This is a genomic window from Pseudomonas quebecensis (assembly GCF_026410085.1).
GTDB lineage: Bacteria > Pseudomonadota > Gammaproteobacteria > Pseudomonadales > Pseudomonadaceae > Aquipseudomonas > Aquipseudomonas quebecensis.
In genome coordinates, this window is the sequence record NZ_CP112866.1 from 4,376,753 (window position 1) to 4,431,514 (window position 54,762).

General features: G+C 61.4%; 56 protein-coding genes, 5 tRNA genes and 1 pseudogene (2 of these 62 only partly in view). 25 read left to right on the forward strand and 37 right to left on the reverse strand.

The genetic code is table 11. The features are described from left to right. On the forward strand, positions 1 to 84 hold the 3' portion of the coding sequence (locus OSC50_RS20330) for a TatD family hydrolase (protein WP_266245960.1). It extends 693 nt beyond the left edge of the window; 84 of the gene's 777 nt are visible here — the last part of the coding sequence; its start codon lies off the left edge, out of view; it ends in the stop codon at positions 82 to 84. On the opposite strand, the gene OSC50_RS20335 is transcribed toward OSC50_RS20330, so the two are convergent. The 6 genes and pseudogenes from OSC50_RS20335 to OSC50_RS20355 all read right to left on the reverse strand — a co-directional run bounded on the left by OSC50_RS20335 (position 31) and on the right by OSC50_RS20355 (position 6,390). After that, the gene (locus OSC50_RS20335) at positions 31 to 462 is read right to left on the reverse strand and encodes a hypothetical protein (RefSeq protein ID WP_181079649.1); all 432 of its coding nucleotides are present in this window, start codon (positions 460 to 462) and stop codon (positions 31 to 33) included. The two genes, OSC50_RS20330 and OSC50_RS20335, sit on opposite strands and share 54 nt — an antisense overlap. Positions 463 to 588: 126 nt before the next feature. Then, positions 589 to 1,302, reverse strand: a complete 714-nt coding sequence (locus OSC50_RS26285) for a methyl-accepting chemotaxis protein (RefSeq protein WP_414704491.1) — start codon at positions 1,300 to 1,302, stop codon at positions 589 to 591. A 144-nt stretch (positions 1,303 to 1,446) separates the two neighbouring features. After that, positions 1,447 to 2,586, reverse strand: a pseudogene (locus OSC50_RS26290) (HAMP domain-containing protein); the annotation flags it as partial. 195 nt (positions 2,587 to 2,781) lie between these two features. Next, entirely contained in the window at positions 2,782 to 3,618 is an 837-nt protein-coding gene (gene ampE / locus OSC50_RS20345; RefSeq protein WP_181079647.1) for a regulatory signaling modulator protein AmpE, read from the reverse strand. Continuing rightward, a complete protein-coding gene (gene ampD, locus OSC50_RS20350) occupies positions 3,618 to 4,178 on the reverse strand; it encodes a 1,6-anhydro-N-acetylmuramyl-L-alanine amidase AmpD (protein WP_181079646.1) in 561 nt (186 codons plus the stop codon). The genes ampE and ampD overlap by 1 nt, the downstream gene beginning before the upstream one ends. 61 nt (positions 4,179 to 4,239) lie before the next feature. Further along, positions 4,240 to 6,390, reverse strand: a complete 2,151-nt coding sequence (locus OSC50_RS20355) for a DUF1631 domain-containing protein (protein WP_266245938.1) — start codon at positions 6,388 to 6,390, stop codon at positions 4,240 to 4,242. A gap of 244 nt (positions 6,391 to 6,634) precedes the next feature. Here OSC50_RS20355 and nadC point away from each other — a divergent pair, with 244 nt between their 5' ends. After that, entirely contained in the window at positions 6,635 to 7,483 is an 849-nt protein-coding gene (nadC, locus tag OSC50_RS20360; protein ID WP_181079644.1) for a carboxylating nicotinate-nucleotide diphosphorylase, read from the forward strand. 61 nt (positions 7,484 to 7,544) lie between these two features. On the opposite strand, the gene OSC50_RS20365 is transcribed toward nadC, so the two are convergent. The 4 genes from OSC50_RS20365 to OSC50_RS20380 form a co-directional block, all read right to left on the reverse strand. After that, a complete protein-coding gene (locus OSC50_RS20365; protein ID WP_253510431.1) occupies positions 7,545 to 7,850 on the reverse strand; it encodes a DUF6388 family protein in 306 nt (101 codons plus the stop codon). 148 nt (positions 7,851 to 7,998) lie between these two features. After that, positions 7,999 to 8,071, reverse strand: a tRNA-Thr gene (locus OSC50_RS20370). Between the two features lie 48 nt (positions 8,072 to 8,119). Next, a complete protein-coding gene (locus tag OSC50_RS20375; protein ID WP_266245937.1) occupies positions 8,120 to 9,520 on the reverse strand; it encodes an O-antigen ligase family protein in 1,401 nt (466 codons plus the stop codon). A gap of 35 nt (positions 9,521 to 9,555) precedes the next feature. Then, positions 9,556 to 9,969 carry a pilin gene (locus OSC50_RS20380; RefSeq protein ID WP_277528140.1) on the reverse strand — a complete coding sequence of 138 codons (414 nt, stop codon included), beginning with the start codon at positions 9,967 to 9,969 and terminating at the stop codon, positions 9,556 to 9,558. A gap of 197 nt (positions 9,970 to 10,166) precedes the next feature. Between OSC50_RS20380 and OSC50_RS20385 the strand changes: the two genes are divergently transcribed. Genes OSC50_RS20385 through yacG form a run of 4 tightly spaced genes read left to right on the forward strand, consistent with a single transcriptional unit; the run spans position 10,167 to position 13,058 of the window. Continuing rightward, the gene (locus OSC50_RS20385) at positions 10,167 to 11,375 is read left to right on the forward strand and encodes a type II secretion system F family protein (RefSeq protein ID WP_266245936.1); all 1,209 of its coding nucleotides are present in this window, start codon (positions 10,167 to 10,169) and stop codon (positions 11,373 to 11,375) included. After that, positions 11,372 to 12,238, forward strand: a complete 867-nt coding sequence (locus OSC50_RS20390; protein ID WP_266245935.1) for a prepilin peptidase — start codon at positions 11,372 to 11,374, stop codon at positions 12,236 to 12,238. The genes OSC50_RS20385 and OSC50_RS20390 overlap by 4 nt, the downstream gene beginning before the upstream one ends. Then, entirely contained in the window at positions 12,235 to 12,861 is a 627-nt protein-coding gene (gene coaE, locus OSC50_RS20395; RefSeq protein ID WP_181079639.1) for a dephospho-CoA kinase, read from the forward strand. The genes OSC50_RS20390 and coaE overlap by 4 nt, the downstream gene beginning before the upstream one ends. Then, the gene (gene yacG, locus OSC50_RS20400) at positions 12,858 to 13,058 is read left to right on the forward strand and encodes a DNA gyrase inhibitor YacG (protein ID WP_181079638.1); all 201 of its coding nucleotides are present in this window, start codon (positions 12,858 to 12,860) and stop codon (positions 13,056 to 13,058) included. Before coaE ends, yacG begins: the two co-directional genes overlap by 4 nt. Here yacG and OSC50_RS20405 read toward each other — a convergent pair. Together OSC50_RS20405 and OSC50_RS20410 are read right to left on the reverse strand one after the other, a co-directional pair. Further along, on the reverse strand, positions 13,055 to 13,270 hold the full coding sequence (locus OSC50_RS20405; protein WP_003171680.1) for a hypothetical protein: 216 nt from the start codon (positions 13,268 to 13,270) through the stop codon (positions 13,055 to 13,057). The two genes, yacG and OSC50_RS20405, sit on opposite strands and share 4 nt — an antisense overlap. A 65-nt stretch (positions 13,271 to 13,335) precedes the next feature. Then, on the reverse strand, positions 13,336 to 14,025 hold the full coding sequence (locus OSC50_RS20410; RefSeq protein ID WP_266245934.1) for an energy-coupling factor ABC transporter permease: 690 nt from the start codon (positions 14,023 to 14,025) through the stop codon (positions 13,336 to 13,338). A gap of 173 nt (positions 14,026 to 14,198) precedes the next feature. On the opposite strand from OSC50_RS20410, the gene OSC50_RS20415 reads away from it, so the two are divergent. Genes OSC50_RS20415 through OSC50_RS20425 form a run of 3 tightly spaced genes read left to right on the forward strand, consistent with a single transcriptional unit; the run spans position 14,199 to position 16,412 of the window. Continuing rightward, positions 14,199 to 14,828 (forward strand): DUF1780 domain-containing protein, encoded by a 630-nt coding sequence (locus tag OSC50_RS20415; RefSeq protein ID WP_253510420.1) that lies wholly within the window; start codon positions 14,199 to 14,201, stop codon positions 14,826 to 14,828. A 51-nt stretch (positions 14,829 to 14,879) separates the two neighbouring features. Then, on the forward strand, positions 14,880 to 15,053 hold the full coding sequence (locus tag OSC50_RS20420; protein ID WP_181079635.1) for a DUF3094 family protein: 174 nt from the start codon (positions 14,880 to 14,882) through the stop codon (positions 15,051 to 15,053). Between the two features lie 60 nt (positions 15,054 to 15,113). Then, positions 15,114 to 16,412, forward strand: coding sequence for an NAD(P)/FAD-dependent oxidoreductase (locus OSC50_RS20425; RefSeq protein ID WP_181079634.1), 1,299 nt, complete (start codon positions 15,114 to 15,116; stop codon positions 16,410 to 16,412). Between the two features lie 120 nt (positions 16,413 to 16,532). Here the strand turns inward: OSC50_RS20425 and OSC50_RS20430 are convergent. From OSC50_RS20430 to rluD, 7 genes are all read right to left on the reverse strand, one after another. Further along, positions 16,533 to 16,609 (reverse strand) — tRNA-Pro (locus tag OSC50_RS20430). A 94-nt stretch (positions 16,610 to 16,703) separates the two neighbouring features. After that, positions 16,704 to 16,779 (reverse strand) — tRNA-Lys (locus OSC50_RS20435). Positions 16,780 to 16,784: 5 nt separating this feature from the next. Continuing rightward, positions 16,785 to 16,861, reverse strand: a tRNA-Pro gene (locus tag OSC50_RS20440). A 9-nt stretch (positions 16,862 to 16,870) separates the two neighbouring features. Beyond that, positions 16,871 to 16,946 (reverse strand) — tRNA-Asn (locus OSC50_RS20445). A 301-nt stretch (positions 16,947 to 17,247) separates the two neighbouring features. Continuing rightward, positions 17,248 to 19,812 (reverse strand): ATP-dependent chaperone ClpB, encoded by a 2,565-nt coding sequence (clpB, locus tag OSC50_RS20450; RefSeq protein WP_266245933.1) that lies wholly within the window; start codon positions 19,810 to 19,812, stop codon positions 17,248 to 17,250. A gap of 131 nt (positions 19,813 to 19,943) precedes the next feature. Beyond that, entirely contained in the window at positions 19,944 to 20,669 is a 726-nt protein-coding gene (pgeF, locus tag OSC50_RS20455) for a peptidoglycan editing factor PgeF (protein ID WP_266245932.1), read from the reverse strand. After that, positions 20,666 to 21,628 carry a 23S rRNA pseudouridine(1911/1915/1917) synthase RluD gene (gene rluD / locus OSC50_RS20460; protein WP_024073341.1) on the reverse strand — a complete coding sequence of 321 codons (963 nt, stop codon included), beginning with the start codon at positions 21,626 to 21,628 and terminating at the stop codon, positions 20,666 to 20,668. Before rluD ends, pgeF begins: the two co-directional genes overlap by 4 nt. Positions 21,629 to 21,777: 149 nt before the next feature. Here rluD and OSC50_RS20465 point away from each other — a divergent pair, with 149 nt between their 5' ends. Then, the gene (locus OSC50_RS20465; RefSeq protein ID WP_169867962.1) at positions 21,778 to 22,803 is read left to right on the forward strand and encodes an outer membrane protein assembly factor BamD; all 1,026 of its coding nucleotides are present in this window, start codon (positions 21,778 to 21,780) and stop codon (positions 22,801 to 22,803) included. A 127-nt stretch (positions 22,804 to 22,930) separates the two neighbouring features. After that, the gene (locus OSC50_RS20470) at positions 22,931 to 23,164 is read left to right on the forward strand and encodes a PP0621 family protein (RefSeq protein ID WP_181079631.1); all 234 of its coding nucleotides are present in this window, start codon (positions 22,931 to 22,933) and stop codon (positions 23,162 to 23,164) included. Here the strand turns inward: OSC50_RS20470 and thiO are convergent. The 5 genes from thiO to pilV all read right to left on the reverse strand — a co-directional run bounded on the left by thiO (position 23,151) and on the right by pilV (position 26,464). Further along, on the reverse strand, positions 23,151 to 24,260 hold the full coding sequence (gene thiO, locus OSC50_RS20475; RefSeq protein WP_266245931.1) for a glycine oxidase ThiO: 1,110 nt from the start codon (positions 24,258 to 24,260) through the stop codon (positions 23,151 to 23,153). The genes OSC50_RS20470 and thiO overlap by 14 nt on opposite strands. 62 nt (positions 24,261 to 24,322) lie before the next feature. Further along, positions 24,323 to 24,724, reverse strand: a complete 402-nt coding sequence (locus OSC50_RS20480) for a type IV pilin protein (protein ID WP_266245930.1) — start codon at positions 24,722 to 24,724, stop codon at positions 24,323 to 24,325. A 12-nt stretch (positions 24,725 to 24,736) separates the two neighbouring features. After that, positions 24,737 to 25,267 carry a pilus assembly PilX family protein gene (locus OSC50_RS20485; protein WP_266245929.1) on the reverse strand — a complete coding sequence of 177 codons (531 nt, stop codon included), beginning with the start codon at positions 25,265 to 25,267 and terminating at the stop codon, positions 24,737 to 24,739. Between the two features lie 7 nt (positions 25,268 to 25,274). Continuing rightward, positions 25,275 to 25,982 (reverse strand): PilW family protein, encoded by a 708-nt coding sequence (locus OSC50_RS20490; RefSeq protein ID WP_266245928.1) that lies wholly within the window; start codon positions 25,980 to 25,982, stop codon positions 25,275 to 25,277. Further along, positions 25,979 to 26,464, reverse strand: a complete 486-nt coding sequence (gene pilV / locus OSC50_RS20495) for a type IV pilus modification protein PilV (RefSeq protein ID WP_266245927.1) — start codon at positions 26,462 to 26,464, stop codon at positions 25,979 to 25,981. The genes OSC50_RS20490 and pilV overlap by 4 nt, the downstream gene beginning before the upstream one ends. A gap of 207 nt (positions 26,465 to 26,671) precedes the next feature. On the opposite strand from pilV, the gene OSC50_RS20500 reads away from it, so the two are divergent. After that, positions 26,672 to 27,253 (forward strand): GspH/FimT family pseudopilin, encoded by a 582-nt coding sequence (locus tag OSC50_RS20500; protein ID WP_266245926.1) that lies wholly within the window; start codon positions 26,672 to 26,674, stop codon positions 27,251 to 27,253. On the opposite strand, the gene ispH is transcribed toward OSC50_RS20500, so the two are convergent. The 6 genes from ispH to murJ all read right to left on the reverse strand — a co-directional run bounded on the left by ispH (position 27,207) and on the right by murJ (position 34,669). Then, positions 27,207 to 28,154: a 4-hydroxy-3-methylbut-2-enyl diphosphate reductase gene (ispH, locus tag OSC50_RS20505; protein ID WP_181079625.1), complete on the reverse strand. Its 948-nt coding sequence runs from the start codon at positions 28,152 to 28,154 to the stop codon at positions 27,207 to 27,209. The two genes, OSC50_RS20500 and ispH, sit on opposite strands and share 47 nt — an antisense overlap. A 125-nt stretch (positions 28,155 to 28,279) precedes the next feature. Continuing rightward, positions 28,280 to 28,717: an FKBP-type peptidyl-prolyl cis-trans isomerase gene (gene fkpB, locus OSC50_RS20510; RefSeq protein ID WP_181079659.1), complete on the reverse strand. Its 438-nt coding sequence runs from the start codon at positions 28,715 to 28,717 to the stop codon at positions 28,280 to 28,282. A 7-nt stretch (positions 28,718 to 28,724) separates the two neighbouring features. After that, complete coding sequence (gene lspA / locus OSC50_RS20515) at positions 28,725 to 29,234, reverse strand: signal peptidase II (RefSeq protein ID WP_181079624.1); 510 nt, start codon at positions 29,232 to 29,234, stop codon at positions 28,725 to 28,727. Continuing rightward, complete coding sequence (gene ileS / locus OSC50_RS20520; protein ID WP_266245925.1) at positions 29,227 to 32,058, reverse strand: isoleucine--tRNA ligase; 2,832 nt, start codon at positions 32,056 to 32,058, stop codon at positions 29,227 to 29,229. Before ileS ends, lspA begins: the two co-directional genes overlap by 8 nt. Positions 32,059 to 32,072: 14 nt before the next feature. After that, positions 32,073 to 33,011, reverse strand: a complete 939-nt coding sequence (gene ribF / locus OSC50_RS20525; RefSeq protein WP_253510404.1) for a bifunctional riboflavin kinase/FAD synthetase — start codon at positions 33,009 to 33,011, stop codon at positions 32,073 to 32,075. 119 nt (positions 33,012 to 33,130) lie between these two features. After that, positions 33,131 to 34,669, reverse strand: coding sequence for a murein biosynthesis integral membrane protein MurJ (gene murJ / locus OSC50_RS20530; protein WP_181079621.1), 1,539 nt, complete (start codon positions 34,667 to 34,669; stop codon positions 33,131 to 33,133). Between the two features lie 252 nt (positions 34,670 to 34,921). Here murJ and rpsT point away from each other — a divergent pair, with 252 nt between their 5' ends. After that, positions 34,922 to 35,200, forward strand: a complete 279-nt coding sequence (gene rpsT, locus OSC50_RS20535) for a 30S ribosomal protein S20 (RefSeq protein ID WP_016976313.1) — start codon at positions 34,922 to 34,924, stop codon at positions 35,198 to 35,200. Between the two features lie 219 nt (positions 35,201 to 35,419). Here the strand turns inward: rpsT and OSC50_RS20540 are convergent, their stop codons facing one another. Next, positions 35,420 to 35,905, reverse strand: coding sequence for an FKBP-type peptidyl-prolyl cis-trans isomerase (locus tag OSC50_RS20540; RefSeq protein ID WP_181079620.1), 486 nt, complete (start codon positions 35,903 to 35,905; stop codon positions 35,420 to 35,422). Between OSC50_RS20540 and OSC50_RS20545 the strand changes: the two genes are divergently transcribed. The 3 genes from OSC50_RS20545 (at position 35,904) to yihG (ending at position 39,273) form a co-directional block, all read left to right on the forward strand. Next, a complete protein-coding gene (locus OSC50_RS20545; protein WP_181079619.1) occupies positions 35,904 to 36,194 on the forward strand; it encodes a DUF3565 domain-containing protein in 291 nt (96 codons plus the stop codon). The genes OSC50_RS20540 and OSC50_RS20545 overlap by 2 nt on opposite strands. A gap of 79 nt (positions 36,195 to 36,273) precedes the next feature. Further along, positions 36,274 to 38,373 (forward strand): phosphate acetyltransferase, encoded by a 2,100-nt coding sequence (gene pta, locus OSC50_RS20550; RefSeq protein ID WP_253510400.1) that lies wholly within the window; start codon positions 36,274 to 36,276, stop codon positions 38,371 to 38,373. Next, on the forward strand, positions 38,374 to 39,273 hold the full coding sequence (gene yihG / locus OSC50_RS20555; protein ID WP_181079617.1) for a 1-acylglycerol-3-phosphate O-acyltransferase, YihG family: 900 nt from the start codon (positions 38,374 to 38,376) through the stop codon (positions 39,271 to 39,273). Between the two features lie 110 nt (positions 39,274 to 39,383). Here the strand turns inward: yihG and cysN are convergent, their stop codons facing one another. From cysN to OSC50_RS20575, 4 genes are all read right to left on the reverse strand, one after another. Continuing rightward, complete coding sequence (gene cysN, locus OSC50_RS20560) at positions 39,384 to 41,282, reverse strand: sulfate adenylyltransferase subunit CysN (RefSeq protein WP_181079616.1); 1,899 nt, start codon at positions 41,280 to 41,282, stop codon at positions 39,384 to 39,386. 53 nt (positions 41,283 to 41,335) lie between these two features. Continuing rightward, positions 41,336 to 41,677: a four helix bundle protein gene (locus OSC50_RS20565; RefSeq protein ID WP_094065252.1), complete on the reverse strand. Its 342-nt coding sequence runs from the start codon at positions 41,675 to 41,677 to the stop codon at positions 41,336 to 41,338. A 104-nt stretch (positions 41,678 to 41,781) separates the two neighbouring features. Next, a complete protein-coding gene (gene cysD / locus OSC50_RS20570; protein WP_003208447.1) occupies positions 41,782 to 42,699 on the reverse strand; it encodes a sulfate adenylyltransferase subunit CysD in 918 nt (305 codons plus the stop codon). A gap of 173 nt (positions 42,700 to 42,872) precedes the next feature. Then, a complete protein-coding gene (locus OSC50_RS20575) occupies positions 42,873 to 43,631 on the reverse strand; it encodes a Nif3-like dinuclear metal center hexameric protein (protein WP_181079614.1) in 759 nt (252 codons plus the stop codon). A gap of 102 nt (positions 43,632 to 43,733) precedes the next feature. On the opposite strand from OSC50_RS20575, the gene algW reads away from it, so the two are divergent. Further along, positions 43,734 to 44,888 (forward strand): Do family serine endopeptidase AlgW, encoded by a 1,155-nt coding sequence (gene algW, locus OSC50_RS20580; RefSeq protein WP_181079613.1) that lies wholly within the window; start codon positions 43,734 to 43,736, stop codon positions 44,886 to 44,888. A gap of 109 nt (positions 44,889 to 44,997) precedes the next feature. Beyond that, the gene (locus OSC50_RS20585) at positions 44,998 to 47,091 is read left to right on the forward strand and encodes a TonB-dependent siderophore receptor (protein ID WP_266245921.1); all 2,094 of its coding nucleotides are present in this window, start codon (positions 44,998 to 45,000) and stop codon (positions 47,089 to 47,091) included. 5 nt (positions 47,092 to 47,096) lie between these two features. Here OSC50_RS20585 and hemH read toward each other — a convergent pair whose 3' ends face one another. Beyond that, complete coding sequence (hemH, locus tag OSC50_RS20590) at positions 47,097 to 48,122, reverse strand: ferrochelatase (protein WP_266245919.1); 1,026 nt, start codon at positions 48,120 to 48,122, stop codon at positions 47,097 to 47,099. Between the two features lie 14 nt (positions 48,123 to 48,136). Next, positions 48,137 to 49,036, reverse strand: a complete 900-nt coding sequence (locus OSC50_RS20595) for a TIGR01777 family oxidoreductase (RefSeq protein ID WP_266245917.1) — start codon at positions 49,034 to 49,036, stop codon at positions 48,137 to 48,139. Positions 49,037 to 49,234: 198 nt separating this feature from the next. Between OSC50_RS20595 and OSC50_RS20600 the strand changes: the two genes are divergently transcribed. The 7 genes from OSC50_RS20600 to OSC50_RS20630 all read left to right on the forward strand — a co-directional run. After that, positions 49,235 to 50,221 (forward strand): NAD(P)/FAD-dependent oxidoreductase, encoded by a 987-nt coding sequence (locus OSC50_RS20600; protein WP_253510390.1) that lies wholly within the window; start codon positions 49,235 to 49,237, stop codon positions 50,219 to 50,221. Further along, the gene (locus tag OSC50_RS20605; protein ID WP_266245915.1) at positions 50,218 to 50,433 is read left to right on the forward strand and encodes a TIGR02450 family Trp-rich protein; all 216 of its coding nucleotides are present in this window, start codon (positions 50,218 to 50,220) and stop codon (positions 50,431 to 50,433) included. The genes OSC50_RS20600 and OSC50_RS20605 overlap by 4 nt, the downstream gene beginning before the upstream one ends. 112 nt (positions 50,434 to 50,545) lie before the next feature. After that, on the forward strand, positions 50,546 to 51,505 hold the full coding sequence (locus OSC50_RS20610; protein WP_266245913.1) for a YbgA family protein: 960 nt from the start codon (positions 50,546 to 50,548) through the stop codon (positions 51,503 to 51,505). Between the two features lie 15 nt (positions 51,506 to 51,520). Then, entirely contained in the window at positions 51,521 to 52,450 is a 930-nt protein-coding gene (locus OSC50_RS20615) for a MerR family transcriptional regulator (protein ID WP_253510386.1), read from the forward strand. Then, positions 52,451 to 53,896: a deoxyribodipyrimidine photo-lyase gene (gene phrB / locus OSC50_RS20620; RefSeq protein WP_253510384.1), complete on the forward strand. Its 1,446-nt coding sequence runs from the start codon at positions 52,451 to 52,453 to the stop codon at positions 53,894 to 53,896. After that, positions 53,889 to 54,311, forward strand: coding sequence for a nuclear transport factor 2 family protein (locus OSC50_RS20625; RefSeq protein WP_181079604.1), 423 nt, complete (start codon positions 53,889 to 53,891; stop codon positions 54,309 to 54,311). Before phrB ends, OSC50_RS20625 begins: the two co-directional genes overlap by 8 nt. Continuing rightward, positions 54,308 to 54,762: the 5' portion of an SDR family NAD(P)-dependent oxidoreductase gene (locus tag OSC50_RS20630; protein WP_253510382.1), read on the forward strand. Its footprint extends 328 nt past the window's final position; the window shows 455 of its 783 coding nt (coding positions 1-455); it begins with the start codon at positions 54,308 to 54,310; the stop codon falls past the right edge of the window. The genes OSC50_RS20625 and OSC50_RS20630 overlap by 4 nt, the downstream gene beginning before the upstream one ends.

Consider the following 54,762-nt stretch of genomic DNA (forward strand, 5'->3'; position numbering starts at 1 on the left):
GCCCTGGCCGAACGCATGGGCCTCAGCCCGCTAGCGCTGGCTGAGGCGAGCACCCGCAATGCGCGCGAGCTGTTCAATTGGTAGCGCGGGGCTGACAACGTGCAGGTCCAGGGTCATGCGCTGGCGGTGACGCGCATAGCGCAGTACCAGGCAATGCAGCAGCACCACCATCAGTGAAATGTTGAACTGCCCGATCACGCTGATCAGCCCAAGCCACTCAGCCACCAGCGCCACGATCAGCACCATGCAGGTTAATGCCACCATGCTCGGCCGCACCAGCGCCCAACGGTCAAGCGCCTTGAAATGACGCAACTGCACAGGGCAGTTCAACTGCAGGATTCGCTGGCAATACGGGCAATCGAACGGCTCCTCGATGGCGATGGCATTCAACTGCCAAGGCTTGAGTTCAAACGTGATGTCGCAATGGGCGCAATGCCCTTTGATGCCGAGTGCAGCGGTCATCGTGGTGCCTCCTCGGTTCCCGGTTTGAGTGAAATAAATTTTCACTCATTTACGTGAACAGAAAAGGCGCTCGCGAAAATTCAGACCCGCACCACAGCTCTAAACGGCTAGTCCTACACCTGCGCCCTACACGCGAAACGCGCCGATCAATTGCTTCAACTCGACTACCTGCAGCGATAACTGTCGACTGGCCGCCGCCGTCTGTTGTGCGCCGTCGGCGGCATGCTCGCCGGCACGATTGATTTCGACGATGTTCTGGTCGATATCGTGGGCCACGGCGGTCTGCTGCTCCACGGCAGCGGCGATCTGCTGGTTCTGGTCCACGATCAGGCCGACGGCGCCGAGAATATTGTCCAGGGCTTGCTGGACCTTTTCCGATTGCCCGACCGTGCCATTGGCCATTTCATGGCTGCTGCCCATGGCCGTGACGGCCGCCTCCACGCCTTGGTGCAGGCGGCTGATCATCTGCTCGATCTCTTCGGTGGACTGCTGTGTGCGGCGCGCCAGGGTGCGCACTTCGTCGGCCACCACCGCGAAACCACGGCCCTGCTCACCAGCGCGCGCCGCCTCGATCGCCGCGTTGAGCGCCAGCAGGTTGGTTTGCTCGGCGATGCTTTTGATCACATCCAATACGCGACTGATGGCCTGGCTGTCGCTGGCCAATTGATGGATGGCCCGCACCGATTGGTCGATCTCCGTCGCGAGGCACGCAATGCTGCTCTGCTGGGAGTGCACCAGGCCCCGGCCGTTGACGGTTTCCTCGTTGACACGCTGGGCGCTGCCCACCGCGGCGGCGGCGTTGCGCGCCACTTCCTGGGCCGTTGAAGACATCTGGTTCATCGCTGTCGCGACCTGTTCGATCTGCGTGCGCTGGCCACGGACCGCCTGGTTGCTGGAGTCGGAGACTACTTCCACTTGGCCGGCCTGCCGCTCGACCTGGCTGACGGTGTGGCCGACACGCTCGATCAAGTCATGGATTTTTGCCACGGTGCCGTTGAATACCTGGCCGAGTTCGCCCAGCTCATCGCGGCTGCGCGCCACAAAGGTGACAGTCATGTCGCCGGCCGCCACGTCGTCCATCATCTGGCCCAAGTGCCGCAACGTGGTGCGCGTCGAGGCGTAGAAACCGGCGTACAAGTAAAAGATCAGCAAAAACACCGCCGTCAGCGCCGACACCAGCACCACCATATGCAGGCGCTTCTGCGCCAGGCGCTGCTGCAACTGCTGATCGAGAAATCCCAGGGTGGCCTCATCGAGTTCATAGGTTTTGGCCATCAGTTGGCTGACATCGTCATAAAAACCCTGCCAGGACGCGTCGAGCGTTTCAGCCATGACCACCCGTTCTTCGAACAACTCGCTGCCCTGCTTGAGGCTGGCATTGCTGGCCTTGGCCAGGCCGTCGAGCGCCGTGTGCGCGGCACTGCTGGAGCCCAGTGCATCCTGCAGTTTCAAGGCGTACTCGGCGTGGAGTTTTTCCAGCTGCTGCAGCAGTTCATCAAAGCGAGTGCTGGATGATGAGTTGAGAAAACCTTGCCCCAGGGAAAAGGTGCCCATCGCGCGCCCCTCCCCCAGCGTCTGGCTTACCAGCGGCGTGACGCTGGTGATCAAGTCGCTGAGTTGGCGCAAATCGCTTTGGGGATCGCGGCTCAGCCCGGCTTGACTGGCGATGATCTGGCCGAGCATCTGCGCTTTGTTCAGCAGTTTGCCGATCAGCGCGCTTTTACTCAGTAGCGAGGTTTCCTGTTGCTGGGCCTTGAAGGCATCGAGCAATTCAGCGCGCTTGGCTGCAAACACCGCGACGTGCTCCGGGTCGACGCTTATGGGCGCCAGGCCCTGCAAACGGCTCAGCACGCTCTGTTCCAGGGCGCTGATCGTGCTTTCAAGATCCCCAACCTTGGCGGACTGGCCGAGCGTGGCATTGATCTGCACCTGGTTGTTGAGGGTTTCCAGGTCGCGGCGCAGGGCCAGGCTGCTGCCGAGTACATCCAGGCTTTGCAGTTCGACGCGAGTGCCCTGGAATTCGCGCCAGGCGTCACGCACCAGGAACGCGTTGGTCGCCAGCATCGGCAACAGGAACAACACGCTGATCAGGCTGAACTTCATACCGAAACTCAGGCGATTCATCAGCGCGACGGCGGGATAGAGCAAGCTCTTCACAGGTGAACTCCCTTTTCTTTTATTTTTATTAAGGGCGCAGGAGCGCGGCAGAAGGCCACTAGTGGCGCTCTGTCTATATAGCTCAATTCAACAGGGAGTTTTGTAACTTAAGGTTAACAACCCGTGGGAGCCGGCGCGCTCCCACGGTATGGCGTATAGCCGTTATGGCAAGACGGTCCAGATGGCGAAACCGGCATACCACAGCACGGCGGCACGCAGCAGCAGTTCCCATAACCGGTCGAGGCTGTTGATGCCCTCGGCGCCTACTGCGGGGGCCGGGATTTCGGCGGCGGCCAGGCCGACTTTCTCTACCAGTTGGGCTGCGCTGATGTCCCAGCTCAGCAACTCGTGGAGCATCACTCGGCTGACCGCGACGAAGTTGCCTACCAAGGCAAAGCTGGCCGCCAGCAAGCGCACCGGCAGCCAGTCGAACGCGTGGCGCAGTTGCCCGGCGCGTTCGGCAACCAAAGGGTTGAGGCTGTGCTCGCTGGCCAGTGCCAGCAGACGATAGGCCAGGGCGGCCACCGGGCCGAGCAGGAAATACCAGAAGATCACCGCAAAAAAACTCTGGTAAGCCTGCCACAACAGATGGCCCTGCACGCGCTCGAGCAGTTGCTCGCCGCTGTCGGCACCCAGCGCCAAGTCGCGCTCGGCCACATGTTCGGCGGCCTGCAGGTCGCCGCGCCGCCAGGCGTCGCGGAACGGCCCCAGATCAGCCAGCAGATCGCCACGGCCCAGGCTGTAGATCACCACCAGCAGGTGCACCGGCAGTGCCAGCAAACCATAGGCCACCGGTTCCAGCACCATCAGCAACAGCGCCAGCACGGCCACCGGCAGCAGCACCAGTAACGTCAGGATCAGCCAGGGCCGCTGTGCCAGGCGCGGGCTCGATTCCAGCCTGGCCAGTTCGCGCAGCCAGCCGCCATCGCGCTGCAACCGATGACGCAGGGCCGAGAACTTCTCGATCCATACAGCCAGCACCAGTACCAGGAAACTCATCAGGTGTGTCCTCCATCCTGCAGGGCGCTGCGAAAGCGCGCCCAATCAAAAGCGGGGCCGGGATCGGTCTTGCGTCCCGGGGCAATATCGCTGTGACCACAAATGCGTTGCGCGGTGATGTCCGGATAAGCCGTCAGCAATTGCCGGGTCAGCTCGGTCAGCGACGCATACTGGGCATCCGTGTACGGCAGGTCATCCGTGCCTTCCAGTTCGATGCCCAGGGAAAAATCGTTGCAGGTTTCCCGTCCTTCGAACCGCGAAATACCGGCATGCCAGGCCCGGTCGCGGCAGGACACAAACTGCGTCACCGCGCCGTCGCGCTCAATCAGAAAATGCGCAGAGACCCGTAGGTCGGCAATCCCTTCAAAGTAGGGATGTTCCGTGACATCCAGGCGATTCTGGAAAAAAGCCTGCACGTTGCCGGTGCCGAACTGAGCCGGTGGCAGGCTGATGTTATGCACCACCAGCAGTGAAATCTCGCCTGCGGGGCGCTCGTTGAAGTTGGGCGAGGGGCAATGAGCAATGCCCTGGCACCAACCGCTGGCGGGGTCCAACTGCATACAGGTTCCTTGAACGGGACAACAGATGACCAGTATGCCGCGTTCGACCCCGTGGTTGCGATCACTTGGCGTGATTGAGTTGCCGCAGCCTGTCAACCACCGCGGCCAGCGCGCGTTCGAACAGTGGGCTGTCGTCCAGCACCTGCAAACTGCCCTGCTTGAATGCCAGCGCCAGTTGGCCGGGGCTTTGCTCCAGCACCTTGAGGCCCGCGCGGTTGACGAACACATAGGTATTGGCCGGTGCCAGGATGGCGGCGAGCTTGCAGCGCAAGGCAACGTTGGCGTCCTGTTGACGCAGGATCCAGGCGCCGACCCGAAGTGAATGGACTTTGAGCAGATCGGGATCGTCGGATGGCAGGTCGATCGCCGGCTCGCCTGGCAACGTGCCAAGCACGAAAGGCTCGCGCACTTCGATCAACCCGTCGATGCGCTCGGCCGGTTGCACATGCAACGCCTGCAGCTGCACGAAGAATTCTCGGGCACTGAAAGGATCGAACGCGGCGCTGTTCAAACCATCGCGCAGCGCCTTGAGCAGGCCAGGCAACTGCTCCAGCAAACGCCGGCCGGCCTCGGTGTCGTCGTGCAGGCCGACGCTCCAGATCAGGTCGTCCATGGTGCGCAAGGCCGCCTGCCAGTGCACCGACTGCTCGCCATGCTTGAGGCTGGCCAGCAACAGCACCTGGCTCCAGGCCTGTTGCAGGAACTGCACCACCACCTGCGGCAGTACTTTGCCCAGCAGTCGCCGATTGAGCGCATCGGCCACCCGCTGACGCGCCTCGTCGGTGCGTACGCGGCCTTGTTCGGCTTCGCGGGTGTGCTGTTCGAGCAGCGCGCTGCGCCGTTGTTCGTCGGCGGTAAAGGCCCTGAACTCGGTGAGCAATTGGGAAAAAATCGCCGCGTCGTCGACAAACTCGTTGAGCAAGCGCTGCACCAGTTGCTCGACGCGCAGGTACAGGGGGTCGCGCGGCTCGTCTTCTCCCACGCTGGCGCCCATGGTCGCGGCGGCGATGTCATTGAGCAGGCGTCGCGCCGGATGGCTGGCGTGGCTGAAAAAGCCCTTGTCCAGCACCGCCACTTTCAGCATCGGAATCTGCAGGCGAGCGATCAATGACTTGAAGGTATCGGGGACGGTGCAGTCGCTGAGGATGAATTCGAACACCAGCGCAATCAGGTTGATCACGTCTTCGTCGGCTTCTTCCACCACCCGCGACTTGCCACTCTTGACGCTGACGCGGGTGAGTAATTGCTCAAGCTGGTTGCGCAGATCGAACTCGTCCTCGACCTGCGGCGTCGGCACGTACTGCTGCAAATGGGACAACAGTCGCAACAGGTCGCGGGTGGCGATGGGCTGCGGTTGGTGACTGGCTTCCAGGGTCGGCGCCACACTGCCGCGCACGGCTTTGAGTAAGGTTTGCAGCGCAGCGAAGGCTTGCTGGCCGCCCTCGTCGACGGGCAACTCGGTGGGCGGCAACGCCTCTTCGCGCCGCTGCTCACGAGCGGCACGCTCACCCGCGCGCCGCGACGGCGCAGCCTTGAGTTCAGGCAGCACGCCGGTGGCGACCAGCAACTGATTGGCTTCGCCATACAGTTGATCGGCATCGCTGAGGACGTATTTTTCGAAGAGTTTGAGCATGATCAGCTTGACGCGGATTTCCACCCCAAGGCTGCGCCCCGCCTGCAGGAAGCATTCGCAGAGCAGCGCCGGCCCCAGGGGGTTTTCACATTCGGCCAGGTGACTGCCCAACACGGCGCTCAGCCGTGCGGTGAGCTGCGCCAGCGCCAGCCCGTCGCGATGCCGCACACGCTCGAGCATGGCCTCCAGTGCCACGGCTTTTTCCAGTGCATCGCGGGGCGTCGTGGGCGCAGCTTCGTAAGACACCAGCGGCACCAGTTGCAGCTCACCGCGCCCGGCTTCGCCCAGGCTGGCGAAGGCCGCGAACAGGCGCTCCATGAACACGCGCTCGAAATTCTTGCGCTTGAGGCGCAGGTCGCGCATGGCCTCAAAGAAAATATGGTGGTCGACGTTGCTGCGGGCCTTGTCGGCCATTTCAAACAAGGTGTCGTCGGCGTTATCGAACAGGTCCTGCAAGCCCTGCTGCAGCTGCTGCGCCGCCTTGTCGCGAACCTGCAGCAACACAACCGGCAGGCGGGCGAGCGGCGATGGCGTGGCGTGCGCCTTGTTGATCGGCACCACCTTTCCGTCATTGTGCATCCTGGCCTCCTGAGACGGCGGTATCGAATGGGGCGGGACCGGCTGCGCGCCAGCACGCTCGCTGGCAAAAGCCGGCCACCACCAGGACGTCAAAGCTATGACGCCAATTGCAAGGCGCGAGATTATCTTGCAAACGAGGGGGGTTACGCCAGCACGCTCTGACATTCGCGCATAAATCAGCAGGCCGCTGGGTTCGCAGGCACACACCCCCTATAATCGAGACACTTTGTTTGTGGAGCCTGTTATGCCGAATCTGCGTCTTGCCGACCTCACCGCCGAAATTGAAGCCAACGTGCGCCGTGCGCTGCTGGAGGACATCGGCAGTGGAGACATCACCGCGCAGCTGATCCCTGCCGAACGGCTGGCCAAGGCCACCATCATTACTCGCGACGCAGCGGTGATCGCCGGCACGGCGTGGGTGGACGCGGTGTTCCGCCAGTTGGACCCTCGGGTCGCCGTGCATTGGCAGGTGGCCGATGGCGAGCGCGTCAGCCCCAATCAGGCATTGTTCCACCTAGAGGGCCCGGCGCGCTCGCTGCTCAGCGGCGAACGCAGTGCGCTGAACTTCCTGCAAATGCTGTCCGGAGTCGCCACACGCGCCCGGTTCCTGGCGGACTTCGTCGCCAGCACTCCAGTCAAATTGCTGGATACCCGCAAAACCCTGCCGGGCTTGCGCCTGGCGCAGAAATACGCCGTGACCTGCGGGGGCTGCCACAACCATCGCATCGGTTTGTACGATGCGTTCCTGATCAAGGAAAACCACATCGCGGCCTGCGGGGGCATTGCGCAGGCCATCACTGCCGCGCACAGGATCGCCCCCGGCAAGCCAGTGGAAATCGAGGTGGAAAGTCTGCAAGAGTTACGCGAAGCATTGGCGGCGGGCGCCGACATCATCATGCTTGATGAGTTGAGCCTGGAGGACATGCGCGAAGCCGTGCGCCTGAGCGGCGGTAAGGCGAAACTGGAAGCCAGCGGCGGTATCAATGAAAGCACCCTGCTGCCCATCGCCGAGACCGGTGTGGACTACATCTCCATCGGTGCGATGACCAAGGATGTGAAGGCGGTGGATCTGTCGATGCGGCTCAGTATTTGAGGCATTTCAAGCTGCAAGCAAGTCGAGTGAACACTTGCAGCTTGAAGCGTGCGGCTCTTATCTAAACCACCAGGTTATTCATCTCGCAATACTCGTCCCATTCGACGCCCAGCACCTCGGCCGCTTCCTTGTGCAGGACCAGCCGCTGAGCTTCGAATTCTTCCGGTGTCGAGGTGTACTTGAGGGTCAATTCCCAAGGCTGCAGGCCCTGGCTTTCGGCCTCGTCCTCGAATGCCCACTGGATCTGGTCGCGCTGGTCATCGGCGCTCAGGTCCTTGATCTCTTCTTTAAGCTGCGGCGACTCCTTGAGGTAAAGTTCAAGAGCTGCTTCGTGCCGCGCTGCCTGGGTCATTTCGGTCGTGGTCATGGTGTTCTCTTAGATCGAGGAATGGGGATGCATCTGGGACATCAGGTTGCGCAGATACAAAAGAACAGGCATGGATGCCGGCTCGTCTGGCCTTCAGAACCATTCTGGGATCAGCTGAAAACGTTGCCTTGAAACGCTGTTGCCTTTGTGCCCGAGACAGGAATCGAACCTGCGACCTTCGCGTTACGAGTGCGCTGCTCTACCGGCTGAGCTACACGGGCGGTGAACTAAAGCTAGCACCGCATCGGGCGTCCGGCAACTCGCGGCCTTCAGCGGGCGATGACACCCTGCGCCCAGAAGCGAGGCTGCAGGTAACTGCCCGTGGCGTCGAGGTACTGCCGCTGGGCCTGCTTGATGTGGGGCACATCGCGCAGCGCGACATGCACCAGCAACGCGATCGCCAATACACTCAACACTTTCCACACCGTCCAGGCCAACGGCCAAGTCGCCGTTGCAGGTGTTCGCCAACGATGCAACGCCATCAGCCACCCCACGACCAGCGCAAGCCAGACCTGGGAATTGGGCATCACCAGCACACCGTCGACCATGGACTGCGTCAGGGCACCCACCAACGCCGCAAACAGGCATAAGCGCAGCAGGTCCGCGCGTTCACTTGAGCGCGCGCGCTCACGCAACACAGCAACCGTGGCCCAGCCACTGCGTCCTGCCAAAACCGCCACGCACAACGTCGAAAGCACACCCCACTCACTGGCCCACTGCAATACAGCCTGATGCGGATGGGCGGCAACCTTGTTGGCAATATCGGCAAAATGCATCGGGCCGAACCCCAGCCACGGCCGCTCGGCGACCATCTGCCAACCCTGCCACCAGATCGGGCCGCGCCCCGACAGTGAAGTGGTGAGGCGCTCGCTGGCGTCATTGGACGTCTCGATCCCCAGGTAGGTCGCCAGCACCGTGAACAGCAGCCAGTAAACCCACAAGCCGCCCAGCATTGCGGCCAACTGCCAACCCAACCATCGCCGCCCCCACGGACCGAGCAGCGCCAGTACCATTCCCGCCACCCCCATGCCCAGCCAGGTGCCGCGTGTACCGCCGCTGATCGCAATCAACCACCAGGCGCACAGCAACGCAAAGGCCATCCCCCGCAGTGAGCGAGAAACGGTGGGTAACAGCAGAGGAAGCGCCAGCAACGGCAGCGTGAGTGTCTGGAACTGACCGTAGAAACGCTTATTGGAAAAACTCGACAACAGCAGGTCCGGGTTCAACGTGGGCCCGCCGCTGGCGAACGCAAGCACGCCGGCGTACAGGTACTGAAACGTTTTGATCAGGCACAGCAGCACAACGATCAGCAGCAGCGCCCGATCCAAAGGCTCACCGCCATGACGGCGCAGCGATGCAAAGGCCAGCGCGATGGCTGCGCAGCTGACGAACAGTGCCACTTCGGTCAGCGCCCAGAGCGGCTGATGGGCCAGCAGCGAAGACGTCACGCCCAAGCCCACGATTACCGACAGGCCCAACGCCGTCTGGCGATCCACCCAGGGTTCAGTGGGCGTCACCGAAATACCGTACAGCACCGCGCAGAACCCGATGGCAATCTGCATGACCCGCTGTAGATCGTGCCCACCGAACGGCGTGCAAATACCCACCACCAATAGGCACACAGCCAGCACCAGGAAAATACTGCCGCGCCGCTGTACGGATAATGTCATTGGCCAGCTCGACGTGCGTGTGGGTGCAGGCACCGTCACGCGCCGCCGGCGGCGCAGCCCTTGGCGACGTATTTGGCCTCGGCAGTAGTGGTGCAGGTCCAGCCGCTGGTAGCGTTGCGGGTCAGGCTGATGGTCTTGCCCAGGACCGGCGCCGGCGCGTCGAGGATTTCGCAGCTGATGCCACCTGCGCCGGTGGCAACGTCGCCGGTCACGTCGATCTTGCAGTTGGCGGTAGGACTGGTGCCACCGATCAAGGCCACGGTAGGGGCCGTGCCCTGATTGAGCGTGTCTTCGTACCCAGCCTTTAACGCAGTGATTTCCGCCAGGCCGGCAGTGAACTTGGCCTTGGCCTGATGGGTGGTGTACATGGGCAGGCCAATGGTGGCCAGGATGCCGATGATTGCCACGACGATTAACAACTCGATCAAAGTAAAGCCTTTCTGACGCATCACTTTCATTCTCCAAAAGAACTCATGACAAGGCGCTTCCTGCGCCCCGTGTTGTGCAGCGGCGCCAGTGTACTCATCCGCCGAGCGTCAATCGCGTGCAAGACGCATATTCTGACATTTTATCCGCCGCCGCAGCCTGCCCCAACTCACCGCCTGACTAAGCTTTGAAGCTCAACGACCGTGTGCGGAACCGTGACATGAACAACGCTTCGACGACTTACACCTGGGAAGGCACCACGCGCAAAGGGCGCAGGGTGTGCGGGCAAAGCACCGCGCACAGTCCGGCCCTGGTCAAGGCGCAACTGCGCCTGCAAGGCATTCGCCCCAGCCGTGTGCGCAGGAAAGCCCTGCTGCTGCCAAGTTTTGCGGTGCCGATCAACACCGCCGACATCGCCCTGTTAACCCGTCAACTGGCCACATTGCTCAAGGCTGGTATTGCCTTGCTGCAAGCCCTCGACCTGATCAGCGAAGGTGTCGAAAACCGGGCCGTGCGTGAACTGCTGCAAGCGCTGAAACAGCAGATCGCCGCCGGCACCAGCCTGGCTGACGCATTGGGCAGGCATCCGCGGTATTTCGATGAGCTGTACTGCAACCTGGTAGCGGCCGGCGAACAGGCCGGCGCGCTTGAAACCCTGCTGGAGCGCGTAGCGGTTCATCTGGAAAAAAGCGAGCAGCTCAAAGCCAGGATCAAGAAAGCCATGACGTATCCCATCGCCGTACTGGCGGTGGCCGGGGTGGTTACCGTTGTGCTGCTGGTGCAGGTGGTGCCGCAGTTCCAGGGCCTGTTCGCTGGCGTCGGCAGTCAGTTGCCGGACTTTACCCTGGCCGTCATCGCCCTGTCGGAATTCATGCGACAAGCCTGGTGGCTCGTCGCATTGGGGCTTGGCGCGGGGTGCATGGGGCTACGCCGGGCGCATCGAACGTCTTCACGCTTTCGCTACTGGCTGGATGCGGGTTTGTTGAAAATGCCGCTGGCAGGCAAACTGCTGCAGAAATCGGCCGTGGCCCGCTACGCCCGCACGCTCTCAACCACATTCGCGGCGGGGGTTCCGCTGGTGCAGGCCTTGGATTCCGTGGCCGGCGCCGTCGGTTCCAGGCCATTCAAACAGGCAATCGAACATATGCGTCGCGATGTATCCACAGGCATGCAACTGAACCGCGCCATGGCCTCCAGCGGCTTGTTTCCCGGCATGGCGATCCAGATGACCGCCATCGGTGAAGAGTCCGGCACGCTGGACTTGATGCTGGAGAAGGTCGCCAGCCACTATGAGGCCGAGGTAGACAATCAGGTCGATAACCTGACCAGTCTGATGGAGCCGCTGATCATGGTGGTACTGGGAGGCATTGTCGGCGCGCTGGTCATCGCCATGTACTTGCCGGTCTTCCAATTGGGGAGCGCATTTTGAGTCAGCTGTTGAGTGAATCCCCCTGGCTGTTTGTGGCGCTGACGGCTTTGCTGGGGCTGATCGTCGGCAGCTTTCTCAATGTGCTGGTGTGGCGCCTGCCGAAGATGCTTGCACGGGAGTGGCGTGCCCAGGCCCACGAAGTGCTGGGTTTTCCTGCCGAAGCAGCGGGGCCGACCTATAACCTGATACACCCCAATTCCTGCTGCCCCCATTGCGAGCAGCCGATCCGCCCCTGGAACAATATCCCGCTGCTCAGCTACCTGCTCCTCGGGGGCCGGTGCGCCCACTGCAAAGGAACCATCAGCGCTCGTTACCCCTTCACCGAACTCGCCTGCGGGGTGCTGTCGGCGCTGGTGGCCTGGCATTTTGGTTTTGGCTGGCAAGCCGCAGCGGTGATGCTGCTGACCTGGGGCCTGCTGGCGATGAGCCTGATCGATGCCGACCATCAGTTGCTGCCGGATGTGCTGGTGCTGCCGCTTCTTTGGCTGGGTCTGATCGTCAACAATTTCGCATTGCTGGTGCCGTTGTCCGACGCGGTATGGGGCGCGGTGGTCGGGTACATGAGCCTGTGGTCGGTGTTCTGGCTGTTCAAGCTGATCACAGGCAAGGACGGCATGGGTCACGGCGACTTCAAGTTACTGGCTCTGCTTGGGGCCTGGGGTGGCTGGCAAATCGTGCCGATGACGCTATTTGTGGCGTCATTGGTCGGCGTGTTTGCCGGGCTGACCCTGATGCGTCTGCGCAAGGCCCAGGTATCCACACCCATGCCGTTTGGACCCTATTTGGCGATTGCCGGCTGGATTGCGTCGCTCTGGGGTGGTCAAATAACCGACTTCTATTTGCAGTCTGTCGGTTTCCAATGAGTCCTTCTTCTGTTCCAACTCCGTGGATACTCGGCCTGACCGGTGGCATCGGCAGCGGTAAAAGCGCGGCGGCTCAGCACTTTGTCGATCTGGGCATCGATATGGTGGATGCCGACCACGCCGCACGTTGGGTGGTCGAACCAGGGCGTCCTGCACTGGCACGCATCGCTGAACACTTTGGCGACGGCGTGCTGTTGCCGGATGGTCGGTTGGACCGTGCCGCCCTGCGCAAGCTGATCTTTGAAGTCCCTGAGGAACGCCGCTGGCTGGAAGCCCTTCTGCACCCGCTGATTGGCGAAGAAATTCGCAGCCATCTGGCGCAGGCGCGCTCGCCCTACGCGATTCTGGTGTCACCGTTGCTGATCGAATCAGGCCAGTACAGCATGACCCAGCGCATCCTGGTGATCGACGTGCCGCAATCACTGCAGATTCAGCGTACCCTGCAGCGCGACGGCATCAGCGAACAGCAGGTGCAGGCCATTCTCAAGGCCCAGTCCAGCCGCGAAGACCGCCTGAACCATGCCGACGACGTGCTGGTCAATGACAGAGACCTCGCCTGGCTGCACGACGAGGTCGAGCGACTGCACCACTTTTACCTTACTTTGCGTGGAGGCCGATCATGAGCCAACCCTTGACCGTCGACTGTCCAACCTGCGGCGCACCCGTAGAATGGAAAGCGACCAACCCCAACCGGCCGTTCTGCTCGGACCGTTGCAAGCTGATCGACCTGGGCGCCTGGGCCAGCGAAGAGCACAAGATCCCGGTGGCCCCGGACGCCGAAGACGAATTATTTTCCGAAGACCTGCCACCCCGCCACTAAGGGCGCATAAACGCATATTCCTGCTGGTCGTCGAGGTTTTCTGCCAGGTATTGCAGCTCGTCGGCCAGGTCTTCGAAACTGCGCACGCCCTTGCTCTGCTGCACCACCGCGCTGAGCATGGCGCGCAGGGTCAAGCCGGGGTCGAAACCGATTTCCTGGGCCGCGTCCTGACTTCTGCGAAGTTCCTGCCGTGCCCACTCATACACACTCATGATCCGCACTCCTGGAAAATTTCGCAGAGCATGGGCCTGCCGTGGCGCGCGCGGTTTGACCTGGATCAACGCAGCGAATCGTCGTCCTTCCAGGGCGCTGAGAGGTAGCGTGTGCGATTGAACGTCTCCAGCCATTCCGGACAAAACACCACCAGCGCACTGACGACCATGCCGTTGATAAAGGCTTCCGGAAAGATGATCAGCCACAGATAACCAATGAAGTCCTCCAACCATTCCGGCATGGCGAAAAGCCCATCGAACCACAGCAACCCCAGCCCCAGCAGCAGGCACGCCAACGCCGAGAGCGCAGCAGCCAGAAAACCGGAACAGAAGATGTACACAAAGGGATTGCGTGGCTGCGCACGCTCCACCCTTAACGCGACGCCTTCTGTGATCAGTACCGGCAGCACCATCAACAGCAGGCCATTGACGCCGATTGCGGCCAGGTCCTGGCGCCCGAGCAGTACCAGGCCCGATTGCGCGGCAACACCGCCGACAATCGCCAGTGGCCAGTCCAGCAGCAGCGTCACAGCCGTCATGCCGATGAAGTGGTAGGAAACCCCGGTGTCGAAATCGCGCCGAACCAGCCACAACATGAACAGCGCGAACACCGTCCCGAACAACAAATGCTGACGCCGTCGGTCGGCCAACAACTCGACCCACGGCGAGCGCAGTACCGCCCATGCCACCACTGGCGCAAACAACAGCCAACCGACAGCGAGGGTCTGCGGTGCCAGCACCGCGGCGCCGATCATGGCCTCACCTGCCCCACGGCCGGGAGACACGCGATCGTAAGATTGTAGGAAAGCCCTCCGAAACCCCTCACCGCTCACTCCTCGTACTGGCTTGATTGCAGGAGATCTCAGTCTACACCGAGCTTTTGCGGCGGGACTTCCTGCGGTCATCATTTGGACGCTAAGCTGCACCTATGGATGACTCAGATTACTTGCGCCTGCTCACCGTAGCGGCCGAACAAGCCAATGCGTTCCTATCCAATGCCCGCAAATGGGAGCGTGAGCGTTGGGTATGCCAGCGCCTGCTGCAAGGCCTGAATGTGCCCTACCGCGCCGAGGAGTTTCACCCTGCAGGGCAAGAGCCGCCGGACGTGTTGTTTCGCGATGCCAGCTTCGAGGTGTTTTTCGTGCTGGATGAGGGCCGACGACTGAACGACGAATGGCGCGATGAGTTGCTACGTCGACGCAGCGCGTTTTCCCTGAGTCAGCTGGTACGTCGCGAGGTCAAGCCGCGCCGCATTCCGGCGCATGAATTCCTGATGCGCCTGGCGCCTACGTTGCGCAAGAAGGCACATAACTACAAAGAACGCGGGATGGACCTGAGCGAACTGGATCTTGTCGCCTTCGCGAGCCTCAAACGTGAGGTGCTCGACCTCAACAGTCACTTCCCACCGCCAACCGAGTACCTGCGCCAGGGCTGGCGCTCGCTGTCGCTGGTGGGGCCGACGTTTGCCAGGGTGTTGTTCGCCCATCCGGACGCGCCGGATTTCTTGCGCAACAACCTGGGCCGCAGCATAGTGTTCGACGTGGGCATCAGCCTCTGAGCCCTGCTGTAACGTGGCGCCCCTTTGCAACGTCTACCTGACGAGGCCTTTATGACCAGCCGCCTGAAACCCGAAGACCAACAGCGTGTCGAAGAGTACCTGCAACTCTCCCAGAACAGAGTCGAGCGCAAGCCTTTCAGGCCCTGGCTGCTCCTTTGTGTGGTGCTGGTGGCCGTGATCGGGCTTGGTCTGCTGAGCCGCCTGTTGAGTTACCTCACGCTATGAGCTGCCTGGCGCTCGCGGGGGTAACTGCTCCGATTTCTTTTAGCCTTGCGAGATATCCCCATGACCCATCGTATTATTATCGTCGGCGGCGGCGCCGGCGGCCTGGAGTTGGCTACCCGCCTGGGTAAGACTCTGGGCAAGCGCGGCACCGCCAGCATCACGCTGGTCGACACCAACCTGACCCATATCTGGAAACCTCTGCTTCATGAGGTGGCTGCCGGATCCTTGAACTCTTCGGAAGACGAACTCAATTATGTCGCCCAGGCGAAATGGAACCACTTCGAGTTCCAGCTGGGGCGCATGAGCGGGCTCGATCGCGAGCAGAAAAAAATCCAACTGGCCGCGACCCTCGACGAGGAAGGCCGCGAACTGGTGCCTGCGCGCGTGCTGGGCTACGACAGCCTGGTGATCGCTGTCGGCAGCACCACCAACGATTTCGGCACCGAGGGCGCAGCACAGCACTGCCTGTTCCTCGATACCCGCAAACAGGCCGAGCGCTTTCACCAGCAATTGCTAAACCACTACCTGCGCGCCCATGCCGGGCAGACTGACGTGGTAGAAAAAATCAGTGTCGCCATCGTCGGCGCCGGCGCGACCGGCGTTGAACTGGCTGCCGAGCTGCATAACGCCGCTCATGAGCTGGCGGCCTATGGGCTGGACCGGATCAAGCCGGAAAACATGCACATCACGCTGATCGAAGCCGGCCCGCGGGTATTGCCCGCCCTGCCGGAACGCATCGGCGCGCCGGTACATAAAACCCTGGAGAAACTGGGGGTGACGGTGCTGACGAATTCGGCGGTCAGCGAAGTGACAGCCGATGCGCTGATCACCAGCAGCGGTCAGGTGATTCCGGCCAGCCTGAAGGTATGGGCCGCCGGTATCCGCGCGCCGGGCTTCCTCAAGGACATCGACGGCCTGGAAACCAACCGCATCAACCAGTTGCAGGTGCTGCCGACGCTGCAAACCACCCGCGACGATAATATTTTCGCCTTTGGTGACTGCGCCGCGTGCCCGCAACCAGGCACCGACCGAAACGTGCCGCCACGCGCCCAGGCCGCGCATCAGCAGGCTTCGCTGTTGGCCAAGTCGCTCAAGCTACGGATCGAAGGCAAGGCGTTGCCGTCGTACAAATACACTGACTACGGGTCGTTAATCTCGCTGTCGCGATTCTCGGCGGTGGGCAACCTGATGGGCAACCTGACTGGCAGTGTCATGCTGGAGGGCTGGCTGGCGCGGATGTTCTACGTGTCGCTGTACCGCATGCACCAGATGGCGTTGTACGGCGTGTTTCGTACGGCAATGCTGATGCTGGGCAGCCGGATTGGACGCGGGACGGAGCCGAGGCTCAAGCTGCACTGACAGTAAGGTCTGGAGGGGGCTTGTTCGATGTGAGAGCAAGCCCCCTCTTGCATAGTCATACCAGTGCGTTTTCGCGCGCAAAAAAAATCCCCGTATCTTTCGATACGAGGATTTTTAATATGGTCGGGGTAGGGGGATTCGAACTCCCGACATCCTGCTCCCAAAGCAGGCGCGCTACCGGACTGCGCTATACCCCGGTAATAAAAAGGCGACCTTTCAGTCGCCTTCTTCGATCAGTGCTTTTGGCCTCTGATCTTAAGATCTGATCCCAGCGCTAACTGGTTTCAAAAATGGTGGGTCGTGTGGGATTCGAACCTACGACCAATTGGTTAAAAGCCAACTGCTCTACCAACTGAGCTAACGACCCAAATATGGTCGGGGTAGGGGGATTCGAACTCCCGACATCCTGCTCCCAAAGCAGGCGCGCTACCGGACTGCGCTATACCCCGATTTGAAGTTGGCTCCGTGACCAGGACTCGAACCTGGGACCCAATGATTAACAGTCATTTGCTCTACCGACTGAGCTATCACGGAACTTAGCACTTCAAACGTACAACTTACTGCTTTTTTACTTCCTCTTCGACCCTTGCGTATCGCTACGTTCGTGTCTCTGAGGCGCGCTATTCTACAATCTTAAAAACCCCTGTCAACCCTTTAAATTGCTTTTAAGACAATGATTTGCGCTTGTTTCTGATTTCCTCTTGGGGAGAAGAAACCCGTGGGCTGACGTTGCTGCGGGGCGCACTTTACAAGCCTTTGCCTTACAGTTCAACGCCCTAGCGAAAAAAAAGGCCCCGCAATGCGGGGCCTTCCCTTCTCAACCGGCGACCAGGCCTCAGTGGAACACGATTTCGTCGTTTTCCACGCTGGCCGTGACGCTGGTTCCCGGCATGAAACTGCCCGAGAGGATCAACTGCGCCAGCGGGTTTTCGATCCAGCGCTGGATCGCACGTTTCAGAGGCCGTGCGCCATACACCGGGTCGTAGCCCACTGCGATCAGCTTGTCCAACGCTTCGCTGCTCAAGTCCAGAGACAGCTCGCGCTCGGCCAGGCGACCACGCAGGCGACCCAACTGAATCTCGGTGATGCCTGCGATCTGATCCCGCGCCAAGGGCTCGAAGATCACCACTTCATCGACCCGGTTGATAAATTCCGGGCGGAAGTGTGAGGTCAACGCATCCATCACCGCCGCGCGTTGCGCCTCGCGATCGCCGACCAGTTCCTGGATCTGTGTCGAGCCCAGGTTGGACGTCATCACGATCACCGTGTTGCGGAAGTCCACCGTACGCCCATGGCTGTCGGTCAAACGGCCATCCTCCAGCACCTGCAGCAGGATGTTGAACACATCCGGGTGGGCCTTCTCGACCTCATCCAGCAGGATGACCGAGTAAGGCTTGCGCCGCACAGCTTCGGTCAGGTAACCGCCCTCTTCGTAGCCCACATAGCCTGGTGGCGCACCGATCAAGCGCGCGACCGAGTGCTTCTCCATGAATTCGGACATATCGATCCGCACCATGGCCTCTTCGGTATCGAAGAGGAACTCAGCCAGGGCCTTGCACAGCTCGGTCTTACCCACACCGGTCGGGCCGAGGAACATGAACGAGCCGCTTGGACGGTTCGGGTCGGACAACCCCGCACGCGAACGCCGCACCGCGTTGGACACCGCCACCACCGCCTCTTCCTGGCCGATAACGCGCTGATGCAATAGGCTTTCCATTTTCATCAGCTTGTCGCGCTCGCCTTCCAGCATCTTCGACACAGGAATGCCGGTCCACTTGGAGACGACCTCGGCAATTTCTTCCTCGGTCACTTTGCTGCGCAACAACTGGTTCTCGCTATGGCCATGCTGGTCGACCATCTGCAGGCTGCGCTCCAGGTCGGGGATAACCCCGTACTGCAACTCGGCCATGCGGTTCAGGTCGCCTTTACGGCGCGCCGCTTCCAGTTCCTGGCGGGACTGCTCGATCTTTTGCTGGATCTGCGCAGAGCCCTGCACTTCGGCTTTCTCCGAGGTCCAGATTTCTTCGAGGTCCGAGTACTCACGCTCCAGGCGCACGATTTCTTCCTGGAGTTTTTCCAGGCGTTTCTTCGCCGCGTCGTCCTCTTCCTTCTTGAGGGCCTGGGATTCGACCTTCAGTTGAATCAAGCGCCGATCCAGACGGTCGAGCACTTCCGGCTTGGAGTCGATCTCCATACGAATACGGCTGGCCGCTTCGTCGATCAAGTCAATCGCCTTGTCGGGCAACTGGCGGTCCGTGATATAGCGATGGCTCAATTTGGCCGCCGCTATAATCGCGCCATCGGTAATCGCCACCTTGTGGTGAACCTCATAACGCTCTTTCAGGCCACGCAAAATCGCGATCGTGTCTCCTTCGCTCGGCTCTTCCACCAGCACTTTCTGGAAGCGCCGCTCAAGGGCCGCATCCTTTTCTATGTACTGGCGGTACTCGTTGAGCGTCGTGGCGCCCACGCAGTGCAATTCGCCGCGGGCCAATGCCGGCTTGAGCATATTGCCCGCATCCATGGAGCCCTCGCCTTTACCGGCGCCGACCATGGTGTGCAGTTCGTCGATAAACAGAATGATCTGCCCTTCCTGCTTGGATAGCTCGTTCAGCAGGGATTTGAGGCGTTCTTCGAACTCACCGCGAAACTTGGCACCGGCAATCAGCGCCCCCATGTCCAGGGACAACAGGCGCTTGCCTTTGAGGCCGTCCGGCACTTCACCATTGATGATGCGCTGGGCCAGCCCCTCGGCAATCGCGGTTTTACCCACGCCAGGTTCACCGATCAGCACCGGGTTGTTCTTGGTGCGACGCTGCAGGACCTGGATGGTGCGACGAATTTCGTCGTCACGACCGATCACCGGGTCGAGCTTGCCGTCTTCGGCGCGCTTGGTCAGGTCGACGGTGTATTTGTCCAGGGCTTGGCGCGACTCCTCATGATTAGGGTCGTTTACCGCATCGCCGCCGCGCAGGTTGTTGATGGCATTTTCCAGGGCTTTCTTGCTGACACCCTGGCCCAGCAACAACTTGCCCAGTTTGCTGTTCTCATCCATCGCGGCGAGCAGCACCAGTTCACTGGAGATGAACTGGTCACCTTTTTGCTGAGCCAGACGATCGGCCTGGTTCAACAGGCGCGCCAGGTCCTGGGACATGTTCACGTCGCCCGTCGGGTTCTGGATTTTCGGCAGTTGGTCGAGCTCTTTGCTCAACTCCTTGCGCAGGCTGTTGACGTCAAAGCCCACCTGCATCAGCAAGGGCTTGATGGAACCACCTTGCTGTTCCAGGAGCGCCTGCATCAAGTGCGCAGGCTCAATGGCCGGGTGGTCGAGGCCCACCGCCAAGGATTGAGAGTCCGATAAGGCCAACTGCAATTTGCTGGTTAAACGATCAATACGCATTAGTCACCTTCCTTTTGAGCAGGCCGGATCTATAAACACATCCTGAATGAAGAAACCTGCCAGATACCCTTATAGATGTGGTCGATTCTGGGAGATTCAAGCAGCCGGCAGTTGACGTAGATCAGGAGAGTCTAGCGCTCAAGCCAGATAAGGGAGGCGAATCGACCCGTACGAGGACTGCGGCGATAAGAGAAGAAGCGCGGATCGGTGACGGTGCACAAACCGCCACCATAGACCGCCTTGATGCCCCGCACAGCCAGGCGCAGGCGCGCGAGTTGATAGATGTCGGCCATGAACTTGCCAGGATTGCGGCTCGGCGTGAACGCCTGGGCGGTCGCCGGCAGTTGTTGCATGAACACTTCACGCACCTCCGGCCCGACTTCAAACGCCTGCGGGCCAATCGCCGGGCCCAGCCAGACCAATACATCGGCAGGCTCGACGCACAGGCTATCGACCGTCGCCTCCAGCATGCCGGCCGCCAGGCCGCGCCAACCGGCATGGGCGGCGGCCACGCGCGTTCCGGCGCGGTTACAGAACAGGGCCGGCAGACAATCGGCGGTCATTGATGTGCACGCGATACCTGGCGTGCCGGTCCAACTGGCGTCGGCCTCGACAGTACGGCCGGGATCGGCTTCGACCACGTTCACGCCGTGGACCTGACGCAGCCAGGCTGGCTGGATATCGAAGGTTTGGGAGAGACGCCGGCGATTTTCCAGGACCGCCTCCAGGCTGTCCTCGACATGATCGCCCAGATTGAGGCTGTCGAACGGCGCCAGACTGACGCCGCCCGCACGGGTGGTGACGCAGGCCTTGACCTGAGCCGGCGCGGGCCAGTCAGGCATCAGCCAGTCATTCATCCGATAAATGCCTCGCGGTCCTGCTTGAGCAGTGACAGCAACCACACCAGATCGTCCGGCAGCGGCGATTCCCAGCTCATGCGCTTACCGCTCGTCGGATGATCCAGTTCCAGGAACCGTGCATGCAGCGCCTGACGAGGGAAGGACTTGAGCGATTCAACCATGGTCGCGCTGGCCGCCGGCGGAATGCGGAAGCGACCGCCGTAGGCCGGATCGCCGACCAACGGGAAGTTGATATGGGCCATATGCACACGAATCTGGTGGGTGCGACCGGTTTCCAGCTTGACCCGCACATGGGTGTGGGACCGAAAACGCTCCAGCACACGGTAGTGGCTCACGGCCTGCTTACCACCTTCCATCACCGCCATACGCTGGCGCTGCTGGCCGTGGCGGCCGATAGGGGCGTTGATCTTGCCACCGGCCACCACCACGCCGATCACGATGCACTCGTAGATCCGGCTGACGCTGCGACTCTGCAACTGGGTGACCAATTGAGTCTGGGCCTGGATGGTCTTGGCGACCACCATCAAGCCGGTGGTGTCCTTGTCCAGTCGGTGCACGATGCCGCAGCGCGGCACATTGATGATGTCCGGTACGTGGTGCAGCAGGGCATTGAGCAAAGTGCCATCAGCGTGCCCGGCCGCCGGGTGTACCACCAGGCCTGCGGGTTTGTTGATGACCAGGATGTCGTCGTCTTCATAGACGATATCCAGCTCGATGTCCTGGGCAACCCACTCTCCCTGGGCTTCCTGCTCGGCAGTCAGCTCAAGAATCGCGCCGCCATGGACTATGTCTCGCGGGCGGATAACCGCTCCATCCACAGTCAGGCGGCCGTCTTTGATCCAGGCGGAAAGGCGCGAGCGCGAGTGCTCAGCGAATAATTGTGCGGCGACTTGATCGAGGCGTTGGCCGCCCAATTCGGACGGCACCTCTGCGCGAAGTTCAATTTTATCGGACATGCTCAGACTAGGCGTGGCACAGCCTTTGGTTTCGGCTGCGCGCTTGTGGTTAAATACGGCGTCTTTTGCCCCGAGGCTTTCAACGGGGCGCTCATCATAACAGGACGGCCCCGCCCAAGACAGCGGCCGTCATAGGGACGCAAGCCGCCATGCAAGTGAAACACCTGCTGCTGATCGCCATCCTCGCCATGACTGCTGCTTGCTCGTCAACAAAGGAAGTCGTCGACGAAAACCTGAGCGAAGTCGAGCTGTACCAACAGGCTCAGAAAGACTTGGACAATAATAGCTACACCAGCGCCACAGCCAAGCTGAAGGCACTGGAGTCGCGCTATCCGTTCGGGCGCTACGCTGACCAGGCCCAACTCGAGCTGATCTACGCCAACTACAAGAACGCCGAGCCGGAAGCCGCCAAGTCCGCCGCCGAGCGTTTCATCCGTCTGCACCCGCAGCACCCGAACGTGGACTACGCCTACTACATGAAGGGCCTGACCTCGTTCGACCAGGACGTGGGCCTGCTGGCGCGCTTCCTGCCGCTGGACATGACCAAGCGCGACCCGGGCGCGGCGCGCGACTCGTACAACGAGTTCGCCCAACTGACCAGCCGTTACCCCAACAGCCGCTACGCGCCGGACGCCAAGCAGCGCATGATCTACCTGCGCAACCTGTTGGCGTCCTACGAGATCCATGTCGCTCACTACTACCTGACCCGTCAGGCGTACGTCGCTGCCGCCAACCGCGGCCGCTATGTGGTGGAGAACTTCCAGGAAACCCCATCCGTGGGTGATGGCCTGGCTGTGATGACCGAGGCCTACCAGCGCCTGCACCTGGACGAACTGGCCACTACCAGCCTTGAAACCCTCAAGCTTAACTATCCGGATCATCCGAGCCTGAAGGACGGCCAGTTCGTGCCCCAGGTTGCCGAAGCCGACAATCGCTCGTGGCTGAGCAAGTACACCCTGGGCCTGATCGAATCCCGTCCACCGCTGCCGCCGGGCGAAACCCGCGCCAACCAGGATGTGATCAAGCAGTTCCAGGACGCCAAGGACGCCATTCCTTCGGACCTCAAGCCCCACGACGAGAACGGCGACGTGATCGAAGAGGAAGAACCGCAGGCCCTGGGCAACAACCAGGACCGCTCGTGGTTCAGCTACATGACCTTCGGCGTCTTCGACTGACCCGTCGGCGTAAGGCAAAAAAGGGAGCTCTTCGGAGCTCCCTTTTTCATGGGCCGGCATTATTGCTCTGTGCGCTTGCCACGTCCTTGGCTAAACTGGCGCATTCCCTGTAAAGAAACTGCCCATCATGCTTCGTCTTCTGTTCTGGATCGCCGTCATTGCTGCCGCAGTATGGTTCTGGCGCAAGTTCAAAAGCCCGGCCGCCAGGCAGCAGCGCGCCAGCGAGCCGAATGCAGCGCTGATGGTGCGCTGCGCCCACTGCGGCGTGCATGTGCCGCAGGATCGAGCCCTGAGCCTGCGCCAGGAGTGGTATTGCACCCAAGCGCACCTGGAACAGGGGCCGAAGTCTATCCAGCGTTGAGCCGGCCTTCGGGTGCATAAGGCGCCGGGTCGATAATCGGCGTTCGCCCCAGCAACAAGTCGGTAAATAGCTGGCAGGAGGCTGGCGCCAACACCAGGCCATTGCGGTAATGCCCGCAGTTGAGCCACACCCCCTCGAAATTCGGAACCTGGCCAATAAAGGGAATGCCTTCCGGCGAGCCGGGCCGCAAGCCGGCCCAGTGCCCTACCACTTCAGCGTCCGCCAGCGCGGGGATCAGCTCGACGGCGGAAGCTTTAAGGCTTTGCAGCGCAGTGTCGGTAGGCGCCTTATTAAAGCCTTCGTGTTCCAAGGTACTGCCAATGAGAATATGCCCATCCCGTCGCGGAATTGCATAACGGCCCTTGGCCAGGACCATGCAGGACAGGAAGTCCGAAGCACACTTGTACAGAATCATCTGGCCCTTGACCGGCTCAACCGGCAGCGACAAGCCCAACGTACCCAGCAGTTCCCCGCTCCATGCCCCGGCCGCCAGTACTACCGTATCCCCAAGGATCGGACCATCAGCTGTATTAACACCCACTACGCGACCATGCTCCACGACAAAACCGGCAACCTCGCAGTGTTCGCGAACCGTCACGCCAGGCAACGCCAGCAGTGCGGCCTTGAGGGATTTGACCAGGCGCGGGTTACGCACGTTGGCCACATCGGCCATGTACAGCGCCTGGGAATACCCGTCGCCCAACACGGGGACGGCATCATGGGCGGCCGATACATCCACCTTGCTCAGCGGGCGCCCCTCCCGCGCGGCCCAGGCCAGGGCCTCAGCCTCGTCGTCCAGATCGAGCCAGTACAAGCCGGTGACGTGAACCTGCGGGTCGACGCCCGTCGCGTCAAACAGGCGTTCGGCCAATTGCGGGTAGAAATCCTGCGACCAATGGGCCAACGCCGTGACCGCCGGGCTGTAGCGCCACGGATACAGCGGCGAAACAATGCCGCCGCCTGCCCATGAAGACTCCTGCCCTACGCCGGCGCGCTCCAGCAGCACCACCGCCTGGCCCTGGTTCGCCAGGTTGAACGCCGTCAACAAGCCGATGACTCCGCCACCGACAATCACTACCCGCTGTTGCTTAGCCATCATTTGATCCAGCCGATAAATAGGAACAAGCGCACCCGGCGCCCAATCATCCAGCATTTGCATCATTGCCCCCAGCACGCCTGGCGTGACATCTCCGGCTGCGCACCTGGATTGCTCCTCGCGCCGGTGCTGGTCAGGCTGAATTCGCCGCAAGCGTCGCCGACCATGAGCGAGTCAGCCACAGGCGTAGCCAGCAGATGGAAATCCCGAGGGTTCAATACGACGGTGATTCTATAGCGATCATTACCGGCACTGACGCCGCCTGCATCAATAAAAGTGCCGTTCCTGGTATAAAAACGCTCCAGCTCGTGTGCCTGCTCAGTCAGTAAGGCGACGATCTGCGCACGGTAGGCTTTTCTCACATGGCCGGTGTAACCGGGGTACGCAATCCCGGCCAGCAGCGCGATGAGCACCACGCCGACCAGCAGCTCAATCAGGGTAAAACCTCGGCTTTCCTTGCCCATTGCATTTGCTCCTTATTGAAGTTGCCGCCAGGACACCCGCCGAAACCGTGAGCCGCCCTCCCCATCCACCCGTGCATACACGCTTTCCAGCACGGTGCGCGACTGACCATTGAGGCCCACTGCCGTCACGCGATAGAGCGCGGCCGGTGTCAGCGCCGGTAAATGCACAATCCCCACGCCAGTACCCAATGACTGAACGCCATAAAGACCGCCCTTAATCGCGACCCAGGTAATCGCCGAAACCGGGTGCGTCCCAGCATTCATGACTGTTAACGCCTCTTCCGGCGGGGCGCAGGTGACCGGCGAAGAACACGGCGGCAACCCCACGCCGCTGCGCCGTATGCTCCACTCTCCAAACCTCAAGCCGCTCTCGGCGCTTTGCAGCGACTGGTTGCGATGCCAGAAGCTGGCGGCCATTTTTTGCTGGGCCACCACCGCTTGCATCGAGGAAAGGCCGATCAGCGATAACAGCAGCAGGAAAACCAGGCTGAACAGCAGCACCATGCCTGCCTGGCGAAGATGAATACTTGCGGTGCGCTCCATGGCCGCCCTACCCCAGACGATTACGCAGCGCCGCAACGACACTGTACGTTTGATCCTTGACGCGAGCGGTCGGGTCCTGCAGCGTCATTTGAATACGCACGCTGCGTATCAACGAGTCGTCGGCCGGGCTGGCGTCGTAACGAGCCACCTGCGTCGATGCCGGGGCGGCGGCCACGCCGAAACTGATCTCGAACGCCCGCACGTTATCCACCAGCACCGCCTTGGCTGGCGCGGCCGGCGTACTGACCTTCAATTGACCCGCTTCGTAGGTGTAGGTGAGTTGGCGTACCGCGAAACGCATCTGCCCAGGGCCGGGAACAGGTGAATGCCCGGCATAAGCCTGGGCGGTGCCCGTACAGTCGGAGAGCACCGTCCAGTCCGGCCTGCCGGCGCCGTCACCTACGCTGGCGGTGACCAGGGTCAGCGATTTGGAACCTGCAACGGCGCTCCAGCTTACGGGCCGATCAAAGGCCGGTGGAGCGTGCTCGATGCCAGCGCTGGCCAGGCAACCGAACATGCCGACCTGGCGAATATCCTGAACCATCTTGCCGAGTGCGAACCGCGCATCGTCCTGCAACAACATCGCTGCCTGTTGGCTGGCGTGTGTCATTCGGGAAGAGATTGCAACCTGGCTGACGCCAGCCACCAGCACCCAGCCCAGCGTCATGGCCAGCAGCAACTCCACCAGGCTGAAACCGCGAATGAACGGGTTCATCGCATGCTCTCCACATCGGCGTCGAGGCGACTGGTCAACGTGAAGGTTTCGCGCGTGCCGGGGATGCCGGTGCCTCGGCTGTCATCCCAACTGATACTGACAGTCACGTCATGAGCATTGACGACCACCGCCCCTGCGCCGCTCTCCCCGGCGAACCCCAGGATATTGGCCTCGAAATCGTGCAGGTCGAGGTCGCGCACGCTCGCGCCGGCAACACTGGCCGGGGCCCGCGCGGCACGGCCCCACGCGTAGTCGGCACCGGCGTTGGCACGGATTCGGTCGAGCATATCGTTGGCAATAAAGCTGGCCTGGCTGGTCATTCTCGAACTGTCGGTGGACTTCAACGCGCTGAGTTGGATAACCGCCGCGCCCAGCAGGCCAACGCCAAGAATCAGTACCGCTACCAGGACCTCGATCAGTGTCGTGCCGGCTTGGTGCCGAGGTAATGCAACAAAAAAATAAGCGTTGGAATAAGCGAGCATCACCATCGTCATCCGTGTCGAGGGTCGAAAGAGAGCAGGCAAAAACCTGCTGTGTGACCCAAGACTAGCGCCAGCTTTTCGCCCGTGCCGCGCCAGGAACAAAGGGAAATACTTTGGACATAAAGGCCATCATCCAAGGCCGAGCCCCAGGCGCTATACCTTGGTCTGCACCTGACATATTCAGCCGCGTCCACGGAGGGACAACCCATGAAACAACGAGGATTCACCCTGATCGAATTGCTGCTCGGGCTGATCGTGAGCGGTATTCTGGCTCACATCACCGTACCCGGTTTCAAGCACCTGCTGGAATCACAGCAGCGGCAAGGCGCAGCACACTCATTGGCGAACGGACTGCGCTTCGCACGCGCCGAGGCCATCGCACGCAATCGACCGGTGGTCATTCATGCCCTGAACAGCGATTGGAGCCACGGTTGGCGGATCATTGTCGACGTGAGCGGGCGCGGCCATCTGGACGATGACAACCCGATCCTGCTGGAGCGTCAGGACAACGGACGCATACCGCTTGTAGGCAACGGGCCGTTGAAGAACCAGGTACGCTTCAGCGGGCTGGGCGAACCGGTATTTTCGTGGGGAGGGTTTCGCGCCGGCACCGTGCATGTGTGCGACACGCAAAACGCCCTCAGCCTGCACCAGATAGTGCTGGCGCCCAGCGGGCGCATCAGCCTGCGCAGCGATAAGGCCGAACAGGCCTTGTGCCGCGGTTACTCGGGCAACCTCGCGCTCAGAGCAGCGAGCGAACCCGCAGTTCCTTGGGCATGGAGAAAGTAATGTTTTCCTCACGCCCGGCCAGCTCATCGGCGCCGGTCGCACCCCACGCGTGCAATTGCTGGATAACGCCACGCACCAGCACTTCCGGGGCTGAAGCACCCGCCGTGATGCCAATACGCTCAATGCCATCGAACCAATCGCGCTGCAGGTCTTCGGCACCGTCGATCAGGTACGCCGGGGTGGCCATGCGCTCGGCCAACTCACGCAGGCGATTGGAGTTGGAGCTGTTCGGGCTGCCAACCACCAGGACAACGTCGCACTCATCGGCCAATTGCTTGACCGCATCCTGGCGATTTTGCGTGGCGTAGCAGATGTCGTCCTTGCGCGGCCCGCCGATCGCCGGAAAGCGCGTGCGCAGGGCGTCGATGACGCGGCTGGTGTCGTCCATGGACAAGGTGGTCTGAGTCACGAACGCCAGACGCTCCGGATTGCGCACCTGCAGGTTGGCCACGTCCTTCTCGTCTTCGACCAGGTAGATGGCGCCACCGTTGCCGGCGTCATACTGGCCCATGGTGCCTTCAACTTCCGGGTGGCCGGCATGGCCGATCAGAATGCATTCGCGGCCGTCGCGGCTGTAACGCGCCACTTCGATATGAACTTTGGTGACAAGTGGGCAGGTGGCATCGAAGACTTTCAGGCCTCGGCCCGCCGCTTCGCTGCGCACGGCCTGGGAAACGCCATGGGCGCTGAAGATAACGATAACGTCGTCCGGCACCTGGTCGAGTTCCTCGACGAAGATCGCGCCGCGGGCGCGAAGATCTTCGACCACGAACTTGTTGTGCACGACTTCGTGACGCACATAAATCGGTGGCCCGAAGACTTCCAGAGCGCGGTTGACGATTTCGATCGCCCGGTCCACGCCGGCGCAGAAGCCACGGGGGTTGGCGAGTTTGATTTGCATGCTGTGCCTCGTGCCTGGCGCTTGGTCAGAGTTGACGCTACTGAACTGTCAATGAAGATCAAAGGTGGGAGGGGGCTTGCCCGCTCCCACACCAGCCCGCTCCCGTATTTAAATCGGGGCGTTGATCAAAGTGCTTTAACGTCGATGATTTCCACATCGAACGTCAAGGTTTTACCGGCCAACGGGTGGTTGAAGTCGATGGTCACTTGCGCGTCATCGAACGTCTTGACCACGCCTGGCAACTCGGTATTCGCCGCATCGTTGAAAATCACCAGCAGGCCTTCAGACAGCTCCATGTCCTGGAACTGCGAACGCGGGATGATCTGCACATTCTGCGGATTGGGCTGGCCAAACGCGTTTTCCGGCTGGATCTGCAGGGTACGCTTGTCGCCGGCCTTGAAACCGAACAAGGCGGCTTCGAAACCCGGCAGCAGGTTACCGTCGCCGACCTTGAAGGTCGCCGGAGCCTTGTCGAACGTGCTGTCGACCGTATCGCCGTTTTCCAGGCGCAGTGCGAAATGCAAAGTGACTTCCGTGTTCTGGCCGATGCGTTGCTCAGCCAATACCTGTTCAGTCATTGACGGTCTCTCCGGTTTTCTTACTTTTGAACATATCCAGCGCCAGCATGATTGCACCGACGGTGATCGCGCTGTCGGCGAAGTTGAACGCCGGGAAATAGTGGCGGTTCTGCCAGTGCACCAGGATGAAGTCGATCACATGGCCCAGGGCAATACGGTCGTACAGGTTACCCAACGCGCCACCCAACACCAGGGCCAAGGCCACGGCCAACCAAGTGTCATCGCGGCCCAGGCGCTTGAGCCAGACCACCAGCACCGCACTGACCACCACCGCGATCAGGGCGAACAGCCAACGCTGCCATCCGCCGCTGTCGGCGAGGAAGCTGAACGCCGCGCCAGTGTTGTAGGCCAGGGTCCAGCTGAAGTAGTCAGGGATCACTACGATTTGCTGGAACATTTCCAGGGAGCCTTCGAAGTGAGCCTTGCTGACCTGGTCGATGACCAGCACCAGCAGACTCAATACGAGCCAACCCAGACGTCCGAAACGGCCGGCGTTAGGCATAGTGGCGAACCTCACCGGCACCGCTGATATTGTCGACGCAGCGACCGCAGATTTCCGGATGCTCGGGGTTCACGCCGACATCTTCACGGCAGTGCCAGCAACGGGCGCACTTGGCGAAGGCCGACTTGACCACTTTGAGCTTCAAGCCAGGCACTTCGGTAGCCACGGCATCCGCCGGAGCCTGGGCGAACGGCGCCAGGCTGGCGGTGGAAGTGATCAACACGAAACGCAGCTCGTTGCTCAACTTGGCCAGATCGGCGCTCAGGCCTTCTTCGGCAAACAGCGTGACTTCGGCCTGCAGGTTGCCACCGACGGCCTTGGCCGCGCGCTGAACCTCCAGCTCCTTGTTCACCGCAACCTTGACCGCCATCACGCCTTCCCAGTACTCACGGCCCAATTCGAAGTCAGCCGGCAGTTCTGTCAGCCCTTCGTACCAGGTGTTGAGCATCACGGACTCGTTACGCTCGCCCGGCAGATACCCCCACAGTTCGTCGGCGGTGAAGGCCAGGATCGGCGCGATCCAGCGCACCAGCGCTTCAGAGATGTGGTACAGCGCGGTCTGCGCCGAACGGCGCGCCTTGCTGTTGGCGCCGGTGGTGTACTGGCGGTCCTTGATGATGTCGAGGTAGAAACCGCCCAGCTCCTGCACGCAGAAGTTGTGGATCTTGGAGTAGACGTTCCAGAAGCGGTATTCGCCGTAATGTTCCTGCAACTCGCGCTGCAGCAGCAGGGTGCGGTCCACGGCCCAACGATCCAGGGCGAGCATGTCCTCGGCCGGCAGGATATCGGTGGCTGGGTTGAAACCGGTCAGGTTCGACAGCAGGAAGCGTGCGGTATTACGGATACGACGGTAGGCATCGGCGCTGCGCTGCAGAATCTGCTCCGACACGGCCATTTCGCCGGAATAGTCGGTAGACGCCACCCACAGACGCATAATGTCGGCACCCAGGGTGTCGTTGACTTTTTGCGGCGCGATCACGTTGCCCAGGGACTTGGACATCTTGCGGCCGTTTTCGTCGACGGTGAAGCCGTGGGTCAGCAGTTCGCGGTACGGCGCGTGGTCGTCGATGGCGCAACCGGTCAGCAATGAGGAGTGGAACCAGCCACGGTGCTGGTCCGAACCCTCCAGGTACAGGTCGGCGCGCGGGCCGGTCTCATGCCCCATCGGATGCGAGCCGCGCAATACGTGCCAGTGCGTGGTGCCGGAGTCGAACCACACGTCGAGGGTGTCGCTGATCTTGTCGTACAGCGGCGCTTCGTCACCCAGCAGCTCGGCGGCGTCCAGTTTGAACCAGGCCTCGATGCCTTCCTGTTCAACGCGCTGGGCCACTTCTTCCATCAGTTCAACGGTGCGCGGGTGCAGCTCGCCGCTTTCCTTGTTCAGGAAGAACGGGATCGGCACGCCCCAGTTGCGCTGGCGGGAGATGCACCAGTCCGGGCGGTTGGCAATCATCGAGTGCAGGCGCGCCTGGCCCCAGGCCGGGATAAAGCCGGTGCCTTCGATGGCCTTGAGGGCACGATTGCGCAGGTTGTCGCCGGCCACCGGTTCTTTGTCCATGCCGATGAACCACTGCGCGGTGGCGCGGTAGATCAGCGGCGTCTTGTGGCGCCAGCAGTGCATGTAGCTGTGCTGGATAGTCGCGGTCTGCATGAGTGCGCCAACGTCGCGCAGCTTGTCGATGATGGCCTTGTCAGCCTTGAAGATGAACTGGCCACCGAAGAACTCCAGCGACGGCACATAGACGCCGTTGCTTTGCACCGGGTTGATGATGTCATCGTTGACCAGGCCGTACTTCTTGCAGATCACAAAGTCGTCCACGCCGTAGGCAGGCGAGCAGTGAACCACACCCGTACCCGAACCCAGCTCGACGTAATCGGCCAGGTACACCGGCGACAGACGGTCATAGAACGGATGACGGAAGTTGATCAACTCCAGCGCTGAACCGGTGGTGGTGGCAATCACCGAACCTTGCAGCTCGTAGCGCGCCAGGCACGCCTCGACCATTTCCTCGGCCAGCACCAGCAGGCGATCACCGACGTCCACCAGGGCGTAGGTGAATTCCGGGTGCACGTTCAGCGCCTGGTTGGCGGGGATGGTCCACGGGGTGGTGGTCCAGATCACGATGGCCGCCGGCTTGGCCAGGCTGGCCAGGCCGAACGCATTGGCCAGCTTGGCCTCGTCCGCGATCGGGAAGGCCACGTCGATGGTCGAGGACTTCTTGTCTTCGTACTCAACTTCAGCTTCCGCCAGGGCCGAGCCGCAGTCGAAGCACCAGTTCACGGGCTTGAGACCCTTGAACACGAAACCGCCTTTGACGATCTCGGCCAAGGCACGGATTTCACCGGCCTCGTTCTTGAAGTCCATGGTCTTGTAGGGGTTGGCCCAGTCGCCCAGGACACCCAGGCGGATGAACTCGGACTTCTGCCCTTCGATCTGTTCGGTGGCATACGCACGGCACAGTTCGCGTGTCTTGTCCGCGCCCAGGTTCTTGCCGTGGGTCACTTCGACTTTGTGCTCGATCGGCAGGCCGTGGCAGTCCCAACCTGGAACATAAGGTGCGTCGAAACCCGACAGGGTTTTCGAGCGGACGATCATGTCCTTGAGGATCTTGTTCAGCGCATGACCGATGTGAATCGTGCCGTTGGCGTAAGGAGGGCCGTCGTGCAGGACGAATTTCGGACGATCCTTGCCAATTTCGCGCAACTTTCCGTACAGGCCAATACTGTCCCAGCGCTGCAGGATCTGCGGTTCGCGCTGTGGCAGGCCGGCCTTCATTGGGAAGGCGGTGTCCGGAAGGTTTAGCGTGGCTTTATAGTCGGTCATTTAAGGCTCTTCGGTTAGCGATGGGCGCTAGGTGCGGCTAGTGCACGGGCGGCGGCGACATCCGCATTGATCGCCGTTTTCAACGCCTCGAGGGAGGCGAAACGCTGCTCTTCACGCAGCTTCTGGTGGAAAACCACCGTCAAACGCCGGTCATACAAATCACCGGCAAAATCCAAAAGGTGAACTTCCAGGTGGGCCTTGCCATCACCTGCAACCGTGGGTCTGACGCCTATGTTGGCGACTCCCGGCCACGATTGACCGTCGATGTCGACGCTGACCAGGTAAACCCCGGTCAGCGGCACACGGCGGCGCTTGAGTTGCACGTTGGCGGTCGGCGTGCCCAATTGGCGCGCCAGCTTCTGGCCGTGCAGTACCCGCCCGGCGATGCGGAACGGGCGACCGAGCAAACGCTCGGCCAAGGCGAAGTCGGCGGCGGCCAGGGCATTGCGCACCTGCGTACTGCTTACGCGCAGGCCGTCCAGCTCGACGGTTTGCGCGGCCTCGACGGTAAAGCCCTGGCGGATGCCGGCCTGTTGCAGAAAGTCGAAATCCCCAACCCGGTCGCAGCCGAAACGGAAGTCGTCGCCGACCTCCAGATGCTGCACACCCAGGCCATCGACCAGGATGCGGTCGACGAACTCGGCAGCGCTGAGACTTTGCAAACGCTGGTTGAAGGCCAGGCAGAGGACACGGTCCACGCCTTCTTCGGCCAGCAGCTGGAGTTTGTCGCGCAGGCGCGCCAGACGAGCCGGCGCGGTCTCGGGGGAGAAGAACTCCCGCGGCTGCGGCTCGAAAATCACCACGCAGCTGGGCACGCCCAACTCGACCGCACGCTCGCGCAGCCTGGCCAGGATAGCCTGGTGGCCACGGTGAACACCGTCAAAGTTGCCAATAGTGGCGACGCAGCCCCGATGCCGGGGGCGCAGGTTGTGGAGACCTCGAACCAGCTGCATAACGCGCTTCTTGCTCATAAAGTGGTCGATTATAACCACACACTGCCCCGGACGACAGGCAACAGCGCAGGGCAAATGGGTCGAATCGATAAAACACCGGTTTTATCGCGGCAAACTCTCTAACTCAGCGACTTGCGATTGAAATCCCGCAGCCGGAAACCTTGCAGTAATAACATCCCGAAGTACACCACTACCCCAGCGACCACCAGCACGCCCAGGCGCATGAAGCGTTCGAGCATATGGCCCTGGTCCCAGGCGGGCATGAAGTGCATCAGCCCAAGCAACACGGCGCACATCATCCCCACCGCCACCAGCAGTTTGACCGCGAACATCCCCCAGCCTGGCTGCGGCTGGAACATCTGCTGTTTGCGCAGTTGGTAGAACAGCAGGCCGGCGTTGATGCAGGCGCCCGCGCTGATCGCCAGGGCCAGACCGGCATGGGCCAGCGGGCCGATAAACAGCAGGTTGAGCAACTGCGTGACGATCAGCGTGAAAATCGCGATTTTCACCGGCGTGCGAATGTTCTGCTGGGCGTAGAAGCCCGGCGCCAGCACCTTGATCACAATGATGCCGAGCAGGCCGACGGAGTAGGCGATCAGCGCGCGCTGGGTCATCAGGGCGTCATGGGCGTCGAATTGACCATATTGGAACAGCGAGACTGTCAGCGGCTCAGCCAGAATGCCCAGCGCCAGGGAACACGGCAGCACCAGCACGAAGCACAGGCGCAGGCCCCAATCGAGGATGCGCGAGTATTCCTGGCGGTCCTTGTTGGCGTAGGTTCGCGCCAGGGTCGGCAGCAGGATTGTGCCGAGTGCCACGCCCAGCACACCGGAGGGCAACTCCATCAGACGATCGGCGTAATACATCCACGAAACTGAACCCGATACCAGCAACGAAGCGAACGCGGTGTTGATGATCAGGGAAATCTGACTGACCGACACGCCAAGGATGGCCGGCAACATATTGCGCATGACACGCCAGACGCCGGTGTCCTTGAGGTTCAGGCGCGGCAGCACGAGCATGCCGATCTTCTTCAAATGCGGCAGCTGGTAAAGCAATTGCGCCAGGCCACCGGCCAGCACCGCCCAGCCCAGCGCCATCACCGGCGGATCGAAGTACGGGGTGAGGAACAGCGCAAAGATGATCATGCTGACGTTAAGCAGCGTTGGCACGAAGGCCGGTACCGAGAAACGGTTCCAGGTATTGAGGATGGCCCCGGCCAGGGAAGACAGGGAAATCAGCAATATATAAGGAAAGGTCACGCGCAGCAGGTCGGTGGTCAGCGCGAATTTTTCCGGGGTGTCGGCAAAGCCGGGCGCCGTGGCCCAGATCACCCACGGTGCGGCGAGCATGCCCAGGGCGGTCACCAGCATCAATACCAGGGTCAGCAGGCCCGAGACGTAGGCAATAAAGGTGCGCGTCGCCTCTTCGCCCTGCTGGGTCTTGTACTCCGCCAGAATCGGCACGAACGCCTGCGAGAACGCCCCCTCGGCGAAGATGCGCCGCAGCAGGTTGGGCAACTTGAACGCGATAAAGAAGGCATCCGTGGCCATGCTGGCGCCAAAGATGCGCGCCAGCAGGGTGTCACGCACGAACCCCAGAACCCGGGAAATCATCGTGATAGAGCTGACGGCAGCCAGCGATTTGAGCAGATTCATTGAAAGAGTTTGCGCCTATGATAAAGAGCAGGCGAACTGTGCGCCCACTTATGCGATACTGCGCGCCTGCAACAGCACAGCGCCAAAGCTCGCGAGTTTACAGGTCAAGCGCCGGAAATAAATCACCCGCCTCTTAAGATCGACCACTCAGCAGTTCGCATCTGCCGCCCTTGACAACCCATCAAGTCATCGGCATGATTCGCGGCCTATTTTGTTTGCTATTTCCTAAAAAGTCTTTCGAGGAGCTCGACGGTGGCCAACACACCTTCCGCCAAAAAACGTGCAAAACAGGCTGAGAAGCGTCGCAGCCACAACGCCAGCCTGCGTTCCATGGTTCGTACCTACATCAAGAATGTAGTTAAAGCCATCGACACCAAAGACGCTGAAAAAGCTCAAGCAGCCTACGTTCTGGCTGTGCCGGTTATCGACCGTATGGCCGATAAAGGCATCATCCACAAGAACAAGGCCGCTCGCCATAAGAGCCGCCTGAATGGCCACATCAAGGCTCTGAGCGTTGCTGCTGCAGCCTGAGTGGTAACAACTGCAACGCAGCCCAGCTTGCGTAACAGTTAAGAAATGCCCCGTACCGAAAGGTCCGGGGCATTTTTGTTTGTGCCTGAAAATCATCGCAGCTCCACCGGTGGGAGGGGCAAGTCCTCCCACATTTTGATCGCGGTGTATTTTCGGGCACAAAAAAAACGCCCCGAACCGGTCGGGGCGTTTTTTGCTACCGCTTGATCAAAACATCAATCAATGGTGATGACCGCCTTCACCGTGGACGTGACCGTGGGCCACTTCTTCCTGGGAAGCGTCGCGGATGGCAACGATCTTCACTTGGAAGTTCAGGCGCTGGCCAGCCAGGGGATGGTTGCCGTCGACGGTAACGTCGTCGCCGTCCAGGTCACGGATTGTGACGATCTGCATTTGACCGTCCGGCGCGGAAGCGTGGAACTGCATGCCCACTTCCAACTCATCAACACCTTCGAACATGCTGCGGCTCAGGGTGCTGACCAGTTCGGCGGAGTATTCGCCGTAGGCATCTTCAGGCTCCACGGCAACGTTCAGCTCATCGCCAACGCTTTTGCCTTCCAGTGCCTTTTCCAGGCCTGGAATGATGTTACCTGCGCCTTGCAGGTAGACCAGCGGCGCGCCGCCGGCTGAGCTGTCGATGACCTCACCAGCGTCGTTGGTCAGGGTATAGTCGATGGAGACAGCCTTGTTAGCGGCGATCGTCATGGGGCGAGACCTTTTGCATAAGAATGAAGAACGGACAAGTCTAAACAAGGATTTGCCCGAAAGCGAACAGAACCCGGACGGACGGGACCGACCAACGGTCTCCCGCATCCTCGGCTTCCACCTGGACGTCGAGCAGCAATGGGTTGTCGAGCTGTCCTGCGGCCACACCCAGCACCTGCGCCACCAGCCACCCTGGCAATCCCGCGCCTGGGTACTCGACCCGCTGCAACGCAGCAAAAAAATAGGCCAGCGCTTTGCCTGCGGCTGGTGTGCGCAAGCCCACGAATAGCGATAACCTTGGCACCTGATTCCCGGCAGGCGCTCAGTCATAGAGCGCCACCGAAGCCATGCACCTCCAGAGAATTCGCATGCAGACTTTTTTTATCGCGCCCACCGATTTTGGTGTGGGTCTGACCTCCATCAGCCTCGGGCTGGTGCGCACCCTCGAACGAGCCGGGCTGAAAGTCGGCTTCTTCAAACCGATTGCCCAACCTCACCCAGGCGATACCGGCCCCGAACGCTCCACCGAGCTGGTGGCGCGCACCCACGGCCTCAAGCCGCCACAGCCCCTGGGCCTGGCCCACGTAGAGCGGATGCTCGGGGACGGCCAGCTCGATGAGCTGCTGGAAGAAATCATCACCCTGTATCAGCAGGCCGCCGTGGGCAAGGATGTGCTCATCGTCGAGGGCATGGTGCCGACCCGCAGCGCCAGCTATGCCGCACGGGTCAACTTGCACCTGGCCAAGAGCCTGGATGCGGAAGTGATCCTGGTCTCGGCCCCGGAAAACGAAGTACTCACCGAGCTGTCCGGCCGCGTGGAACTGCAGGCCCAACTGTTCGGCGGGCCGAAAGACCCGAAAGTGCTCGGCGTAATCCTCAACAAGGTGCGCACTGACGAAAGCATGGAAGCCTTCTCGGCGCGCCTCAAGGAACATTCGCCCTTGCTGCGCAGTGGCGATTTCCGCCTGTTAGGCTGCATTCCCTACCAGCCTGAACTCAATGCCCCGCGCACCCGTGACGTCGCCGACCTGATGGGCGCACAGATCCTCAATGCCGGCGACTACGAAACCCGGCGCATGACCCGCATCATCATCTGCGCCCGCACCATGCGTAACACCGTGGAACTGCTCAAGCCCGGCGTGCTGGTGGTGACTCCCGGGGACCGCGACGACATTATCCTGGCCGTCAGCCTGGCCGCCATCAACGGCGTGCCCCTGGCCGGGTTGCTGCTGACCAGCGACACCCTGCCCGACCCGCGCATCATGGACCTGTGCCGCGGCGCCTTCCAGGCCGGGCTGCCGGTGCTGTCGGTGAGTACCGGCTCCTACGAGACCGCCAACCTGCTCAACAACCTGAACAAGGAAATTCCCATCGATGACCGCGAGCGCGCCGAGATCATTACCGATTTCGTCGCCGGCCATCTCGATGCACGCTGGCTGCACCAACGCTGCGGCACGCCGCGGGAGATGCGCCTGTCGCCGGCGGTGTTCCGCTACCAGTTGATCCAGCGCGCCCAGGCCGCCAACAAGCGCATCGTCCTGCCCGAAGGCAGCGAGCCGCTGACCGTGCAGGCCGCCGCCATCTGCCAGGCTCGCGGCATTGCGCGCTGCGTGCTGCTGGCCAAGCCGGCGGACGTGGAAGCCGTGGCCCGTGCCCAAGGCATCGAATTGCCCGAAGGACTGGAGATTCTCGACCCGGACCTGATCCGCGAGCGGTACGTCGAGCCCATGGTGGCGTTGCGCAAGAGCAAGAGCCTCAATGCGCCGATGGCCGAGCAGCAGTTGGAAGATACCGTGGTTATCGCGACCATGATGCTGGCCCTGGATGAAGTCGACGGGCTGGTATCCGGGGTTATCCATTCCACCGCCAATACCATCCGCCCGGCCTTGCAGTTGATTAAAACCGCACCGGGTTGCACGTTGGTGTCGTCGGTGTTCTTCATGTTGTTCCCCGAACAGGTGCTGGTGTACGGCGACTGCGTGATGAACCCGCACCCCAGCGCCGCCGAACTGGCGGAAATTGCCCTGCAGAGCGCCGACTCGGCGCAGGCGTTCGGCATTACCCCGCGCGTGGCAATGATCAGTTACTCCAGCGGCGACTCGGCCAGCGGCGAAGAAGTCGAGAAAGTCCGCGAAGCCACTCTGCTTGCCCATGAACAGCAAAGTGCACTGTTGATCGACGGCCCGCTGCAATACGACGCCGCCGCCAACGAAACCGTGGCGCGGCAACTGGCGCCCAACAGCCCGGTCGCCGGCAAGGCCACGGTATTCGTGTTCCCGGACCTGAACACCGGCAACACCACCCACAAAGCGGTGCAGCGCAGCGCCGACTGCGTAAGCCTGGGACCGATGCTCCAGGGGCTGCGCAAACCGGTCAACGACCTGCCGCGCGGCGCCCAGGTCGACGACATCGTGTACACCATCGCACTGACTGCGATCCAAGCCGCCAACCGACCTATGGATATCTAAATGCTGGATTTTCTGCCTGCCGCCGTACGCGGGGTGATCGCATCGCTGTTGCTGGCGCTGAACACAATTCTGCTGTGTTCGTTCCTGTTCGTCGTGGCGCTGTTCAAGGCCCTGCCCTTCGCCAAGCGCTTCAGTGAATGGCTGATGAACCACACCCATGAGGCCTGGGTCACCAACAATAAGGGCTGGATGAACCTGGTCCGGCACACGCGCTGGCACGTGTCCGGCCTTGAAGGCCTGGACTACCAGCATTCCTACCTGGTGACCAGCAATCACCAGAGTTGGGTCGACATCATGGTGCTGCAATATGTGCTCAATCGTCGCATTCGCCCGCTCAAGTTTTTCCTCAAGCAGGAGTTGATCTGGGTGCCGGTGATTGGCCTGGCGTGGTGGGCGTTGGGCTTTCCCTTCATGAAACGCTACACCAAGGCCTACCTGGAAAAACACCCGGAGAAGAAAGGCAAGGACCTGGAAACCACCCGCAAGACCTGCGCGAAGTTTCGCGACAACCCGGTGGGCATCTTCAATTTCGCCGAAGGCACGCGGTTTACGCCGGGCAAGCATGCGCAGCAAAATTCACCGTTTCGCTACCTGCTCAAGCCCAAGGCCGGCGGTATCGCGTTTGTGCTGGATGCCATGGGCGAACAGTTGAAGTCGCTGGTGAACGTGACTATCCACTACCCCGCCGGGCGCCCCGGGTACTGGGACTTGCTATGCGGGAAGGTGAAGGACGTGGTGGTGCGGTTTGATGAGGTGCAGATCCCGCGTGAGTTCATCGGCAAGAACTATGAGCAGGATGGGGAGTATCGACTGGCGTTCCAGGGGTGGATCAACCAACTGTGGGAAGAGAAGGATGCGTTACTGGACAAGCTACATAAAGACTTCCCAGACAAACGATAATCAAAAGGTGGGAGAGGGCTTGCCCTCAATAGCAGTGTGTCAGTCAATACCTCTGTCACGGGTACATCGCTATCGGGGGCAAGCCCCCTCCCACATTTGACTGCGCGAGCTTAGATCGCGCCGCGCTGACGCAACAGTTCCAGCACTTGCTTGACGCTGTCTTCCAGCGACAGGGCCTGGGTGTCGATGACCAGGTCGGCGTTCAACGGCACGTCGTACGGGAAGGACTCGCCAGGAATGTTATCCCCACCGGCGGCATACAGGCCTTGCGGATCGCGCTCGGCGCACACCAGCGGCGACGCCTGCACGTAAACGGTCAGCAGGCGGTCGCTGCCAATCAGCGCCTTGGCCTGTTCACGACCTTCGGCGTCCGGTGCGACGAACGCGGCCAGGGTCAGCAGGCCGGCTTCGTTGAACTGACGCGCCACATGCGCGGCACGCCGCCAGTTCTCGGTACGCCCGGCGCGATCCTGCGGCAGCCCTTTGTTGAGGTCGTGGCGCAGGTTCTGGCCATCCAGCACGAACACGGCACGGCCCATATCGAACAGCTTGCGCTCGACCGCATAGGCCAGGGTGCTCTTACCGGCGCCCGACAACCCGCTGAACAACACCGTAGCCGGTTGCTGGCCGAAGCGCAGCGCGCGCTCTTCGGTTGCCACATGGGCCAACTTGCCGTGGTGCGACGCACCGCCATGGTTCACCGGCGGCGCGATGATCATGCCGGCCGCCACGGTGCCGTTGGTCAGACGATCAATGACAATGAAGGCGCCGGTGGTGCGGTTGCTGTCGTAACCGTCCAGCGCGATGGCGGCGTCGAGGCTGACCTTGACGCGGCCGATCTCGTTCAACTGCAACGAACTCGCCGGGCCTTCGGCCAGGGTGTTCACGTCCACGCGGTGCACGATGCTGGTGATGGAACCCGGCACGTAACTGGTGGCGCGCTTGATGTCGTATTTCTTGCCCGGCAGCATCGGTTCTTCGGCCATCCACACCAGCATGGCATCGAAGGCGTCGGCCACCTGCGGCACGTTGTCGGCATGCACCAGCAAGTCGCCGCGCGAGATGTCGATCTCGTCTTCCATGGTCAGGGTCACCGCCTGGCCGGGGCCGGCGTGCTCCAGCTCACCTTCGAAGGTGACGATGGATTTGACGCGGCTGCTCTTGCCCGACGGCAGCACCACGACTTCGTCGCCCTTGTGCACGATGCCGCTGGCCAGGGTGCCGGCGAAGCCACGGAAGTTCAGGTTCGGACGGTTGACGTACTGCACCGGGAAACGCAGGTCGGTGTAGTTGCGGTCGTTGGCGATCTCGACGGTCTCGAGGATCTCCATCAACGACTGCCCGGTGTACCAGGGCGAACGCTCGCTCTTGTTGACCACGTTGTCGCCCTTGAGCGCCGACATCGGCACGAACGCCATGGTGCTCGGCTTGAATGCGATGCCGTCGGCGAACTTCAGGTAATCGGCCTTGATCGCCTCGAAGACGTTTTGGTCGAAGCCGTTGATATCCATCTTGTTGACGGCGATCACGATGTGCTTGATGCCCAGCAACGAGGCGATGTAGCTGTGGCGACGGGTCTGGGTCTGCACGCCATAGCGCGCGTCGATCAGAATGATCGCCAGGTCACAGGTGGACGCACCCGTAGCCATGTTGCGGGTGTACTGCTCATGGCCGGGCGTGTCGGCGATGATGAATTTGCGCTTGGCGGTAGAGAAGTAGCGGTAAGCCACATCAATGGTGATGCCCTGCTCACGCTCGGCCTGCAAGCCGTCGACCAGCAGGGCCAGGTCGATATCGTCACCGGTGGTGCCGGACTTCTTCGAATCGCGGGTAATGGCTTCCAAGTGATCTTCGTAGATCATCTTGGAGTCGTGCAGCAGGCGCCCGATCAGGGTGCTCTTACCGTCGTCGACGTTGCCACAGGTCAGGAAGCGCAACATTTCCTTGCGCTCGTGCTGGCCCAGGTAGGCGAGGATGTCCTCGCTGATCAAATCAGATTGATGGCTCATTGGGTTCAAGCTCCGAGCTGTAAGCTTCAAGCGGCAAGCTTGTCGGCGTACAGCTAGTCAGAAATTTTGTTGATCAGGCCGCAGAGCATTTTTGAGAGCTCGCGAGTTTCTGTAATCCAGTTTTCAGCCAGCGGGCGGGCGATGTAAGCAATGTCGCTACCGATGAGAATCTGTGTCCGTAACTCACCACAAGAAGCCTTCGCTATCCAAAGAAAACGCGCCTTTTCTTTAGCACTGCGACGCTCCGTACCCTCAGCAATATTGGAGGGCACCGAAAGTGCAGAGCGAGTGATCTGGTCCTTAAAACCAAGATCCCTGCATTGCGCCAACTCCCGGTAAACTCCCACCGCTAAACATTTGCTTCTCTGCCAAACGACCAACTTCTCGAAGTCCATTACGAGTCACTCGATAGCGGCTCGCAACAACCGGCTGCAAGCACCAAACCGCCAAATTACGCATACCGCCTTTAACTTGCAGCTTGCCGCTTGTAACTCGAAACTTAAAAGTACCCCTGCCGTTTTTTATCTTCCATGGAGCCGGCGCCATCATGGTCGATGACCCGGCCCTGGCGCTCGGAAGTTCGCGTCAGGAGCATTTCCTGAATGATGTCCGTCAGCGTTTCGGCTTCGGACTCCACCGCGCCCGTCAACGGGTAGCAGCCAAGAGTACGGAAACGGACTTTCTTTTTGACGATACGGGCTTTGTCTTCGTCGGACAGGTGCTCAAGGATGCGGTCGTCGTCGATCATGATCAACGTGCCGTTCTTCTCGATCACCTCACGCTCGGCGGCGAAGTACAGCGGCACGATCGGGATGCCTTCCAGGTAGATGTACTGCCAGATGTCCAGCTCGGTCCAGTTGGACAGCGGGAACACGCGGATCGACTCGCCCTTGTTGACGTTGCCGTTGTAGACGTTCCACAGCTCCGGACGCTGGTTCTTCGGGTCCCAGCGGTGTTTGCTGTCGCGGAACGAGTACACGCGCTCTTTGGCGCGGGATTTCTCTTCATCGCGACGGGCGCCGCCGAATGCTGCGTCGAAACCATACTTGTCCAGGGCCTGCTTGAGGCCCTCGGTTTTCATGATGTCGGTGTGCTTGGCGCTGCCGTGGGTGAACGGGTTGATGCCCTGCGCCACCCCATCCGGATTGACGTGGGTGATCAACTCCAGGCCCAGTTCTTCGACCATTTTGTCGCGGAACTTGTACATCTCCTGGAATTTCCAGCGGGTGTCGACGTGCATCACCGGGAATGGCAGCTTGCCCGGGAAAAACGCCTTGCGTGCCAGGTGCAGCATCACGGCGGAGTCTTTACCGATCGAGTAGAGCATCACCGGGTTGTCGAACTCGGCGGCGACCTCGCGGATGATGTGGATGCTTTCCGCCTCCAGCTGTTTCAGATGCGTCAGTTTGTCGACCATGGCTACTCACGAAAACGATCTTATGGACGGCCAGCGGGCCGTGTTCGAGCGGGGCATGCTAGCACAGCAACTTCTTCTATTTAGGGCGCCATCTAGACCGAAACGATATATGAATATGCCCCAAGGTTTGGCGTCGATGGCCGGTCAAACCCGCTCAGACGCAGGAGTGTGCGTCAGATCGGGTTGGGGCAATCGATGAATAAATGCTCCAAGGCAAAGCGCCGCGCCAGGTAATCGCCCAGCGCCTGTACGCCGTAACGCTCGGTGGCGTGATGGCCGGCGGCAATGAAGCTGACGTCGTTTTCGCGGGCGCTGTGGAAGGTCTGCTCGGACGCCTCGCCGCTGAGGAACAGATCGACACCGGCGGCGATCGCCTGGTCGATATAGCCCTGACCGCCGCCGGTGCACCAGCCGATGCGGCGGATCATCTCGCTGCCCTCGATCAGCAGCGGCTCGCGGCCCATGACGTCCTGCACGCGGCGGGCGAAATCGCGGGGCGACAAGGGCTCGGCAAGGGAGCCGACCAGACCGATAACTTTCAGGTTATCCGGGTCCAGCGGGCCTTCGACGGTGATGTCCAACTGCCGCGCCAGCTGCACGTTATTGCCGACGTCGGGGTGCAGGTCCAGCGGCAGGTGGTAGGCCAGCAGGCTGATGTCGTGCTTGAGCAGGGTTTTCAGGCGACGTTGCTTCATGCCGGTGATGCACGGGTTTTCGCCTTTCCAGAAATAACCATGGTGAACCAGCACCAGATCGGCCTGGGCCTCGACGGCGGCATCCAGCAGCGCCTGACTGGCGGTCACGCCGCTGACGATGCGCATCACCTGCGGACGACCCTCGACCTGCAGGCCGTTGGGGCAGTAATCAGCAATTTTTGCACTGCCGAGGTAGCGGTCCGCTTCCTCGACGAGGGTGGTAAGGGGGACGGCCATGAAAGTCTCCTAAATATCCCGTTCAGAGGCGCTCGCAGCCTCGTATAATGCGCGACATTATGGGCGCTCCCCCGCCCCCTGCAACCTGTCAGGACTTACTTGATGCTCAAGGCGCTGCGTTTTTTTGGATGGCCATTGCTGGCCGGCGTGCTGATCGCGATGCTGATCATTCAGCGTTTCCCCCAGTTGGTGGGCTTACCCAGCCTTGATGTGAACCTGCAACAGGCCCCGCAGACCACCACAGTGGTGCAAGGCCCGGTGACCTATGCCGACGCAGTGGTGATCGCCGCTCCGGCGGTGGTCAACCTGTACACCACCAAAGTCATCAACAAACCGGCGCATCCGCTGTTTGAAGACCCACAGTTCCGCCGCTACTTCGGTGACAACGGGCCCAAACAGCGGCGCATGGAGTCCAGCCTGGGTTCCGGCGTGATCATGAGCCCCGAAGGCTACATTCTCACCAATAACCACGTGACCAGCGGCGCCGATCAGATTGTGGTGGCCCTGCGTGACGGCCGCGAAACCCTGGCCCGTGTGGTGGGCAGCGATCCGGAGACGGACCTGGCGGTGCTGAAGATCGATTTGAAGAACCTGCCTGCGATCACCCTCGGCCGCTCCGATGGTTTGCGCGTAGGCGATGTCGCGCTGGCGATCGGCAACCCGTTCGGGGTCGGTCAGACCGTGACCATGGGCATCATCAGCGCCACCGGGCGCAATCAGTTGGGCCTAAACAGCTACGAAGACTTTATCCAGACCGACGCCGCGATCAACCCGGGTAACTCCGGCGGCGCGCTGGTGGATGCCAATGGCAACCTGACCGGCATCAACACGGCGATTTTCTCCAAGTCCGGCGGCTCCCAGGGCATCGGGTTTGCGATTCCGGTGAAGCTGGCGATGGAGGTGATGAAGTCGATCATCGAACACGGCCAGGTGATTCGCGGCTGGCTGGGCATCGAAGTGCAGCCACTGACCAAAGAGCTGGCCGAGTCGTTCGGCCTGACCGGGCGCCCCGGCATCGTGGTGGCGGGGATCTTCCGCGACGGCCCGGCGCAGAAGGCCGGCCTGCAACTGGGTGACGTGATTCTGAGCATCAACGGCGAACCGGCCGGCGACGGGCGCAAGTCGATGAACCAGGTGGCGCGGATCAAGCCAACCGAGAAGGTTGCGATCCAGGTCATGCGCAATGGCAAGGAGATCAAGTTGTCAGCCGAAATCGGCCTGCGCCCACCGCCTGCCCCAGTAAAAGAAGAGGAATAATCGACCTCACCCACGTGCCCGCTCGCAGGCACCTGGGTGATATTTCGTAGCGATTCATTCTCATTAGGCATGTTATATTGTTTCAATACTGTTATTGGAACGCTCTCTCATGCCGTCTCGAAAAATCGCTCCCCTGGCTGGCCTGGCCCTGGGGTTGCTGCTGGACCCGGCCTTCGCCGAAGACAACCGCCTGGAACTGGAAGCCATCAGCGTCACCACCGATGCCTATGAATCCGCCGCCGGCCCGGTCAAGGGCTACCGCGCCACCCGCTCCGCCAGCGCGACCAAAACCGACACGGCCCTGCGCGACATCCCACAGTCCATCAGCGTGATTCCGGCCACGGTGCTCAAGGACCTGGGCAGCACCAACGTGGAACGCGCGCTGGAATTCGCCGGTGGGGTGTCCAAGCAAAACAATTTCGGCGGCCTGACCCTTTACGAATACAGCGTGCGCGGTTTCACCACGTCGGAGTTCTACCAGGACGGCTTCAGCGCCAACCGTGGCTACCCGAGCACGCCGGACACCGCCAATATCGAACGTATCGAAGTGCTCAAGGGCCCTGCCGCGAGCCTCTACGGACGCGGCGATCCCGGCGGTACGGTGAATATCGTCACCAAAAAGCCTCAACCCGAAGCCTTCACCACCCTGCAAACCAGCGCAGGCAGTTGGGATCGTTATCGCACCGCACTGGACGTCAACACCCCGCTGGACAGCCAAGCTAACGTGCTGTCACGGGTCAACCTGGCGGTGGAGGACAACCACAGTTTCCGCGATCACGTCGGCAGCAAGCGGGTGTTTGTCGCGCCGTCGTTCAGTTGGCAATTGGACCCGGACACCACGCTCTTGGTGGAAAGTGAGTTCGTGCGCCACAGCTCCACCTTCGACCGTGGCATCGTCGACGCTCCCGGCGTATCGCGCCGCACATTCCTCGGCGAACCCAACGACGGCAACATCGACAACCACAACAACCGCCTGCAGGCGACCCTCGAACATCACCTCAACGATGCCTGGAAACTGCGCCTGGCCAGCCACTACAAACAAGGCAGCCTGTGGGGCGATGCTTCGGAAAACCGCGCGCTGAATGCCGACGGTCACACCCTCAATCGCCGTTACCGCGAACGCTCCATGCGCTGGCACGACAGCATCACCCAGCTGGAACTGCGCGGCCTGTTCGACATCGGCAGTTGGCAGCACGAGCTGTTGGTGGGCACCGAATACGAGGACTACCGCAAGAACGAGCGCGTGACTGCGGTCGCGGGGAGCTACCCCATCGACCTTTACAACCCGGTCTACGGCCAGCCCAAACCCAACGGCGCGCGCTCCGGCACTGACTTCTTCGAGCAGACCAGAAGCCACGCCTTGAACCTGCAGGACCAGATCGTCTTCACCGACCGCCTGCGCGGCATGATTGGCGCGCGCGTTGAGCATTTCGAACAAACCGTCGATGACTTTACCCGTAACGCCCCAACCAGCCGCCAAACCCACGACGCCCTGACTCAGCGCGCAGGATTGCTTTACCAGCTCACGCCAGAAATCGGTGTGTTCGCCAACGCCTCGACCTCGTTCAAGCCCAATAGCGGCCTGGACGCTACGGGCAAAACCTTCAAGCCTGAAGAAGGCGTGGGCTATGAAGTGGGGGTCAAAAGCGAACTGTTCGACGACCGCCTCAGCGCCACCCTCGCCGCCTTCCATATCGAAAAGGAAAACGTGCTGGCCCTCGACCCGGCCACCAACACCAACCGCGCCATGGGCAAGGCCCGCAGCCAGGGTTTCGATCTGCAACTGACCGGGCAAGTGACCGACGCCGTGCGCGTGATCGGCGCCTTCGCCTACATCGATGCCGAGGTGACCAAGGGTGACAACACCATTCCAGCCGGCAGCCGCATCCTTGGCGTGGCCAAGCGCAGCGGCAGTCTGTTGGGGGTGTATGAATTCCAGGAGGGCGCCCTGCGCGGCTCGGACCTGGGCGCAGCATTCACCTATGTGGGGGACCGCTCGGGGGAAGCCGGCGGCAGCTTTGAACTGCCCGCCTACCACACCGTCGACCTGCTGGCCCATTACAAAGCCACGCAAAACGTGACGGTGGGCCTGAACCTTAACAACCTGTTCGATGAAAAGTACTACGAACGGTCCTACAGCAGTTACTGGGTCAGCCCAGGCGAACCGCGCAATCTCACGGTCAGCCTGACCCTCGACCTATAACGCGGCTAAAGTTGCTGCGGCGCGCGCTCGCACAGGGTATTGAGCGCCGCCGCCCACTGCGGGTCGTCGTTCAGACAGGGCACCAGCACCAGCTCTTCGCCACCGGCCTCACGGAACTGCTCGCGGCCGCGATCGCCGATCTCTTCCAGAGTCTCGATGCAATCGGCGACGAACGCCGGGCACATCACCAGCAGCTTTTTCACGCCTTGCTGGGCCAGCGCCTCCAGGCGCGCCTCGGTGTAGGGTTCGATCCACTTCGCGCGGCCCAGCCGCGACTGGAATGCCACCGACCATTTGCCGTCCGGTAAACCCAGGCGTGCAGCGAAATCACGGGCGACGGCGAAGCACTGCGCGCGATAGCAGGTGGCAAGCACCTGCGGCGACGCGTTCCTGCAGCAGTCGGCATCTTTGAAACAATGCTGGCCGGTGGGGTCGAGCTTGGTCAGGTGCCGCTCCGGCAGGCCGTGAAAACTCAGCAGCAGGTGATCGTAATCCTGCTCCACATATGTCCGAGCGCTCGCCGCCAATGCCTCGATGTACTCCGGCTGATCGTAGAACGGCTGCAGGATCGAAAACTGCACATCCAGTTTCTTATCACGCACCACGCGCTGGGCTTCTTCGATCACCGTAGTCACGGTGCTGTCGGCAAACTGCGGGTACAACGGCGCGAGCGTGACTTTGCGGATGCCCTGGGCGGCCAGGCGCGTCAGGGTGGTTTCCAGGGACGGCTCGCCGTAACGCATCGCCAACTCCACCGGGCCTTGGGTCCATTGCGCGGTCATCTGCGCTTGCAGGCGCCGGCTGAGTACCACCAGCGGCGAGCCCTCCTCCCACCAGATCGACGCATAGGCGTGCGCCGACTGCTCCGGGCGCTTGATCAGGATCAGCGAGACCAAAAGGCGTCGCACCGGCCATGGCAGGTCGATCACATAAGGGTCCATCAAAAACTGGTTGAGGTAGCTGCGCACATCGGCCACCGAAGTGGACGCCGGTGAACCCAGGTTGACCAGTAACAACGCGTGATCCGTCATGCAACATCCTATCTCTAGAGGCGGGTGGACAAGTCGTCCAGAGCCGCGCGCAACTCAGTGAACTGGAAAGTGAAACCGGCCGCCAGCAACCGTTCGGGTACGGCCTTCTGCCCGCCCAGCAATAACCCCGACAACTCGCCCAGCCCCACCTTCAGCGCGAAGGCCGGCATGGGCATGAACGCCGGACGATGCAGCACCTGGCCCAGGGTTTTGGCGAACTCTCGGTTACGCACCGGGTGTGGCGCGCACGCATTATAAGGACCGCTGGCGTCTTCCTTGTGCAGAAGAAAATCAATCAGGGCGATTTGATCCTTGATATGCACCCACGGCATCCACTGCCGTCCATCGCCGATCGGCCCGCCCAGCGCCAGTTTGAAGGGCAGCAGCAACCGCGACAAAAAGCCGCCCTGCGCAGCCAGCACCAGGCCGGTACGCACCAGTACCACGCGAATGCCCAGGGCTTCGGCGCGCTGGGCGGTTTCTTCCCAGGCGATGCACAACTGGCTGGGGAAATCGTCCTGCACCGGGCCGCTGGCTTCGGTCAGTTCGCGCTCGCCGCCGTCGCCGTACCAACCCACCGCAGAGCCCGACACCAGCACCGCCGGTTTCTGCTCAAGGCCTTCGAGCCAGGCCAGCAGGGTTTCGGTAAGACTGATGCGACTGCTCCACAGCAGTGCCTTGCGCTTATGGGTCCACGGGCGGTCGGCGATGGGTGCGCCGGCCAGGTTGACCACCGCATCCACTGCGCCGATCACCTCTTCCAGGCGCGCAACGCCCAGTACTTGTGCGCCGCACAGCGACGCCACTTCTTCCGGATGACGGCTCCACACGGTCAGGCGATGCCCCTGGGCCAGCCAGTGTTGGCAGAGCTGGCGACCGATCAAGCCGGTACCGCCGGTCAGCAAAATATGCATGGGACGCTCCTCATGTAACGTTCGCCGCCGATCACTGGTCTATTTTATAAGCAGGGATCAATTCGTAGTTGGGCGTGGCGTATGGTTAACCATAGGACACGTCAACGGTTCAGGTACGCCAAAACTTATACCAAAAAACAATATTGTACAGCTATTGGTCTCGGCGTAGCCTGTACGCAACGGTAAATGAGGCTCACCATGACTCTACCCATCGCGATTATCGGTACCGGTATTGCCGGTCTCTCCGCCGCCCGAGCGTTAAAAGAGGCCGGGCATGTTGTACAACTCTTCGATAAAAGTCGCGGCAGCGGCGGGCGTATGTCCAGCAAGCGCAGCGATGCCGGTGCGCTGGACATGGGCGCCCAGTACTTCACCGCCCGTGATCGGCGTTTTGCCACCGAGGTGCAGCGCTGGCAGGCGCAGGGCGTGGTCGATCAGTGGCTACCCAAGCTCTACCAATTCAAGTCCGGCCAGCTCACTCCCTCCCCCGATGAACAGGTGCGCTGGGTCGGCACACCACGCATGAGTGCCATCACTCGCGCACTGCTGGATGATTTGCCGGTGCAGTTCGGTTGCCGCATCACCGAGGTGTTCCAGGGCAAACATCACTGGAACCTGCAGGACGCCGACGGCGGCAATCACGGGCCTTTCAGCCACGTGATCATCGCCACCCCGGCGCCCCAAGCGAGCGCCCTGCTGGCGGCCGCGCCCAAACTGGCGAGCGTCGCCGCCGGGGTAAAAATGGACCCCACCTGGGCCGTCGCCCTGGCCTTCGACACACCGCTGGACACCCCGATGCAAGGCTGTTTCGTACAAGACAGCCCCCTCGACTGGCTGGCACGCAACCGCAGCAAGCCAGGGCGCGACACGCGCCTCGACACCTGGGTTCTGCATGCCACCAGCGCTTGGAGCAAGGCCCACCTGGACCTGTCCAAGGAAGCAATCACGGAATACCTGCACGGTGCCTTCGCCGAGTTGCTGCACAGCACCATGCCCGAGCCTTCGTTCAGCCTTGCCCATCGCTGGCTCTATGCGCGACCGTCCAGCGCCCATGAGTTCGGCGTACTCGCCGATGCTGACCTGGGGTTGTATGTCTGCGGCGACTGGTGCCTGTCCGGCCGCGTGGAAGGCGCCTGGCTCAGTGGCCAGGAAGCGGCGCGCCGTCTGATCGAGCATCTGCAATGAACCGCATCAACCCGGATAAATTGCTGCTGTCGAAATGGACAGCAGCACACCCGAAAAACAAGGAAAAACATTTCCTGGTCACTGAGCTGTTTCGTGATGAGGAAGGCACCGTACTCGAACTCGAACTGCAGGCAGTGATGACCCGCCGTGGCAAGCGGCTGCCGTGGCAGACCCTGCAGGACGCCGAAACGTGGACAATCGGCTGGAAATAACCTTCGCGCAAAAACTTATACAAATAATTTGACTTGTACAGCATCAAACCTATGATGAGATTTAGTTGTACAGGCTATAGAGTTTGTATAGGAATTTCGCAGAGGTTTGCCCATGTCCAACAGCCCCAAACCGAAGATCGCTATCAGTGCCTGTCTGTTGGGCGAGAACGTGCGCTTCAATGGCGGACACAAGCAATCCCTGCTCTGCTGCCAGACCCTGGCCGACTATTTCGACTTCGTTCCCTTGTGCCCGGAAGTGGCCATCGGCCTGGGCATTCCCCGCGAGCCGATCCGCCTGGTAGGCGACGCTGCCCAGCCACAGGCCGTCGGTACTGTGAACCGTGCGCTCAACGTCACCCAACCGCTGGACGATTACGGCCGGCAGATGGCGCGCGAACATACTGACTTGTGCGGTTACATCTTCATGCAGAAGTCACCATCCTGTGGCCTGGAAAGGGTCAAGGTCTATCGTGAAAACGGCACACCGGTGGAAGGCGGCGGTCGCGGCATCTATGCCCAGGCGTTCTGCGCGCGCCACCCCAACCTGCCGGTAGAGGAGGACGGGCGCCTGAACGACCCGGTCCTGCGGGAAAACTTCCTTACCCGCGTGTTCGTCTATGCAAGCTGGCAAGCACTGCTGGCCGAAGGCTTGAGCCGCCATCGCTTACTGGCCTTTCACTCGCGCTACAAGTACCTGCTGATGGCCCACAGTCCGCAACATTACAAAAGCCTCGGCCACCTGCTGGGCACGATGGACAAAGGCATCCCGCTGGAAGAACTGACCGCCGGCTACTTCAGCGAATTGATGACCGGCCTGAAAAAATGCGCCACCCGCGGCACCCACAGCAACGTGCTGCAGCACATCAGCGGCTACCTCAAGCAGGTAATCAGCGCAGACGACAAACAGGAAATGCAAACCGTCATCGGCCAATACCGCCACGGCATCGTGCCGCTGGTGGTGCCGCTGACGTTGCTCAAGCACCACTTTCGCCAACACCCGGACCGCTACATCGCGCAGCAGGCGTACTTGCAGCCGCACCCGGAAAATCTCAGCCTGCGAAATGCGATCTAACCCATGAAAAGCGTCATGAAAACCGCCGTGCACGAAGAACCCGGCGAAGACATTGCCCAAGCCCTTGAAGATGGCTGGCTGCCGATCCGTGAGGTCGCGCGTCAGACCGGCGTCAACGCAGTGACCCTGCGCGCCTGGGAACGTCGCTATGGCTTGATCGTGCCCCAGCGCACGCCCAAAGGGCATCGGCTATTCAGTGCCGAGCATGTGCAACGTATTCACACCATCCTGACGTGGCTCAACCGAGGCGTACCGGTCAGCCAGGTGAAAAACCTGATCGACTCCGCCCAGACCAGCCCCGACAGCGTTGCCAACGAATGGCAGAGCCTGCGCCAGACCCTGGTGCAGGCCATCAGCGACCTGGCCGAGCGCCGGGTGGACGATGCCTTCAACCAGGCCATGGCGCTCTACCCGCCGCGCACGCTGTGCGAGCAACTGCTGCTGCCGCTGATCCAGGAACTGGAGCAACGCTGGCAGGGCCAGTTCGGCGCTCAGATGGAGCGGGTGTTTTTTCTGTCATGGCTGCGCAGCAAATTCGGCGCGCGCATCTACCACAACAATCGCCAATTGCACGGCGCGCCACTGCTGTTGATCAATCAATCCGACCTGCCGCTGGAGCCGCACCTGTGGCTCAGCGCCTGGCTGGCCAGCAGCGCCGATTGCCCGGTGGAAGTCTTCGACTGGCCGCTGCCCGCCGGCGAACTGGCGCTGGCGGTGGAACACCTCAAACCGCGCGCAGTGTTGCTGTATTCAAGCAAGGCCTTGCAACTGCCGGCCTTCGCCAAACTGTTGGGCGGTGTTGACTGCCCGACGCTGCTGGTCGGTCCCACGGTGAGCATTCATCAGGCCGAGCTGGCGTTGCTCAGCCATGACCTTGCCGATCTGTCCGTCGCCGAAGACCCGCTGTCGGCCCACCAGCTTCTGCTCCAGCGTGGACTCGTCTAAATGCACCTGATCTGGCTGCGCACCGACTTGCGCCTTCACGACAATACCGCCCTGGCCGCCGCGAGCCAGCGCGGCCCGCTGGTGGCGGTTTACCTGATCACGCCCGAACAATGGCGGGCCCACGATGACGCACCGTGCAAAGTGGATTTCTGGCTGCGCAACCTGCAGCACTTGAGCCAGTCCCTGGGCGCACTCAACATCCCGCTGCTGATCCGCACCGCCGCCACCTGGGACCAGGTGCCCGCCGTGCTCAGCCAATTGTGCGGCGAGCTGGGCGTGGCCTCGGTGCATGTCAACGAAGAGTACGGCATTCATGAAAGCCGCCGCGACGCAGCGGTGGCCAAGGCGCTGGAAGCCGATGGCGTGACTTTCCACAGCTACCTGGACCAACTGTTTTTTCAACCAGGCAGTGTGCTCACCAAAAGCGGCACGTATTTCCAAGTGTTCAGCCAGTTTCGCAAGGTCTGCTACACCCGCCTGCACAGCGCCCTGCCGCGTCTGGTGAACGCGCCGAAGGCGCAGCAAAAACTCGCCATCGAGAGCGACGCCGTGCCAACCGCCGTCGATGGCTTCGAACCGCCCAGCGAGCGCCTGCGCGCACTCTGGCCTGCCGGCGAAGATGAAGCCCGGCGCCGCCTGGAAACCTTCGCCGACGCGCAGATCAGCTATTACAAGGATGAGCGCGATTTCCCCGCCAAGCCCGGCACCAGCCAATTGTCGGCCTACCTGGCAGCCGGTGTGATCTCGCCGCGCCAGTGTCTGCACGCGGCGCTGCAAACCAATCAGGGCGAGTTCGAAAGCGGCGATATCGGTGCGATCACCTGGATCAACGAACTGCTTTGGCGTGAGTTCTACAAACATATTCTGGTGGGCTACCCGCGCGTGTCCCGCCATCGCGCCTTCCGCCCCGAAACCGAAGCGGTGGCCTGGCGTGACGCACCCGAGGACCTCGCCGCCTGGCAACAGGCGCGCACCGGTCTGCCGATCATCGACGCGGCGATGCGTCAGTTGCTCGACACCGGCTGGATGCACAACCGCCTGCGCATGGTGGTGGCGATGTTCCTGACCAAGAACCTGCTGATCGACTGGCGTGAAGGCGAACGTTTCTTTATGCGCCACCTGATCGACGGCGACCTGGCCGCCAATAACGGTGGCTGGCAGTGGAGTTCGTCCACCGGCACCGACTCGGCGCCGTATTTCCGGATTTTCAGCCCGCTGAGCCAGTCGGAAAAATTCGACCGCGACGGCGTGTTCATCAAGCACTGGCTGCCGGAACTGGCCGGGTTGAATAAAAAGGAAGTCCACAACCCCGATGCGGTTGGCGGCCTGTTTGGCGTGGCGGATTACCCCCGCGCCATCGTCGATCTGAAAAAATCCCGCGAGCGCGCCCTGGCCGCGTTCCGCAGCCTGCCATCGCGCGAAGCCGCCGGGGGTGCCCATGAGTGACTTTCTGCGCCGCTTCGCCCACACCTTTGCCACGCTGGACAAGCACAACCTGCACCTGCTCGACAGCCTGTACAGCAAGGACATCGTCTTTACCGATCCGCTGCACGAGGTGCACGGTCTGACCGCGCTGCACCGATATTTCGAAACGCTGTACGGCAATGTCAGCCAACTGCGTTTCGACTTTCACGGCTTCGATCAGGTGGCCGAAGGCGAAGGCTACCTGCGCTGGAAAATGAGCTTCTGCCACCCGCGCCTGGCCAATGGCCGGGTGATTCGCGTGGAAGGCTGCTCGCACCTGATGTGGCGTGACAAGGTCTACCGCCATCGTGACTATTTCGACGCTGGCGCCCTGCTGTATGAACACCTGCCCGTACTCGGCAAAGTGGTCAGTTGGCTGAAAAGGAGAGTGGGATGAATAGCGTGACGCCCCGTCGTTATTGGCTGACCGGCGCCAGCAGTGGCATCGGCGCCGCGCTGGCCGAGGAGCTGCTCAACAGCGGCGCCCAGGTGGCCGTGAGCTCACGCTCCAAAGAGCCGCTGGAGGCCCTGGCGCAACGTTACCCCGGCCAAGTGCTGGTGGTGGCCGGCGACTTGACCAACAGCCAGACCGTGCGCGAAATCGGTGAACACATTACCCACGCCTGGGGCGCGCTGGACACCGTGATCCTCAACGCCGGCACCTGCGAATACGTCGACGCCCGCCAGTTCGACTCGTCCATCATCGAGCATGTGGTGCGCACCAACCTGCTGGCCAGCAGTTATTGCATCGAAGCGGCGCTGCCGCTGTTGCGCGCCGGCCTGACGCCACACCTGGTGGGCGTCGCCAGCGCCGTGACCTACCTGCCGATGCCGCGCGCCGAGGCCTA

What these genes read in the sequence shown, in the direction of transcription:
- murJ (WP_181079621.1), bottom strand. Translation starts at nt 34,669, where the DNA reads ATGAATCTGCTCAAATCGCTGGCTGCCGTCAGCTCTATCACGATGATT.
- ispH (WP_181079625.1), bottom strand. Translation starts at nt 28,154, where the DNA reads ATGCAAATCAAACTCGCCAACCCCCGTGGCTTCTGCGCCGGCGTGGAC.
- OSC50_RS20415 (WP_253510420.1), top strand. Translation starts at nt 14,199, where the DNA reads ATGGATGACTCAGATTACTTGCGCCTGCTCACCGTAGCGGCCGAACAA.
- OSC50_RS20335 (WP_181079649.1), bottom strand. Translation starts at nt 462, where the DNA reads ATGACCGCTGCACTCGGCATCAAAGGGCATTGCGCCCATTGCGACATC.
- clpB (WP_266245933.1), bottom strand. Translation starts at nt 19,812, where the DNA reads ATGCGTATTGATCGTTTAACCAGCAAATTGCAGTTGGCCTTATCGGAC.
- OSC50_RS20465 (WP_169867962.1), top strand. Translation starts at nt 21,778, where the DNA reads ATGCAAGTGAAACACCTGCTGCTGATCGCCATCCTCGCCATGACTGCT.
- OSC50_RS20545 (WP_181079619.1), top strand. Translation starts at nt 35,904, where the DNA reads ATGGGGCGAGACCTTTTGCATAAGAATGAAGAACGGACAAGTCTAAAC.
- OSC50_RS20625 (WP_181079604.1), top strand. Translation starts at nt 53,889, where the DNA reads ATGAGTGACTTTCTGCGCCGCTTCGCCCACACCTTTGCCACGCTGGAC.
- OSC50_RS20595 (WP_266245917.1), bottom strand. Translation starts at nt 49,036, where the DNA reads ATGCATATTTTGCTGACCGGCGGTACCGGCTTGATCGGTCGCCAGCTC.
- OSC50_RS20385 (WP_266245936.1), top strand. Translation starts at nt 10,167, where the DNA reads ATGAACAACGCTTCGACGACTTACACCTGGGAAGGCACCACGCGCAAA.
- algW (WP_181079613.1), top strand. Translation starts at nt 43,734, where the DNA reads ATGCTCAAGGCGCTGCGTTTTTTTGGATGGCCATTGCTGGCCGGCGTG.
- lspA (WP_181079624.1), bottom strand. Translation starts at nt 29,234, where the DNA reads ATGCCTAACGCCGGCCGTTTCGGACGTCTGGGTTGGCTCGTATTGAGT.
- yacG (WP_181079638.1), top strand. Translation starts at nt 12,858, where the DNA reads ATGAGCCAACCCTTGACCGTCGACTGTCCAACCTGCGGCGCACCCGTA.
- OSC50_RS20485 (WP_266245929.1), bottom strand. Translation starts at nt 25,267, where the DNA reads ATGGAGCGCACCGCAAGTATTCATCTTCGCCAGGCAGGCATGGTGCTG.
- OSC50_RS20490 (WP_266245928.1), bottom strand. Translation starts at nt 25,982, where the DNA reads ATGAACCCGTTCATTCGCGGTTTCAGCCTGGTGGAGTTGCTGCTGGCC.
- coaE (WP_181079639.1), top strand. Translation starts at nt 12,235, where the DNA reads ATGAGTCCTTCTTCTGTTCCAACTCCGTGGATACTCGGCCTGACCGGT.
- ribF (WP_253510404.1), bottom strand. Translation starts at nt 33,011, where the DNA reads ATGCAGCTGGTTCGAGGTCTCCACAACCTGCGCCCCCGGCATCGGGGC.
- OSC50_RS20410 (WP_266245934.1), bottom strand. Translation starts at nt 14,025, where the DNA reads ATGATCGGCGCCGCGGTGCTGGCACCGCAGACCCTCGCTGTCGGTTGG.
- ampE (WP_181079647.1), bottom strand. Translation starts at nt 3,618, where the DNA reads ATGAGTTTCCTGGTACTGGTGCTGGCTGTATGGATCGAGAAGTTCTCG.
- OSC50_RS20605 (WP_266245915.1), top strand. Translation starts at nt 50,218, where the DNA reads ATGAACCGCATCAACCCGGATAAATTGCTGCTGTCGAAATGGACAGCA.
- OSC50_RS20565 (WP_094065252.1), bottom strand. Translation starts at nt 41,677, where the DNA reads ATGGACTTCGAGAAGTTGGTCGTTTGGCAGAGAAGCAAATGTTTAGCG.
- OSC50_RS20615 (WP_253510386.1), top strand. Translation starts at nt 51,521, where the DNA reads ATGAAAACCGCCGTGCACGAAGAACCCGGCGAAGACATTGCCCAAGCC.
- hemH (WP_266245919.1), bottom strand. Translation starts at nt 48,122, where the DNA reads ATGACGGATCACGCGTTGTTACTGGTCAACCTGGGTTCACCGGCGTCC.
- phrB (WP_253510384.1), top strand. Translation starts at nt 52,451, where the DNA reads ATGCACCTGATCTGGCTGCGCACCGACTTGCGCCTTCACGACAATACC.
- OSC50_RS20420 (WP_181079635.1), top strand. Translation starts at nt 14,880, where the DNA reads ATGACCAGCCGCCTGAAACCCGAAGACCAACAGCGTGTCGAAGAGTAC.
- pilV (WP_266245927.1), bottom strand. Translation starts at nt 26,464, where the DNA reads ATGCTCGCTTATTCCAACGCTTATTTTTTTGTTGCATTACCTCGGCAC.
- OSC50_RS20380 (WP_277528140.1), bottom strand. Translation starts at nt 9,969, where the DNA reads ATGCGTCAGAAAGGCTTTACTTTGATCGAGTTGTTAATCGTCGTGGCA.
- ileS (WP_266245925.1), bottom strand. Translation starts at nt 32,058, where the DNA reads ATGACCGACTATAAAGCCACGCTAAACCTTCCGGACACCGCCTTCCCA.
- OSC50_RS20425 (WP_181079634.1), top strand. Translation starts at nt 15,114, where the DNA reads ATGACCCATCGTATTATTATCGTCGGCGGCGGCGCCGGCGGCCTGGAG.
- OSC50_RS20600 (WP_253510390.1), top strand. Translation starts at nt 49,235, where the DNA reads ATGACTCTACCCATCGCGATTATCGGTACCGGTATTGCCGGTCTCTCC.
- OSC50_RS20375 (WP_266245937.1), bottom strand. Translation starts at nt 9,520, where the DNA reads ATGACATTATCCGTACAGCGGCGCGGCAGTATTTTCCTGGTGCTGGCT.
- OSC50_RS20470 (WP_181079631.1), top strand. Translation starts at nt 22,931, where the DNA reads ATGCTTCGTCTTCTGTTCTGGATCGCCGTCATTGCTGCCGCAGTATGG.
- pta (WP_253510400.1), top strand. Translation starts at nt 36,274, where the DNA reads ATGCAGACTTTTTTTATCGCGCCCACCGATTTTGGTGTGGGTCTGACC.
- OSC50_RS20500 (WP_266245926.1), top strand. Translation starts at nt 26,672, where the DNA reads ATGAAACAACGAGGATTCACCCTGATCGAATTGCTGCTCGGGCTGATC.
- OSC50_RS26285 (WP_414704491.1), bottom strand. Translation starts at nt 1,302, where the DNA reads ATGAACCAGATGTCTTCAACGGCCCAGGAAGTGGCGCGCAACGCCGCC.
- ampD (WP_181079646.1), bottom strand. Translation starts at nt 4,178, where the DNA reads ATGCAGTTGGACCCCGCCAGCGGTTGGTGCCAGGGCATTGCTCATTGC.
- cysN (WP_181079616.1), bottom strand. Translation starts at nt 41,282, where the DNA reads ATGAGCCATCAATCTGATTTGATCAGCGAGGACATCCTCGCCTACCTG.
- OSC50_RS20355 (WP_266245938.1), bottom strand. Translation starts at nt 6,390, where the DNA reads ATGCACAATGACGGAAAGGTGGTGCCGATCAACAAGGCGCACGCCACG.
- OSC50_RS20540 (WP_181079620.1), bottom strand. Translation starts at nt 35,905, where the DNA reads ATGACGATCGCCGCTAACAAGGCTGTCTCCATCGACTATACCCTGACC.
- OSC50_RS20610 (WP_266245913.1), top strand. Translation starts at nt 50,546, where the DNA reads ATGTCCAACAGCCCCAAACCGAAGATCGCTATCAGTGCCTGTCTGTTG.
- thiO (WP_266245931.1), bottom strand. Translation starts at nt 24,260, where the DNA reads ATGGCTAAGCAACAGCGGGTAGTGATTGTCGGTGGCGGAGTCATCGGC.
- rluD (WP_024073341.1), bottom strand. Translation starts at nt 21,628, where the DNA reads ATGTCCGATAAAATTGAACTTCGCGCAGAGGTGCCGTCCGAATTGGGC.
- pgeF (WP_266245932.1), bottom strand. Translation starts at nt 20,669, where the DNA reads ATGAATGACTGGCTGATGCCTGACTGGCCCGCGCCGGCTCAGGTCAAG.
- yihG (WP_181079617.1), top strand. Translation starts at nt 38,374, where the DNA reads ATGCTGGATTTTCTGCCTGCCGCCGTACGCGGGGTGATCGCATCGCTG.
- OSC50_RS20405 (WP_003171680.1), bottom strand. Translation starts at nt 13,270, where the DNA reads ATGAGTGTGTATGAGTGGGCACGGCAGGAACTTCGCAGAAGTCAGGAC.
- OSC50_RS20585 (WP_266245921.1), top strand. Translation starts at nt 44,998, where the DNA reads ATGCCGTCTCGAAAAATCGCTCCCCTGGCTGGCCTGGCCCTGGGGTTG.
- OSC50_RS20575 (WP_181079614.1), bottom strand. Translation starts at nt 43,631, where the DNA reads ATGGCCGTCCCCCTTACCACCCTCGTCGAGGAAGCGGACCGCTACCTC.
- cysD (WP_003208447.1), bottom strand. Translation starts at nt 42,699, where the DNA reads ATGGTCGACAAACTGACGCATCTGAAACAGCTGGAGGCGGAAAGCATC.
- OSC50_RS20480 (WP_266245930.1), bottom strand. Translation starts at nt 24,724, where the DNA reads ATGGGCAAGGAAAGCCGAGGTTTTACCCTGATTGAGCTGCTGGTCGGC.
- nadC (WP_181079644.1), top strand. Translation starts at nt 6,635, where the DNA reads ATGCCGAATCTGCGTCTTGCCGACCTCACCGCCGAAATTGAAGCCAAC.
- OSC50_RS20365 (WP_253510431.1), bottom strand. Translation starts at nt 7,850, where the DNA reads ATGACCACGACCGAAATGACCCAGGCAGCGCGGCACGAAGCAGCTCTT.